This window comes from Pseudomonas sp. SGAir0191 (assembly GCF_002812565.2).
GTDB lineage: Bacteria > Pseudomonadota > Gammaproteobacteria > Pseudomonadales > Pseudomonadaceae > Aquipseudomonas > Aquipseudomonas parafulva_B.
Window position 1 is genome coordinate 4,087,086 of the sequence record NZ_CP025035.2, and the last position, 57,671, is coordinate 4,144,756.

Here is a 57,671-nt window from a genome sequence, read left to right on the forward strand (position 1 = left end):
CGGTTGGTCATTGTTCTGGCTGCTGATCTGGGACGTACTGGTCACTATTGATTTCATGCTGTTTCTCAACAGCAAGTTCACTCTGCCCCTGATACCGCTTTCGCTGATGGGTTCGGCGCTGGTCGTGCTGGTGAGCTTTCGCAACAGCAGCGCCTACAACCGCTGGTGGGAAGCACGTACTTTGTGGGGTGCCCTGGTCAACAGTTCCCGCAGCTTCGCCCGCCAGACGCTGACCCTGATCGATGACCCCGACGATGGGCTCAATCCGGTCAAGGCGACCCTGCTGCGTCGGCACATCGCCTACATCAACTGCCTGGCGGCGCACCTGAAGGGGGAGAAATGCCCGCAGGAGCTGGTGGCGTTTATCCCTGAGGCAGAATTTGAGCGGCACCACGGCTCCAACAATTTTGCCAATGACATCTTGAGTGGCTCGGCCGCGTTACTGGCCAGGGAATATCAGGAGGGCCGGCTGGACAGCATCCGCTTGGCTCGCCTTGAGTCCACGCTGGTGGACTTGTCCAATGCACAAGGGGGCATGGAGCGAATCGCCAATACGCCACTGCCCTACCCTTATGTCTATTTCCCCCGGTTGTTCATCACGCTGTTCTGCCTGATCGTACCGGTCGGCCTGGTGGAGTCGCTGGAATGGTTCACGCCCCTGGCCTCCACGGTTGTAGGCTTCATGCTGCTGGCGATCGAGCGCATCGGTACCGACTTGCAGAGCCCATTCCGCTTCAGCGAACACCAGATCCAGATGGATACCATCTGCGAGACGATCGAGCGCAACCTGGAGTCGATGCAGCGCGGGGCGCAATCGGCCGAGGCCGTGAGCGCTTGAGAACAGGCAGCGGCCGCAGGGCCGCTGGCCTGATCAGGCCCTTACGAAACGCTGGCGCAGTACATCACTGAGCGCATCGACCAGGAACACCAGCACCAGCATCCCGATGATCACCGTACTGGCCTGGGCTTCCTGAAACAGACTCAAGGTGGTGTAGAGCATCTGCCCCAAGCCTCCAGCACCCACAAAGCCCAGCACACTGGCCATGCGTATATTGTTTTCCCAACGGTACAAGCTGTAGGCCAGCAACTGCGGCCACAGGTTAGGCAAGGTGCCGTAGCAGAAGGCTGCTACCTGCCCCGCGCCTTGCAGGCGAATGGCTGCGGCAGGTTCAGGCGAGGCGTTTTCCAGCGCCTCGGCAAACAGACGCCCCAGTACGCCGGCGGTGTGCAGCGCCAACGCCAGTGTGCCAGCGTTTGGCCCAAGTCCAGCTGCCAGCACGGTCAGCGCGGCCCACACAAGCTCCGGAATGGCGCGCAGCGCATTGAGCAGCAACCGGGCCAGCCCCTGCAACGGCCAGCCAAACCGGCCCGCCGCCGGCAGCGCCAGCAACAGGCCCATGACGACAGCCAGCAACGTGCCGATACCGGACATGGCCAGGGTTTCCAATGCGCCATGCGCCACCGCACGCAGATGCTCGCTGGACAGGTCCGGGGTCAGGAACCGTCCGGCATACTCACCCATTTGGGCCAGCCCACCATTGCCGATCAATGCCCCGAAATCCAACCCCAAATAAGCGAACGAACCGACGATGGCTGCCAGCAGCGCGGCCAACAGGGCCAGGTTGATCAGCCGATTCATGCAAGCCTCCCGCGCAATAGGCGGCTGAGCCCATCGGCAAGCATCACCAAGGCCAGGAACGTCAACAACATGCTGGCTACCTCGGCGCCAGCGAACATGCGCATGGACAGGTCGATCTGCTGACCCAGCCCGCCGGCCCCCACGAACCCCATCACCACCGATGCCCGTACTGCACATTCCCACCGGTATACCGTGTAGGACACCGCTTCGCTGACGGCATTGGGCAAGATGCCGTAGAAAAAGGCGGCCAGCCGTCCACTGCCCGCCTGCAACAAAGCGTGGGCGGGCCGCTGGTCCACCGATTCGAAGATTTCCGCATACACCTTGCCCAGCATGCCGCTGTAGGTAATGGCGATTGCCAGCACCCCGGCCGTGGGCCCGAGGCCTACGGCGCGCACGAACAACAGTGCCCAGACGATCTCAGGCACGCTGCGCAGGAAGATCAGCACGCCCCGTACGGGCAGCCGCACCAGGCGCGACCAGGCACCCGGGCGCCCGCCACGTGAGGCAGCGCTCAGGGACAAGGCGCGGCTGGCCAGCAACCCTGCCGGCACGGCCAGCAGCCAGGCTAGCGCCATGCCGGCGGTGGCCACAGCCAAGGTCTGCAGGGTGGCCTCAAGCAACAGCTCGAGAAAGTCGCGCTCATGTGCAGGTGGCCAGAATGCCCCCGTGAAACTCGCCATCTGCTCGCGGTTTTCGGCCTGTAACAGCACGGCTGGGTTCAACTCGCTCAACTGGATACCCGGCCACAGGATCGCGATGGCCAGCAACCCGATCAGTATTCTTGGCGCCATTGCCGGATCACGTTGACTGGCGTTCAGCATCTGGGCAACTGCACGTGGGGGCTCGCATTAACGCCGTGCTTGGCCACCAGCTGCTCGTTGGCATACAGCGCTTGCAGCAGCTCATCGGTCACCGCCTCGGCTGGGCAATCAAACAGCACCTGCCCTTCGCGTATGCCGATCACCCGGGGAAAGTGGGCCAGAGCCAATTCGACCGCATGCAGGCTGGCTACCAGCGCCACGCCAGTGGCCTGGGCATGCCGGTTGAGCAGCGCCAGGCTGTGATCGGCCAATACCGGGTCCATCGCCGACACCGGCTCGTCGGCGAGCATGATACGAGGCTGCTGATACAGCACCCGCGCAATACCCACCCGCTGAAGCTGGCCACCGGACAGTTGACCGCACTGCACGAACAGCTTGTCTGCTAGCCCCAGTTCGGCCAAGGCTTGGCGCGCACCAGGCACATCGCAGGGATACAGCAGGTTGAGCAGGCTGCGACCAAGCCCCCACTGGCCCAGACGGCCCGCCAGCACGGCAGTGACCACCCGCTGGCGCGGCGGCAGTGGCGGCGCTTGGTGAACCAGACCTACCTGGGCCCGCAGGCGCTGCCGGGCCCCTGCCGACAACGCCCATGGCTGCTGCCCGAGCACCTCCAGACGGCCGCTGCTCGGCCTGGTCGCCGTGGCCATCAAGTGCAGCAAGCTGGACTTGCCCGCCCCCGATGGGCCGATGATGGCGACGCGCTCAGCCTGCGCAATGCGCAAGGTCACGCCCTCCAGGGCGCGCACCGCGCCATGCCGCAAGCTTGCGCCTTGCAGCGCGATGACTGCCTCAGAAGGCACGGCAGACGTCACTTGAGCAAGCCAGCCTCGCGGGCGGCTTGCTCGGTGCCCGCGTAGTTTTCCGGCTTGGTTTCGACGAAGCGGCTGGCTGCCTGCAGGTCGAGAATGGCTTTCTGTTCTGGATCGGCGGGGTCAAGGTTCAGGAAGGCCTGCTTGATCTTCTCCTTGAGGGCCGGGTCCATGTTGCCACGCACCGTCCAGTTGTAGTCGAAGTAGGTCGGGGTCGTAGCGAACACGCGCACCTTGGCGGTATCGACCTTGCCGGCGTCCACCAGTTTCTGCCAGACGCTGGCGTTGAGCACACCGGCATCGACCTTGCCAGCCTGTACCCAGGCCACGGTGGCGTCGTGGGCACCGGAATAGGCTACGCGGCTGAAGTACCCTTCAGGTTTGATGTTGTCCTGCTTGAGCATGAAATAGCGTGGCATCAAGCTACCGGACGTGGAAGAAATTGACCCGAAGGCGAAGGACTTGCCCTTGAGGTCCGCCAGGCTTTTTACCGCAGGGTTGGCAGTGATGAACTTGGAGGTGAATTGGGCGTCCTGCTCGCGCTGCACCAGCGGCGTGGCAGTCGGGTCCTTCAGGTGCACCTGCACGAACGTGAACCCGCCCAGCCACGCCAAGTCCAGCCGGTCGGAGGCCAGCGACTCGACCACGGCCGGGTAGTCAGCCACCGGCACAAACTTCACCTGCATGCCCAACTGCTTGGACAAGTATTCGCCCAAGGGTTTGAACTTGCGTTGCAGTTCGGTGGGCGCTTCGTCGGGAATGGCGCTGACACGCAGTGTCTCTGCGGCCTGGACGGCCAGGGCACAGCAGGACAGCACGAGGCTGGCGGCGAGCGCCAAGGGACGTTTGAGCATGGGTTTCTCCGGTTCAATAGCGGGGAATGGGGTGAGTTCGAGGCTGCGCGCAATAACAGGCAGTGCAGGTGGGCTGCCTTGCCGACGTGCAGTTTGCAGCTCGATGCGAGTCATTGACCCGACGATTATAAGAGCCGCAGTCCCAATGACCAGCTTTGCTACAATCGCGCGATAAATTGACCTGCCGAGGTACACATGAGCGAGCCGATTCGCCTGACCCAGTACAGCCACGGTGCCGGCTGTGGCTGCAAGATATCCCCCAAGGTGCTGGACGTCATCCTGGCCGAAAGCGGTGCCCAGGCCCTGGACCCGAAGCTCTGGGTCGGCAATGCGTCGCGCGACGATGCCGCCGTGTATGCCCTGGACGAGGAGCGCGGTGTGGTGTCGACCACCGACTTCTTCATGCCCATCGTCGATGATCCCTACGATTTCGGCCGCATCGCGGCAACCAACGCCATCAGCGATATCTACGCCATGGGCGGTGACCCCCTGATGGCCATCGCCATCCTGGGCTGGCCCGTCAACGTCCTGGCACCAGAGGTTGCCCGTGAGGTGATCCGCGGTGGCCGAGCGGTATGCGCCGAAGCCGGTATCCCGCTTGCCGGTGGTCATTCCATCGATGCACCCGAGCCGATTTTCGGCCTGGCGGTGACCGGCGTGGTCAGCAAGCGCCATCTCAAGCGCAACGACACCGCCACGGCGGGTTGCCGCCTGTATCTGACCAAGCCCCTGGGCATCGGCATCCTCACCACCGCCGAAAAGAAAGCCGTGCTGCGCGAGCAGGATCGAGGCGTGGCGCGCGACTGGATGTGTACCCTGAACACACCAGGCAGCCGCTTTGGCAAGCTCGACGGGGTCAAGGCCATGACGGACGTCACCGGGTTCGGCCTGCTCGGCCATCTGGTTGAGCTTGCAGAAGGCAGCGGCCTGACCGCACACCTGGACTACGCCAAGGTGCCCCGCCTGCCGAGTGTCGAGCACTACCTCGCCGCCGGCTGCATTCCAGGGGGGACGCTGCGCAACTTCGAGAGCTACGGGCACAAGCTAGGCGCGCTCAGTGACGATCAGAAGCACTTGCTGTGCGACCCGCAGACCAGCGGCGGGTTGCTGGTGGCCGTAACCCCGGAAGGTGAGGACGCATTTCTCGCGGCAGCCGCTGACCTGGGCTTGCAGCTGTCGCCTATCGGCTACCTGGCGGAGCGACAGCGCCACGCAGTCGAGGTCGTCTGATGCGGCCCGACTGCACTGATTTCCGCCAGTTGTTCCTTGACGATGTGCCGATGATGGACATGCGTGCGCCCGTCGAGTTTGCCAAGGGCGCCTTTCCCGGCGTGGTCAACCTGCCCCTGATGAACGATGTGGAACGGCAGAAGGTTGGCACCTGTTACAAGCAGCAGGGCCAGGCTGCCGCCATCGCCCTGGGTCATCAACTGGTGGGCGGCGCCACCAAGCAGGCTCGTCTGGAGGCGTGGGTGGCATTCACCCAGGCTCACCCGGAAGGCTATCTGTATTGCTTTCGTGGCGGCCTGCGCTCGCAGATCGTCCAAGAGTGGTTGCGCGATGAAGCCGGTATTCGCTACCCGCGTATCACCGGGGGCTACAAGGCGATGCGCAACTACCTGCTCGAGACCACGGAGCAGGCCGTAAGCGAGTGCGATTTCGTGTTGGTTGGCGGCTTGACCGGTACTGGCAAGACCGATGTGCTGCAACAGCTGGGCAACGTACTGGACCTTGAAGGCCATGCCAATCATCGCGGGTCGAGCTTTGGCAAACGCGCCACCGGGCAACCGGCTCAGATCGACTTCGAGAACCAGCTGGCCATCGATGTGCTGAAAAAGCGCGCGCAAGGCATTGGCCAGTTCGTGCTGGAGGATGAAGGCCGCATCGTTGGCAGTTGCACGGTGCCTTTGTCTTTGTATCAGGGCATGCAGCACTACCCGCTGGTGTGGCTGGAGGACAGTTTCGATGGCCGGGTCGAGCGCATCCTGCGTGACTATGTCATCGACCTCAGTGCCGAGTTCATCGCCCTGCATGGCGAGCAAGCCGGGCAGCAATTGTTCGCGCAGCGCATGTTGCAGAGCATGGCCAACATCCGCAAGCGCCTGGGCGGTGAGCGCCATCAGCGGCTCACCGCGCTGCTCGAGCAGGCCCTGGGAGAGCAATTGCGTAGTGGCTGCGTGGACCTGCACCGAGGCTGGATCGAGGGGTTGCTCAACGAGTACTACGACCCGATGTATGCCTATCAGCGTAAGGCGAAGGCCGAGCGGATCGAGTTTGTTGGGGATGCTGTGCAGGTGCGGGAGTATCTGGAGCAACGCGCGCGGCGAGGGATAGGATTGAGTCAAGCAGCCAGATTAGGTTAGCAACTCTCAGCTCTCGACCCTACTCATCTCTTGATCTTGATCTTGATCTTGATCTTGATCTTGATCTTGATCTTGATCTTGATCTTGATCTTCGCGACTTCAGGAGGCCGAACGCAGGTCTTGCGGAGGGAGGTGACAGGCATGGATGCCTGTCAAGCGCTGGGCCCCAGGATGGGGCCTGCAGCGCGGTCCTCCCGGGAGCAAGACCGGAGTGAGGGAACCCCGAAGCGCAGCGTAGGGGCCGTATGAATGGAGCGCAGCGTTTTTTGGTTACTTTTTGTCGCGTTTGACAAAAAGTGACTCGCCGTTGAACTGACCCCCAAAAGTTGGACAGTGAGCGCTATGGGGCCAGCGCGTGGGTCCGAAATTGTATCGGACTCAGGCCATTAAGTCTGAGGCTGATGCGTTTTTGGTTGTAGTAAGCGATGTAATCATCAAGTCCTGAAGCCAACTGCTCGACATTTTCAAACGACTCCAGGTAAAAATATTCGCTCTTGAGTGTGCCGAAAAAACTTTCCATTGCGGCGTTGTCTAGGCAGTTGCCCTTACGCGACATACTCTGCTCAATGTTCTTCTCGGCCAGCATATGCCGGTAAGTGGGCTGCCTGTACTGCCATCCTTGATCGGAGTGCAATATCGGTTTATCACCTGGATTCAGCCGCTCAAAGGCTTGCTCAAGCATTGCCGAGACCATCTTGAACTCCGGGCGCCGGTTAATCTGATAAGCGAGGATTTCGCCGTTATACAGGTCCATCAACGGCGAAAGAAACAGCTTCTGCCCCTTCACTTTGAACTCTGTCACGTCGGTTGCCCATTTCTGATTAGGGGCTCCTGCCTTGAATTCTCGCCTGAGCAGATCAGGCGCAACCAGTCCCTCTGAGCCTCGGTACGAGCGATATTTCTTCGCCCTGACCAGCGACTGGAGACCCATCAGCTGCATCAGTCGCTGCACCTTCTTGTGATTAATCATCCGACCGTTGTGCTTGAGGGTCTCAGTGATCCGGCGATAGCCATACCGTCCCTTATGCTCGTGATAGACGTTGTTGATACTCTCTTTCAAAGCCGCATGCTTGTCAGTCAACAACACCTTGCTTTGGTAATAAAAGGTACTACGTGCAAGCCCGGCAGCACGTAACAGCAGAGCGAGTCGATGCCCGTGCCTCAATCCCTGGACAGCCTTCGTTTTCTCGCCTGCGCAGTGCGAGGGTCCGCTTGGATCAAGGCATCGAGCTTTTTTAGATAAGCATTCTCCGCACGCAGATATTCCAGCTCTTCGAGCATTTGCTCGGGTGTCAGGTCGCTATCCGAAGCGGTAGGAGGACTTGCGCTGGTTTTTTTCGATGGCTTACGGGGCATGCTCAACTCTCGGGTATGATGCGGATGAAGTGCTTCAACTCCGCCTTGATCATACAACCTTTTCCACTGCCTGATGCTACTTGGACCACGGATATCAAACTAGATGCAGGCTTGCTGGGCAGACAATCCTTCTTGCTCAATGCACTGCAAAACCTTCAATTTGAACTGGGCATCGTAGCGGCTGTACTTGGCACTTAAACCGGCTGCGCCGTGTTTTTCATAGCCCTTTACCCACCGACGTAGCATCGATGGACTGAGGTCATGCTTTAGCGCCACTTCATGAATGCTAGGAGCAGAAAGGCACTCTTCGATGAGTGCCTGTTTGAGCGCCAGGTTGTATTTCGTCATGGAACACCCTCCGGTGAGATAGGTGTCCAACATTCGGGGGTCAGTTCACGTAATGGCGAAAAGGTGATTAAGCGTCGCCATCGCAAATAGAGTATGCTCTCTTTCAATACCCACACTCAGCAATAAAACTTCAAACTTCAAACTTCAAACTTCAAACTTCAAACTTCAAACTTCAAACTTCAAAGCGTGGGCGCATACTGCAGGTTGGTATACATTGGCGAGGGTGGCGCACAGTCACCTTTCCGCCCTTACGGCGGCTCACTTTTTGTCTTGTCAAAAAGTAAGCAAAAACCGCCTGCTCCTATCATCCGGCCCCTACGCTACGCTCCGGGGTTCCCTCGCTCCGGGCTTGCTCCCGGGAGGACCGCGCTGCAGGCCCCATCCTGGGGCCCAGCGCTTGACAGGCATCCATGCCTGTCACCTCCCTCCGCAAGCCCTGCGCTCGGCCTCCTGAAGTCGCGATCTGCGGCGCCTGAGCTACCGCGCGCTTAGAAGCAACTGCAACTGCAACTGCAATGTATAAATTCAATAGATGAGTTGACGCTTGCAAATCCTTTGAATACTACACAGTTCTATGTATGAGCGGCCTTGCGCCGCGATAGGCCGCGCAGCGGCCCCAGTCATTAGCGCACTGCCTCAACGCTTGGAGCCGCTGCACGTTTTATCCTACAGAAGACATATACCGTGGCAAGTTTAGAACTCATCACCGCTGCGGTTCCATAACCCGCTCAAGTTCCGCCGCCCTCTCTCGGGTCATGTCCATCAGGCAGGTCCCGCCCTCCAGCTGCGCCATTGTGCCGCCACTGGCCTTGCGATGAAATTGGCAGTTGCCATCCCGATAGACCAGCCACTTTCGCTGCACATCACGCAGACTTTTTTGCTGATCCGCCGACAGTTTACCCATCAGCTGCTTGTAGACGCGGTTCAGGCGTTGGTCCTGTGCCTGCGTCTCGGCCTTGAGGCATTCACCCATGGCCAGGGTACTGGAGGCACCCTCCATACAGCGGGTATAGGCTGGAGAAGGTTCGGCGGCGATCGCCAGCGGCGTGCAGCACGCCAATGCCAGCCCCGCCAGGTAGTGCTTGATCATGCAAACTCTCCTTGAGTGTCAAAGCGTTTGAGGTTGCTCCGGCGGCATTAATACCCTGCTCGGCTCGAAGCGCAACGACGGCATCTGCGTGGCGGCATACAACGTCACCGCCAATGCCGCAATCAGGGTAACGTCCGCCCAATTCCACCCAGGCATATCAGCAGCCTGGCGCGCTTTCAAACAGTACCAGCCCTGACCAAGGCAAAATACCAGCATGGCCGCCACCCACACATAGAACCCTGCCGCCAGACCTGTCAGATCGTGAAACTCATAACTTTGATTGTCCGGCAGGCGGTCGATACCCAAACTGGTTGCCGCCAGATACAGAGCACAAAGCCCTAGCAGCAGGGCCAAGCGGCGAAAGCGCCGATGCGCCAGAATGGCCAGGGCGAGCAATGGGTTGGCGAACCACTGGTTCAGGCCGAAGGGTACGCCCCAAGGCCCGTACAGCAACATCTGCAGGGCGGGCATGTGGTGGCCATCGCTCATCGAGGCGCCATCGAAGCACAAAGCGACCAAGTAAAGCAGGAGCGTGATGCTGAGATAAAAAGCGGGCAAAGGACACCTGGAAGGACGGTACAGGGGATGACCATAACCCATGTCATCCCCCGCTTCCAAACTGGGTATTCGCAATCTTTCAAGCCACCGGCGGTTCGAGCAGCAGCCCGTAGATGCCCGAGTCGGATAGCTCACCGCCTACGCACCAGCGCGCCCGCAGGGTGCCCTCCAGCACAAATCCCTGGCGCTCCAACGTTCGCGCCGAGCCTTGGTTGCGAGGGTCGATCTCGCCTTCCAGGCGGCGCATGTGCAGGGTATTGGCGATGTAGTCGATAAAGCACGTCAATGCTTCATCCATATACCCCCTTCCCTGCACGGCGCTGGCCAGGCAATAGCCGATCTCACCTCGCCGGGAGGTGTCGTCGATGTTGAACAGTTGAACCATGCCAATCAGCTCGCCGTTGTCCCGGCGATACATGCCAAGCTTGAGTTGCTCACCATTGGCATACGCCTCACGATCAGCTGCCAGTGCGCTCTGGGCTTCAGCCAGACTCTGCCAGGGCGCGTGGTGCCAGTACCGCATGACTTCCGGGTCGGCCATGATCGCCAACCACTTTGCCGCATCTGCGTGGCGCATGGGGCGCAGGTAAAGGCGCGGGCTATCGAGACACAGATCACTCGGGAAACTTCGGGGTGGGGTCACGCCGGCTCACCTGTCCATTGCTGGGTAAGATGACAGTTTAGCGTCAAGCGCGGCCTTCAGGCATTGCAAAACTCCACGGCGGTGCACAGATGACAGCCAGGACGCTCAACTGCGCGTCTCAGCCTTGTCAAAGATTGCGACTATGCCCGACTTCCATGTCATGGACTCAGGTGAAGGACGCTCATAAGCGAACGCCTACATGCCGACTTAGGCGACCTCAGCCCCATCATCGGGCCAATGGGGCTCATTGGCCCCAGGCGGAGTCAATGGCGGTAGACCGTAGGCGGCCCGGGCGGTATCACAGCGTGGGTTGTGTACGCCCCCTTCCCACGACGCCTCGAACTCCCGGCAAGTGCTGGAACGGTTGGCGTAGATGGCGCAGGCAACGCCTTGCCCCACCTCGCCCTGCAGGCTAGTGCAACGGCAGGGCTTGGCGTCGGTGCCAATCATGGCCACCCGAGACGGACTCACCTGCACCACCAGATCGTCAGGCACCACACCGCCGGAGGACTGGCATTCACCCCAGAAGAAGGACACACGGAAATACCCGCAGCAAGCGCCGCAGTCAAGGCAAGGGTTATATTCGGACATGATTGCACGGAAGGAAGGTGGTTGAGATCGGGGCTGGCCCGAGCAGCCATTCTCGGGCCAAGCGGGGGTGATTGAATAGAGGGGCAGAAAAAAATAACTGCAGGCGATTGACTGTCACCAGACACCCTCTTCCCCCTCGGGTCAAGTTAGCGCAACGCTTTATAGGTATCCCCATCGCAATGCGTCAGGCCAAGACCTGCAGCTGGGCAATAGGGATCGCCGCGGACATGGCTGAAGGTCGTTTGCCGGGTGCCCTGATGTAACAGCCTGTCGTCACGGCTACCTTCGGTCATGACGGTGTAGGACTTGCGACGCATTGCTTGGTACTGGTCTTCACAGTCCGCCATTGCCTTGTGATAGCCCATCACTTGTTCCTCACTCAAGTCCAGGCACTTGGCCAATTCGACACCCCAGCGCCTGAGGCACACTTCGGCGTAGTGCCTGACCACCAAGCCCGGCTCGACCAGCACTTGGCCGCTGCCAGCACCGTCAACCGACGCGTTCCCCACCAGCGTCGCGTGCCGACCCGGCATGGGAAACACGCCTATCCGCGTACCGGGCTGCACGCCTGGCACCACACAGGCGAACCCTTTGGAGCGTTCGTCACGGGAGTAGAACCCTACGTACTCACGCACATTGGCCGACAGCATCACGCGCTCTGGCTGCACATTGCCAATGCCTGGAACCGGGTCAATGGTAAAAATATTGACCGGGACATCGCACAGCTCAGGGTCCTTGGCCATGGCATTGGCCAGCATGTGGCAGCTGATGCCGCCGCGACTCCAGCCGACCAGGTTGACCTGTTTAGGCACAAGCGGCTTACGAAACAGATGAATGATGCGTTCCTGTAGTGCCTGCGGCGTAGGCTGGCGGTCACCGTAGTCATAGGTTCTCCAGAACCACGAAGCGGTCGAAGCCACTTCCGGCACAGGGACGCCGGCATCTTTGAGCCGCTCATATTCGGCCTCGCTGAGTTTGGTGCGCTGCCAGCGGCTTTCACCTTTGATGATCTGAAGCACATGGCTGACGTTTTCTTCCCAGCCGCGGCCAAACAACTGCCCTGTCCAGTTGTAATAACCGCCGGGATCGACGAACAGGCTGTCGTCCTGAAGATTGCCGCTGCCCGGACCGTCGACAGCGACCCAGTGGGCAAACTCGCGGCCCTGGTCATGGCTGGCCAGGGTCGAAACCAGTTCGCCATTCCAGAAATTGGTGTTGGTGTCGTCGAAGCGATGGGAACCTGTCCCACAGAAATAGGCGGTAAAAACACTCATGTCACTATCATCGTGAAAGAAATGAGTGCCGAAATTAACCAGTTAGCGGGACAGGGAACATACGGAAGTCCGCCCCGCCATTGAGCGCAGCGCTGCCGCCGGAAAAACCAGCGGCAGGCCGTCGAGGGCTACTTGCGCGCCAGCCCGTCAGCCCGAAACATCTGGCGAATCCCGCGAATGGCCTGACGGATCCGATCCTGGTTTTCGATCAGGGCGAACCGTACATGGTCATCACCGTAGTCGCCAAAGCCGATACCTGGCGACACACACACCTTGGCCTCGGCCAGGAGCTTCTTGGAAAACTCGAGCGAACCCAGGTGTGCGTACTCAGGCGGGATCTTGGCCCAGACGTACATGGACGCCTTGGGGTTTTCGACCATCCAGCCCAACTCGTGCAAGCCCTTGACCAGCAAATTGCGACGCTGACGGTACTGCTCGGCAATCTCCCGTACGCACTGCTGATCCCCTTCCAGCGCTGCGATGGCAGCCACCTGCAAAGGCGTGAATGTACCGTAATCGTGGTAACTCTTGATGCGCGCCAGGGCGTTGACCAGTTCGGGGTTACCGACCATGAAGCCGATCCGCCAGCCGGCCATGTTGTAGCTTTTAGACAAGGTGAAGAACTCCACCGCAATGTCCTTGGCGCCAGGCACCTGCATGATAGACGGCGCTTTCCAGCCGTCGTAGACGATGTCGGCATACGCCAGGTCGTGCACCACCAGCACGCCATACTGCTTGGCCAATGCCACCACGCGCTCGAAGAAGTCCAGCTCCACGCACTGGGCGGTCGGGTTGGACGGGAAGCCGAGAATCATCATCTTGGGCTTGGGGATGGACTCGCGAATGGCCCGCTCAAGCTCGTTGAAGAAGTCCACGCCCGGCACAAGCGGAACAGAACGCACCTGGGCCCCGGCGATCACAGCGCCGTAGATATGAATCGGGTAGCTGGGGTTGGGCACCAGTACCGTATCGCCTTGATCCAGGGTGGCCAGCATCAGGTGTGCCAGGCCCTCTTTCGAGCCAATGGTGACGATAGCCTCTTCTTCAGGGTCTATGTCGACCTCGTAGCGCTCCTTGTACCAGTTCGAGATGGCGCGACGCAGGCGTGGGATGCCGCGGGATGTGGAATAGCCATGGGTATCCTCGCGCTGAGCGACCTGCACCAGCTTCTCGACGATATGCGGCGGCGTGGCGCCATCGGGGTTACCCATGCTCAGGTCGATGATGTCCTCGCCACGGCGGCGGGCAGCCATCTTGAGCTCGGCAGTGATGTTGAAGACGTAGGGCGGGAGACGATCGATGCGCGCAAAGCGGCGCGGCAAACCTGGATTAGCCATGGTTTCCTCTGAAAACGTAAGCGCCCGGAACCGTCCGAGCGACGCTGACCGCATGGGGCGGCCTGATTCAGAAGATAGTGCCGATAGAGCCGACTTGTAAAGGGTAATTTACTGTTTTTTTGGATCTATTCAGGAGCATTTTTTGCCAGCTGCACACGGATAGTCCCATGCTGGTAAGCCAAAAAAGAAAGCTGTGTACCGGGCCCGTCACCTGGCTTACCAGCGACAGGCCCCGCATAGGTAAAAAAAACCCCGGCACACAGGCCGGGGTTTTCGTGAAGCAGGCGTTGGTTTCAGCGTGCGTAGGTCATCAGCACGTCAGCAGCCGTCTGGCTATCCACACCCATCATCAGGCTCAAGGCCATGACGGTAAGGATGGAAAAGCCAAACACTTTGCGTGCCCACTTGCTGTCATCTTCGGCCTTGTAGCCACCCCATGCCATGTACAGCCAGTAAAGGCCCATGGCAGCTGCCACGGCCATGTAGCCGAGGCCGGCGTAACCGCCGAGGGTGAGCATCAAGGTCGCAAGCACGAATGCCAGCACATACAGCACGATCTGTTTTTTCGCAGCCAGGATACCGCGCGCCACCGGCAATACCGGAATGTTTGCGGCACTGTAGTCCTTGAAGCGGAAGATGGCGATGGCAAAGCTGTGCGGCATCTGCCACAGGCTGAACATCACCAGCAGGGTCACAGCCGCCAGGTCGAAGCTATTGCTGACAGCGCAATAGCCAATGACAGGCGGCATGGCACCGGACAGGCTGCCGACCAAGGTGCCGTGCACCGATTTACGCTTGAGCCACAGGCTGTAGAAGCCCACATAGACCACGAAGCCGATCAGTGCGCAGTACGCGGACAAGGGGTTGGCCTGGACGTAGAGCAAGCTGAAACCCGCCACCCCAAGCAGGGTGGCATAGATCAGCGCGAGGGGCAGTGACATGCCACCCTGTACCATCACGCGGTTCTTGGTGCGCTCCATTTTCTGGTCGATGTCGCGGTCGATGCAGTTGTTGAATGCACAACCGGACGCCACCACCAGGGAAGTACCAAAAACCACTGCCAGCAGCAGGGCGAAGTCCACATGGCCCTTCGCGGCAAGGAAGAAACCGCCTGCCACGGAAAGCACGTTACCGAAAATGATCCCCGGTTTGGTGATTTGGATAAAGTGCTTAACGGACATGCAGTCTTACCTCACTTGGCCAGCATTTCGGCGTGGATGCTGAACATGATCCACAGCGACAGGCCAACCAGCAGCGCGATCACCATGACGGTGAACAGGAACGTCGATACGTTGTTGCGTTGCCCTTTCGAGCGGTCCATGTGCAAGAAGTACACCAGGTGTACCACCACCTGGATCACGGCCATGGCCACAACGACCAGAACGGTCAGGTTCTTCGGCAGGCTTGGGAACATCACCAGGCCGAACGGGATCGCGGTCAGGATGATCGACAGGACGAAACCGATCATGTACGACTTGACGCTGCCGTGGCTGCCTTCGTGATGAGTGTCGTGTGCGTTAGCCATTACAGAACCCCCAGCAGGTAGACGACGGTGAATACGCAGATCCAGACTACGTCCAGGAAGTGCCAGAACAGGCTCAGGCAGCTCATGCGGGTCTTGGCGGTCGGCGTGATGCCGTGCTTGTTGATCTGGTACATCATGATTGCCATCCAGATCAGACCAGCCGTCACGTGCAGACCGTGGGTGCCCACCAGGGCGAAGAAGCCCGACAGGAAGCCACTGCGGTTCGGGCCGAAGCCTTCGCCGATCAGGTGATGGAACTCGTAGATTTCCATCGCGATGAAGCCTGCACCGAACAGGAAGGTCACAGCCAACCAGCCCAGGACGCCTGCCTTGTTACCGGCGAACATCTTCAGCATGGCGAAGCCGAAGGTGATCGAGGACAGCAGCAGGAACAGCGTTTCAACAGCTACGAAATCGAGCTGGAAGATGTCATGACCCGACGGGCCGCCGGCAAAACTGCCGGACAGCACCGCGTAGGTGGCGAAGAGCGACGCAAACAGGATGCAGTCGGTCATCAGGTACAGCCAGAAGCCCAGTACGGTCATCTGGCCCGAGTCGTGGTGGTGATCGTCGTGCCCATGGTCGTGACCATGAGCACCGTGCATTACTTGACTGGACATTGATTACACCCGCTCAAACGATTCGACACGTGCGCCGGCAGGCAGAGCACCTGCATTGGCCAACGCTTTCATGCGCTCGCCTTCGATGCGCGCCACTTCTTCGGCCGGAACCATGTAGCCCTGGTCGTCACGCGCAGCGTGGCGAACGAAGACAGCGATGGTTGCAACCAGGCTTGCGCCGACCAGCCACCAGATGTGCCAGATGAAAGCGAAGCCGAAGATGGTCAGGAACAGACCCATGAACAAACCGGTAGAGGTATTGCTCGGCATGTGGATCGCTTCGTACTTGCCCGGCACCTTGTAGGCAACACCGGCTTCCTTGGCTTCGTGCCAGGCATCCAGGCCAACCTTCTCAGGCATGTGGGCGAAGTTGTAGAACGGAGGTGGCGAGGAAGTCGACCATTCCAGGGTACGGCCGCCCCATGGGTCGCCGGTCACGTCCAGGTTCTGGTGACGATCGCGAACCGATACGAACAGCTGGATCAGCTGGCAGGCGATACCGAACAGGATCAGCACGGCACCAACCACGGCAACGTACAGGTAGGGTTCCCACAGTGGGTTGTCCGAGTGGTTCAGACGACGGGTCATACCCATGAAGCCCAGTGCGTACAGCGGCATGAACGCCACGTAGAAGCCCGAGATCCAGAACCAGAAGGCAGCCTTGCCCCACTTCTCGTTCAGGGTGAAACCGAAGGCTTTCGGGAACCAGTAGGCGAAGCCGGCGATGTAGCCGAATACCGCACCACCGATGATCACGTTGTGGAAGTGGGCGATCACGAACAGGCTGTTGTGCAGCACGAAGTCAGCACCCGGTACAGCCAGCAGAACGCCGGTCATGCCACCGATGGAGAAGGTGATCATGAAGCCCAGGGTCCAGAGGATCGGCGCGGTGAAGCGCAGACGGCCCTGGTAGATGGTGAACAGCCAGTTGAACAGCTTCACACCCGTCGGGATGGAGATCAGCATCGTTGCCAGGCCGAAGAAGGTGTTGACGCTGGCGCCGGCACCCATGGTGAAGAAGTGGTGCAGCCAAACCGCAAAGCCCAGTACAGCGATCGCACCCGATGCGTAGATCATCGCGTGGTGGCCGAACAGGCGCTTGCCGGAGAAGGTGGAGGTGACTTCCGAGAACACGCCGAAGGCCGGCAGGATCAGGATGTAAACCTCAGGGTGACCCCACGCCCAGAACAGGTTGACGTACATCATCGGGTTCCCACCAAGCTCGTTGGTGAAGATATGGAAGTCCAGATAACGGTCAACGGTCAGCAGTGCCAGTGCAGCGGTCAGGATCGGGAACGAAGCCACGATCAGGACGTTTGCCCAGGTGCAGGTCCAGGTGAAGATAGGCATGTCCATCAGCTTCATGCCAGGTGCGCGCATCTTCATCACGGTGACGAGGAAGTTCACGCCTGTCAGTGTCGTACCCAATCCTGAGAGCTGTAGCGCCCAGATATAGTAGTCGACACCCACGCCCGGACTGTACTGAATGCCCGCGAGCGGCGGATAGGCAACCCAACCGGTCTTGGCGAATTCACCAACGCCCAGCGAGATGTTCACCAGCAGCACGCCTGCCAGCAGCAGGTAGAAGCTCAGGGAGTTCAGGAACGGGAAGGCCACGTCACGTGCACCGATCTGCAGAGGAACCGCGAGGTTCATCAGGCCGGTGAAGAATGGCATCGCCATGAAGATGATCATGATCACACCGTGGGCGGTGAAGATCTGGTCATAGTGTTCAGGCGGTAGGTAGCCCTCGGAACCACCGGTGGCAACAGCCAGCTGGGTCCGCATCATGATGGCGTCGGCAAAGCCGCGCAGCAGCATGACCATCGCGACGATGATGTACATCACCCCGATTTTCTTGTGGTCGACGGTTGTCAACCACTCGGTCCACAAGTAGGACCACTTGCGGAAGTAGGTGATTGCACCAACGACAGCGATACCACCGAGCGCGATTATGGCGAGTGTCACCATGACTATCGGCTCGTGATAGGGTATCGCCTCCAGGCTTAATTTACCGAACATCTCTTACTCCTCTGCACCGGCAGCTGGTTGCATACTCGATTCCACACCCTTGGTAGTGGCCAGGTCTTTGCTGCCAGCTTCTTCGTGGCTCGAACGACCGCGGTTCATGCCTTCGTACTTGTCGACGATCAGCTGGAACTGGTCAGGCGAGGCCTCGCTATACAGCGTGACTGGGTTGTTTTCGCTTGGTTTGGCCAAGGCTTCGTATTCGGCCTTGTCCAGCTTCTTCGGCGACTGCTTGACTTCGGCGACCCACTTCTCGAAGTCTTCCTGGGACGTGGCAGTAGCCTTGAATTTCATGCCGGTGAAGCCAGCACCGCTGTAGTTGGCGCTGATACCGTCAAACACGCCGTTTTCGTTGGCGATCAGGTGCAGCTTGGTGGTCATGCCCGCCATGGCGTAGATCTGGCCGCCCAGGCCCGGGATGAAGAACGAGTTCATCACGGCGTCGGAGGTGACGCGGAAATTGACCGGGGTATTGGCCGGGAATACGATCTTGTTGACCGTGGCGATACCTTGTTCCGGGTAGATGAACAGCCACTTCCAGTCTAGCGCGACGACGTCGATCTGCACGGGCTTCACGTCGGAATCCAGAGGACGGTACGGGTCGAGCTTGTGGGTGGACTTGTAGGTCACGTAACCCAGCACGATGATGATCAGGATCGGGATGATCCACACCGCAGCCTCGATCTTGGTCGAGTGCGACCAGTCAGGGGTGTAGGTGGCTGCCTTGTTGGAAGCGCGATACTTCCAGGCGAACACCACGGTCATGATGATGACTGGCACGACGACCAGCAGCATCAGGCCGATTGCGATCAGGATCAGGTTCTTTTGCTCAATGCCGACCTGTCCCTTCGGGTCGAGCAGGGTCCAGTTGCACCCACTGAGTAAAAGCATGCCTAAAAAGGGCAATATGCCAAACAGTCTGGGGTAACGCTTTTTACTCATCTCACGACCTCTAGATCAGCTTGCTTCAATGCAATTGGTGTTTGATAGCCAACACTTCGTCCAACCAAGTGAGGCATTGCGCGCCCGTACCCGCTCCTGCCCGGGCCCGACTGCAGGACCTTGGCTTCAAGCGAGTTAGCGGTGCTTTTGGTTTCGTAGGCAAAGGCCTGTATAGCAGACCAATTCCATTTGGTGCGGAAAACGCGGAGGGGGGTCCGCCCGGTATCGCCGTTGGGCGAAACTTGACGAAGTCAGCAAAAAGGAGCGCTGGGGCTTCCTTCAATCCTGCGACTTGCAAGCAGTGCCGAACGGAAATTGGGGGCGATTGTAGATAGGTCGCCAACCCTTGACTATGACTTATTGAGCAACAGTCCTTTACAGGTTCTGTAACAATAGCGCCAAAAAATTCAACTTCGCGACACTTTGTCGCACCCCTGGCTATAGCCCTGTAACCCGCATCCAGCAAGGGCTACAGCTTGATCTGGATCAACTTGCCAGGGGTTTTCGTACCTCGATGGAGCCCGCGAAAACCTTGTCGTATTCAGGGACTTTTGTCTAAGGACGGCGACGGTTGCGGTAGATGCCAAGTGGCACCAGCAACGCCGTCAGGACGAAGGCGATCAATGCCCATTGCGCCAGTGAAAGGCCCAGCACCGGTGGGTAAGGCGTGCTGCAGAAACCATCCACCTGAAACGCCAGCGGCCAGACCTTGGCCAAGGGCAAGTCATCGACGATGGGCTGCAGGGTATCGATGCCACAACTGACCATGGGGTTGGCGAGTATATACACATGGTTGCCGGCTGCAATGATTCCGCCAATGGCGCTGATCACCACCAGTGCCTCGAAGAAGGTCAGGCTGCGTCGCCCGGGCATGGCTGCAGCCAGGAATGCGAAGACGGCGATGAACAGGAGCGCATAGCGCTGAAGAATGCACAACGGGCATGGCGCTTCGCCCAGCACCACCTGCATGTAGAGAGCGCCACCGATCAGCGAAACGCAGATCAGGCCCAACAGTACCAGAAAGCGCCGTTCCCGATTCAGGCGCGATGTTTGATCATTCATTGCCGGTTCCTTGGATGGATAGTCGCAGCGTAGTCCGCCAGTTTGGCGCAATTCTACACAGACGCCGGTGGCCTGGGCGCCCCGCCTTTCACGGATAGATACTCCTGGCGACAATGGGGTGTGGCTCAGACCGGGCGTTGGCAGAACGGTTCAACGAGGGGGCAGCAAAAATTGAAGCTGCCGGACAGGCCGCAGTTGCCGCCTGCTTGTCGTTCAGCAGGAGTGAATGGCAGCTGGGTTAATGCAGGATTAACGCATCAGGCAAGCATCGCCCTGGCGGGTTTCGCCAACACAGCAAGGGGCTGCTATGCAGCCCCTGACGGCCGACCTTCGGCGTAGCCGTTACGCTTCTTTATATATATAGTCACTAGGCACTAAGGCCCTTACACCAACGCCGCGGCCGGCCCGAAGAACTCGTAGCGGGTCTGCCGCTCGGGTACGCCCAGGGCCAGAAGCTGACGTTTGACCGCGGCCATGAAGGGCTTCGGCCCGAGGAAGTAGACGTCCACGTCGCGTTCACGAGGGAGCCACTCGCCCAGCAGATGCTGGTCCAGCAAGCCCACGGCATTGGCGTGGGCGGCATCATCCGCTTCGGCGTAGCAGTAGAAACGCTTGAGTTGCGGGTGCTGCGCTGCCTGGGTGTCGAGCCACTCGCGAAACGCATGCACCTGCCCGTTGCGCGCGCAGTGAATGAAGTGCACCGGCCGGCCGGTCGGCAAGGCCGCCTCTAGCATGGCCAGGGTAGGCGTTATGCCCACGCCCCCGCTGATCAGCACCAACGGCTTGTCACTGGCGGCCAGTGTGAAATCACCGGCTGGTGGGAACAATTGGAGGGTGTCACCTACCATCAGGTGGTCATGCAGGTAGTTGGAGACCGTGCCACCCGATTCGCGTTTGACGCTGATCCGATATTCACCACCGTCGCACAACGCAGAAAGCGAATAGTTGCGACGATGCTCTACACCATCGATCATCAGCCTCAGGCCGATGTACTGCCCAGGTTCGGCCTTGAGCACTGGCTTGCCGTCCACTGGGGCGAAGTAGAAAGAGACGATTTCGCGGCTTTCCTCTACCCGCCGCGCCAGTCGGAACTCGCGGGTCCCTCGCCATCCGCCGTCGGCCTCTTCTTTTTGCTTGTATAGGCTTTCTTCAGCATTGATGAGAATGTCTGCCAACTGGCCATAGGCTGCGCCCCAGGCGTTGATCACCTCGGTCGTGGCAATGTCCTTGCCCAATACTTCCTCGATGGCACGCAACAAGCAGCGGCCAACGATCGGGTAATGCTCGGGCAGGATCTGCAACGCCACATGCTTGTTGATGATCTGGCCCACCAGACCGCCCAACTGTTCGAGCTGGTCGATGTGACGGGCATACATCAGCACGCCATTGGCCAAGGCACGTGGCTGGTCACCGCTGGCTTGGTGCGCCTGGTTGAACAGTGGACGTACCTCGGGGTACTCGTTGAGCATCATTTGGTAGAAATGAGTGGTCAGTGTCTCGCCGCCGGTTTCCAGCAATGGAACGGTGGCCTTGATGATCGCACGTTGTTCGGCATTGAGCATTGCAGCAACTCCTGAGCCATGGGCTTCGAATGATGCCTGGGTCATTTCACCATTCGTGCCAAGTCCAGGGCCCTGCAAATTCGGGGCCTTCAAGCCCTAGCATGTCGAAATGACACACGATGGCTTATAGTCAATTAGACACACAGGAGTCCCTATGACTACCAAGCCATTGCTTACCGCCTTGCTGCCACTGGTCAGCGACCTGTCCCGCGACCTGCCCGATCAGGAGCGCTATCGCCGTTTACTGCAAGCCATGCGCAGTCTGCTGCCCTGTGACGCTGCCGCCTTGCTCCGGCTCGATGGCCAATGGCTAGTGCCCTTGGCCGTGGACGGCCTGAGCCCAGATACCGTTGGCCGTCGCTTCAAGGTCAGTGAGCACCCACGTTTTCAGATTCTGTTGAGCAGCCCCTCCCCTACCCGCTTTGCCAGCGACTCCGAGCTGCCGGACCCCTACGATGGCCTGGTCAATACGCCGGACGTGGACCTTGAGGTTCACGACTGCATGGGTTGCCCCTTGATGGTCGATGAGCGCCCGTGGGGGCTGGTCACCCTCGATGCCCTGACGCCCGGCCAGTTTCAGAGCCTGGAGCTCGACGCCTTGCAAGCCTTTGCCAGCCTGGCCGCTGCCACCGTGACCGTGGCCGAGCGGATCGAACGCCTGGCCCTGCGCGCAGAAAACGAGCATCAGCGAGCAGAGGTGTATCGCCAGGCCAGTGGTCAGGACCGAGAGCTGATCGGCCAGAGCCCGGCCCACAAGCGCATGCTGGAGGAAATCCGATTGGTGGGCAGCAGCGACCTCACCGTGCTGATCACCGGCGAGACCGGGGTGGGCAAGGAGTTGGTAGCCCAAGCCCTGCACCAGGCGAGCAGCCGCGCCCACAAGCCGTTGATCAGCCTGAACTGCGCAGCGCTGCCCGACACGCTGGTGGAAAGCGAGCTGTTCGGCCACGTGCGCGGAGCCTTCACCGGCGCCCATGCAGAGCGCCGAGGCAAGTTCGAACTGGCCAATGGGGGCACGCTGTTTCTCGACGAGGTCGGCGAGTTGCCGCTAGCCGTACAAGCCAAGCTGCTGCGCGTGTTGCAAAGCGGGCAGTTGCAGCGGCTGGGCTCGGACCGCGAACACCACGTCGACGTGCGCCTGATCGCCGCCACCAACCGCGATTTGGCCGCCGAGGTGCGCAGCGGGCGATTGCGTGCCGATTTCTACCACCGCCTGAGCGTATATCCCCTGCATGTCCCCCCTCTGCGGGAACGAGCACGCGACGTGCTACTTCTGGCGGGCTACTTCCTCGAACAGAATCGCTCACGCCTGGGCTTGAGCAGCCTACGTCTGGACGCGGACACCCAGGCTGCACTTCTGTCCTACGACTGGCCGGGCAACGTGCGTGAACTGGAGCATCTGATCGGCCGCTCGGCGCTCAAGGCGTTGGGCCGACAAACGGTACGTCCCAGGATTTTGTCCTTGACCGCTGCCGACCTGGATCTTCAGCCACTTGCTTCGCTGCCTGCACAGCTCGCCCCCGCCCATGAAACGGCGGTGCCGGAACTGGGTGCTGGAGGCCTGCGCCAAGCGCTGGACACCTACCAACGCCAGTTGATTCAGGCCTGCCTGGATCAACATCAGGGCAACTGGGCAGCCACCGCAAGAGTGCTCGAACTCGACCGCGCGAACCTCAGCCGCTTGGCCCGGCGGCTGGGCATTCGCTAGGGATGCCTCACAAAAGGATTAACCCAGAAAGCCTCTGGTTGGTCTGAACACGGCTGCTATATCTCCTAAACGCCCACGCCTCGACTGACCGGTCGAGGCTGCCGCATCGCGTTCCAGAGGACCTGGTGCAGCAATGCCGGCCGCATTCAGGCCGGGGGGGGATCAGTCGACCAGCAGGGAGCACTTCATGGAAAACATCGTCGTCGCCGATAAGCAGTCCGCCGTCGCCACCCAGAATGCCTGGGGCAATATCACTCTCAATGGCCCAGGCGTCGTGCAGATGCCCGTCGCGCCCGACCAGGTCGCCACCGTCACGCAACGCGGGCAGGATTTGATCGTCACGCTCAAGTCCGGCGAAAAGGTCACCATCGGTAATTTCTTCGCGGTGAACCAGGCAGGCGTCGGCAGCGACATGGTGTTCGTCGGCGAAGACGGCACCCTCTGGCAAGCCGAATACGATGCTCAGGCTTTCACCGGCTTCACCTTCAACGAAGTGGCTTCTCTGGACGAACTGGTTGCAGGCATCGGTACGGCGGGCGACGCGATGCCGACGTGGGCCATCGCAGGCTTGGGATTGCTCGGCGTGGGCGGCGGCGCGGCGGCGGTGGGCGGCGGTAGTGGCGGCGGCGGCGGCGGTGGCGGTGCAGTACCTGACACCACGGCACCGGCAACCCCCATCGACCTGCTGGTCTCCCCGGATGGCCTGCGCCTGTCGGGGCGCGGTGAAGCGGGTGCGATCGTGAACATTCGCGATGCCGCTGGCAACCTGCTCGGTACCGGTACGGTCGGGGCCGATGGCAGCTTCGATATTGCGCTCAACGCCCCCCAGATCAACAACGAAAACCTGCAGGTGACCTTGACCGATGCAGCCGGCAATGTGTCTGCACCGGGCACCGTGACCGCGCCGGATGCGACCGCTCCGCTGGCGCCGACCGAACTTGCCATCGACGCTCAGGGTACAACGCTCACAGGCCGCGCCGAGCCCGGTTCCACGGTGTCGGTCAGAGGGGCTGACGGCGTGCTGCTGGGCTCGGCCACGGCTGGGGCGGACGGCTTGTTCAGCGTTACCCTGCAACCGGCACAGACGGCGGGCCAGGCGTTGCAGGTCACGGCCGAGGATGCAGCGGGCAACACGTCCGCCGCAGCTGGTATTGTGGCTCCAGTGGTCGATGGCACCGACACCACCGCTCCTGATGCGCCCGTGGCGCTCGTTGTCTCCGCTGATGGCACGCGCCTGTCGGGCCGCGGCGAACCCGGCACCACGGTCAACGTTCGCGACCCTGCCGGCAATGTGATCGGCAGCGGCGTGGTGGGGGCCAATGGAGCCTTCGAGGTGGTGCTCACACCGGCGCAGCTTGATAGCCAGAACCTGCAAGTCACCCTGACCGACGCCGCTGGCAACGTCTCTGCACCGGGTGCCGTCGTTGCGCCAGACCTCACGGCGCCGCTCGCACCGACCAACCTGGCCGTCGATGCCCAAGGGGCCACCCTGACCGGGCGGGCCGAGCCTGGGTCTACCGTTTCGGTACGCGGCCCTGGCGGTGCGTTGCTGGGCACCGCCATCGCGGGCGCCGACGGCCTGTTCAGCATCACACTGCAACCCCCGCAGACCACTGGCCAGGCCTTGGCGGTGAGCGCCACCGACGCAGCAGGCAATACGTCGCCGGCAGCCAACATCACCGCGCCCTTGGTCGATGGCGGTGACACCACACCGCCGGATGCACCTGTGGACCTGGTGGTCGGCCTGGCCGGCACACAGTTGAGCGGCCGCGGCGAAGCCGGCACCACCGTGCAAGTGCGCGACGCGGCAGGTAACCTGCTCGCCACAGGCACCGTCGGTGCCGATGGGACCTTCACCGTCAGCCTGGACCCCGCCGTCAAGGACGGCAGCAGCCTCCAAGTCACCCTGACCGACGCGGCAGGCAACACTTCGCCGGCCGCCAGCGTGGCATCGCCAGATCTCGTGGGGCCTGCGCAACCCACCGACCTGGCCCTGGCCGATGGCATCACCTTCACCGGCCGCGGTGAGCCAGGCGCTACCGTACAAGTGCGCGATGCCGCCGGCACCGTGATCGGCACAGGCACCGTGGGCGCAGACGGCGCCTTCAGCATCATCCTCTCCCCTGCCCAGGCCAACGGCCAGGCACTGGACGTACGCCTGGTCGATGGGGCAGGCAATACCTCGGCGCCCTTGCAGTTCGACGCCCCTGACATCACTCCGCCAGAAGCGGTCACCAATGTGCTGGTCGGCCCTGGCGGTACCGTCATCGGTGGCCGAGGCGAGCCAGGTGCAACGGTCGAGGTGCGCGATGCGAACGGTACCCTGCTGGGCAGCGCGGTGGTCACTGCCAACGGCACCTTCCTGGTCAACCTCGACCCCGCCGTGCAACCCGGCGAGCAACTGAGCCTGGTGCAGACAGACCCTAGCGGCAACGCCTCGCCCGCAGTCGACTACGAAGTGCCCCTGACCCCAGCCCTGGAAAGCCCAGCCAACCTGGCGGTAAACGCCGACGGCACCGTGCTCACCGGTACTGCCCCGGCAGGCTCGCGCGTCGAAGTGCGCGATGCCAGCGGTGCGTTGATCGGCAGCACCATCGCCAATGCCGACGGCAGCTTCAGCATCGACCTGAACCCGGCCCAGGCCAACGGCGAACTGCTGGATGTGGTGGCCATCGCCGACGATGTATCGTCACTGCCCGCCCAGGTCACCGCCCCCGATATTACGGCCCCCGCCGCTCCCGCAGAGCTGGCAGTGAGCGCCGATGGCACCGTGGTCACGGGTCGCGCCGAGCCGGGCAGCACCGTGCGCATTCTGGCCGCTGATGGCACTGAGTTGGGCTCGGCAGTCGTCGGCGCCACCGGCGTGTTCAGCATCACCCTGAACCCTGCCCAAGTGGATGGCGAAGTACTGCAAGCCACTGCCACCGATGCATCGGGCAACGTATCCCAAGCCAGTGCAGTCACAGCACCGGACATCGATGGCGGTGGTGACGTCACACCGCCAGACGCGCCCGTGGACCTGGTCATCGGGCTAGCAGGCAGTCAACTGACCGGCCGCGGCGAAGCCGGCACCACCGTGCAAGTGCGCGACGCGGCAGGCAACCTGCTCGCCACAGGCACCGTCGGTGCCGATGGGACCTTCACCGTCAGCCTGGACCCCGCCGTCAAGGACGGCAGCAGTTTACAAGTCACCCTGACCGACGCGGCAGGTAACACTTCGCCAGCCGCCAGCGTGGCGTCGCCAGATCTCGTGGGGCCTGCGCAACCCACCGACCTGGCCCTGGCCGATGGCGTCACCTTCACCGGCCGCGGTGAGCCAGGCGCTACCGTACAAGTGCGCGATGCCGCCGGCACCGTGATCGGCACAGGCACCGTGGGCGCAGACGGCGCCTTCAGCATCACCCTCTCCCCTGCCCAGGCCAACGGCCAGGCATTGGACGTACGCCTGGTCGATGCGGCAGGCAATGCCTCGGCGCCCTTGCAGTTCGACGCCCCTGACATCACTCCGCCAGAAGCGGTCACCAATGTACTGGTCGGCCCTGGCGGTACCGTCATCGGTGGCCGAGGCGAGCCGGGTGCGACGGTCGAGGTGCGCGATGCGAACGGGACCCTGCTGGGCAGCGCGGTGGTCACTGCCAACGGCACCTTCCTGGTCAACCTCGACCCCGCCGTGCAACCCGGCGAGCAACTGAGCCTGGTGCAGACAGACCCTAGCGGCAACGCCTCGCCCGCAGTCGACTACGAAGTGCCCCAGACCCCAGCCCTGGAAAGCCCAGCCAACCTGGCGGTAAACGCCGACGGCACTGTGCTTACCGGTACTGCCCCGGCAGGCTCGCGCGTGGAAGTGCGCGATGCCAGCGGTGCGTTGATCGGCAGCGCCATCGCCAATGCCGACGGCAGCTTCAGCATCGACCTGAACCCGGCCCAGGCCAACGGCGAACTGCTGGATGTGGTGGCCATCGCCGACGATGTATCGTCACTGCCCGCCCAGGTCACCGCCCCCGATATCACGGCCCCTGCCGCCCCTGCAGAGCTGGCGGTGAGCGCCGACGGCACCGTGGTCACGGGCCGCGCCGAGCCGGGCAGCACCGTGCGCATTCTGGCCGCTGACGGCACCGAGCTGGGCTCGGCGGTAGTCGGCGCCACCGGCGTGTTCAGCATCACCCTGAACCCTGCCCAAGTGGACGGCGAAGTGCTGCAAGCCACTGCCACCGATGCATCGGGCAACGTATCCCAAGCCAGTGCAGTCACAGCACCGGACATCGATGGCGGTGGTGACGTCACACCGCCAGACGCGCCCGTGGATCTGGTCATCGGACTAGCAGGCAGTCAACTGGCTGGCCGCGGCGAAGCCGGCACCACCGTGCAAGTGCGCGACGCCGCAGGCAACCTGCTCGCCACGGGCACCGTCGGGGCCGATGGCACCTTCACCGTCAGCCTGGACCCCGCCGTCAAGGACGGCAGCAGCCTCCAAGTCACCCTGACCGACGCGGCAGGCAACACATCGCCAGCCGCCAGCGTGGCGTCGCCAGACCTCGTGGGGCCTGCGCAACCCACCGACCTCGCCCTGGCCGATGGCGTCACCTTCACCGGCCGCGGTGAGCCGGGTGCTACCGTGCAAGTGCGCGATGCCGCCGGCACCGTGATCGGCACAGGCACCGTGGGCGCAGACGGCGCCTTCAGCATCACCCTCTCCCCTGCCCAGGCCAACGGCCAGGCACTGGACGTACGCCTGGTCGATGCGGCAGGTAACGCCTCGGCGCCCTTGCAGTTCGACGCCCCTGACATCACTCCGCCAGAAGCGGTCACCAATGTACTGGTCGGCCCTGGCGGTACCGTCATCGGTGGCCGAGGCGAGCCAGGTGCAACGGTCGAGGTGCGCGATGCGAACGGGACCCTGCTGGGCAGCGCGGTGGTCACTGCCAACGGCACCTTCCTGGTCAACCTCGACCCCGCCGTGCAACCCGGCGAGCAACTGAGCCTGGTGCAGACAGACCCTAGCGGCAACGCCTCGCCCGCAGTCGACTACGAAGTGCCCCAGACCCCAGCCCTGGAAAGCCCAGCCAACCTGGCGGTAAACGCCGACGGCACTGTGCTTACCGGTACTGCCCCGGCAGGCTCGCGCGTGGAAGTGCGCGATGCCAGCGGTGCGTTGATCGGCAGCGCCATCGCCAATGCCGACGGCAGCTTCAGCATCGACCTGAACCCGGCCCAGGCCAACGGCGAACTGCTGGATGTGGTGGCCATCGCCGACGATGTATCGTCACTGCCCGCCCAGGTCACCGCCCCGGATATCACGGCTCCCGCCGCTCCCGCAGAGCTGGCGGTGAGCGCCGACGGCAGCGTGGTCACGGGCCGCGCCGAGCCGGGCAGCACCGTGCGCATTCTGGCCGCTGACGGCACCGAGCTGGGCTCGGCGGTGGTCGGCGCCACCGGCGTGTTCAGCATCATCCTGAACCCTGCCCAAGTGGACGGCGAAGTGCTGCAAGCCACTGCCACCGATGCATCGGGCAATGCATCCCAGGCCAGTTCGGTCACCGCGCCGGACATTGACGGCGGCGGCGATACGACGCCGCCTGAAGCGGCTTCCAACCTGGTAGTGGGTGTGGCGGGTACCCAGTTGAGTGGTCGCGGTGAAGCCGGAGCCACGGTCCAAGTGCGCAATGCGGCCGGTGACCTGATTGCAACCGGTACCGTGGCCGCCGATGGCACCTTTACTGTCAACCTGGACCCCGCCGTCAAAGACGGTAGCGACCTGCAGGTCACGCTCACCGATGCCGCTGGCAACGTGTCCGAGGCCGCGACCGTTACCTCCCCTGACTTGATCGCCCCGGTACAGCCAACCGAACTGGCCTTGGCTGGCGGCGTGACCCTGACTGGCCGCGGTGAAGCAGGTGCGACCGTGCAGGTCCGTACCGCAGCCGGTACCCTGATCGGCTCGGCAATCGTTGGCGACGACGGCCTGTTCACAGTCACCCTCTCCCCTGCCCAGGCCAACGGCCAGGCATTGGACGTACGCCTGGTCGACGCAGCGGGTAACACGTCTGACCCGCTGCAGTTCAACGCCCCGGACATCACGCCACCCGAAGGCGTGACCAACCTCCTGGTCGGCCCAGGGGGTACCGCACTCAGTGGCCGTGGCGAAGCCGGTGCCACGGTTGAAGTGCGTGACATCGATGGCAACCTGCTGGGTCGCGGCGTGGTTACCGCCAACGGCACTTTCCTGGTCAATCTCGACCCTGCCGCGCAGCCCGGTGAGCAACTGAGCCTGATCCAGGTGGACCCCAGCGGCAATGCTTCGATCGCCGTGACATTCGCGGTGCCAGCGACCAATCCGCCCGCCAGCCCTGCTGAACTGGCACTGTCAGAAGACGGTACCGCCCTGACCGGTACCGCCCCGGCAGGTACTCGGGTAGAAGTGCGCGGCGCGGACGGTGCGTTGCTGGGCAGCGCAGTCGCAGGCCCTGACGGCAGCTTCTCGGTCGAATTGGCACCCGCGCAGGCCAACGGCGAACTGCTCGATGTGGTCGCGATCGACGGTGCAGGGCTTTCTTCCCTGCCCACCCAGATCATCGCCCCGGACATCACTGCGCCTGCAACGCCAAGCGAACTGGCCGTCAATGCCGACGGCACGGTGCTCAGCGGACGTGGCGAGCCAGGCAGCACTGTGCGCGTGCTGGCAGCCGATGGCACCACGGTATTGGGCAGTGCAGTGGTCGGCGCCACCGGCAGCTTCAGCATCACGCTGAACCCGCCGCAGGTCGACGGCGAGGTCTTGCAGGTCACGGCCACCGACGCGGCGGGCAACACCTCTGCTGGGGGCAATGTCACAGCGCCCGACATCGACGCCGTGGACAACACGCCGCCTGCACCTGCCACGGGCCTGGCCATCAACCTTGCCGGCGCGCAACTGAATGGGCGCGGCGAGGCTGGCGCCACCGTGCAGGTACGCGATGGTCAAGGCAACCTGTTGGCCAGCGGCACCGTCAATGCCGACGGTACCTTCCAGGTCACCCTGGACCCTGCGGTCAAGGACGGCAGCACCCTGCAAGTCGTGCTCACCGATGCCGCCGGCAACGCCTCCACCCCAGCCACCGTGGTCAGCCCCGACCTGGTGGCGCCTGCCCAACCAACCGCGCTTGCCCTTGAAGGCGGCGTCACGCTGACCGGTCGCGGCGAGCCTGGCGCAACAGTGCAGGTACGCACCGCGGATGGGGCCGTGATCGGCACCGGCCTGGTCGATGCAAACGGCAACTTCAGTATCACCCTAGCACCCGCGCAGGCCAACGGCGAAGCGCTCGATGTACGCCTGGTAGATGCCGCCGGCAACACCTCGACACCGCTGCAGTTCGAAGCGCCGGACATCACGCCGCCGGCTTCGGTAAGCAACGTGGTGGTGGGTAACGCCGGCCTGACCGTGGCCGGTCGAGGCGAAGCGGGCGCGCGCGTAGAAGTGCGCGATGCGAACGGTAGCGTAATCGGCAGCGGCATCGTGAGTGGCAACGGGACCTTCCTGCTCGAACTCAACCCACCTGCCCAGCCCGGCGCACGCCTGAACCTCGTGCAGACCGACCCAAGCGGCAATGCGTCCGAACCGCTGCTGTTCGACGTTCCTCTGGTTCCGGCCCCGGCCAGCCCGAGCGATCTGGTGGTGGCCGAGGACGGCACCAGCATCAGCGGCACGGCCCCGGCAGGCAGCCAGGTGCAGGTACGCGATGCCGATGGCAACGTAGTCGGCAGTGTGGTGGTAGGCGCCGGTGGCACATTCACCGTCGTGCTCAACCCGGCTCAGGCGAACGGCGAATTGCTCGACGTGGTGGCCATCGATGGCGCCGCAAATGCCTCCCTGCCTGTGCAGGTGACGGCGCCGGACATCACGCCACCGGCCATCCCCGGCGAGCTGCAAGTCAATGGCGACGGCAGCATCGTCACGGGGCGCGCCGAAGCTGGCAGTACCGTGCGCGTGCTGGCCGCTGATGGGGTCACTGTGCTGGGTTCGGCCGTAGTGGGTGCGACCGGTGTCTTCAGCATCACCCTGAATCCGCCACAAGTGGCCGGCGAGCAGCTGCAGGTCAATGCTACCGACGCCGCCGGCAATGCCTCATTGCCGGGCTCGGTCACTGCGCCTGTGATCGACAACGGCGGCGACACCACGCCGCCGCAACCTGCCACCGACCTGGTGATCAGCATCAATGGCGCCACCGTTTCCGGGCGCGGCGAAGCCGGCACCACTGTCCAAGTGCGCAACGACCAGGGCCAACTGCTGGCATCCGGCACAGTACAAGCCGACGGCAGCTTCGTGGTGCAGTTGCAGACGCCGGTGATCGACGGCTCGGCGCTCCAGGTCACCCTCACCGATGCAGCGGGCAACGTCTCCGTGCCAAGCTCGCTGGCCGCGCCTGACCAGGTGGCGCCGTTGCAACCGGCCAACCTGGCGCTGGAAAACGGCGTGACCTTGAGCGGTACGGCCGAGGCCGGCGCGCGCGTTGAAGTGCGCGACGCCGCCGGCACCCTGATCGGCAGCGCCATCGCCCAGCCCGGCGGCACCTTTACCCTCACACTCGACCCGCCGCAGGCCAACGGTCAGGCCCTGTCCGTGACCGTCACCGACGCCGCAGGCAACAGCTCGGTGCCGCTAGGCTATGTCGCCCCCGACATCACGCCGCCGGTACCGGTCAGCAACGTGCAGGCAGGTGCGGGAAGCCTTGCCGTTGCAGGCAGGGGCGAGCCGGGCGCCACCGTGCAGGTGCGCAATGACGAGGGCCTGGTCATCGGCACGGGCACCGTCGCGGCCAACGGCACCTTCGTCGTCAACCTCGATGCGCCGTTGGTGGCCGGCCAGGCCATCACGCTGGTGCAGACCGATGCAGCCGGCAATGCTTCCACGGCGATAGACGTCACCGTCTCGCAAGCCCCCGTACCGGCTAGCCCGACCGACATCGTGGTGGCTGGCGACGGCACCTCGGTCAGCGGCACAGCCCCTGGCAACAGTCAGGTGGAAGTGCGCGATGCTCAGGGCAATGTCATCGGCACCGTTCAGGCCAACCCTGACGGCAGCTTCACCGTGGGCCTCACACCGGCCCAGGCCAACGGCGAAACCCTGGATGTGGTCGCCATCGATGGCGACGGCAACCCCTCGCTGCCCGTGCAAATCGTTGCCCCCGACATCACGGCCCCCAATGAACCTACCGATCTGCAGTTGAGCACCAACGGTAGCGTGTTGACCGGACGTGGCGAGGCAGGGGCCACGGTGCAGGTCACCGATGCCGATGGCAACGTGCTCGGCACGGCTCAGATCGGTGCCAACGGCGTCATCAGCGTGCAACTGACGCCGCCGCAGACCGATGGTCAGACCCTGGAAGTCACCGTGCGCGATGGCGCAGGCAATACCTCGAGCGCCACCGTCACGGCGCCCGATCTGGACGGCCCGTTGCAGCCTTCCGCGTTGGCTATCGACACCGCGGGTATCCATCTGAGCGGTGTAGGTCAGGTCGGCTCGATCATCACCGTACGCGACGCAGGCGGCGCTGTGCTGGGCAGCGCAACCGTGGGCGCCGACGGACGCTTCGACGTCACCCTGTCCGCTGCCCAGCGCAACGGCGAAAACTTGAGCGTGGAAGCCACCGACAACCTGGGCAACAGCGCAGGCCCGGTACCCTTCACTGCGCCGGATACCACGCCACCCCAACTGGTCGCCGACGCCGTCATCAACGGCGCAGGCAGCGTGGTGAGTGGCACTGGCGAAGCCGGCGCCACGGTGACCGTGCGCGGCCCGAACGGCGCCGTGTTGGGCTTTGCCCAAGTGGGCGACAACGGCGCATTCTCGGTCACGCTCGACCCCGCGCAGACCAATGGCCAGGTGCTGAGCATCGAACAGCGCGATGCCGCCGGCAACCTGTCCCAGGCCGTCGACCTGACTGCACCAGACAATGAACCGCCTGCCATACCCGGCACCCTGCTGGTGTCCGCTGATGGCACCGTCGTCACGGGCACGGGCGAGCCCGGCGCACAAGTCACGGTGACCGGCGTCGCCGGCATCGTGCTGGGCACTGCCGAGGTCCAAGCCGACGGCAACTTCAGCGTTACCCTGGTACCGGCGCAACTCGGTGGCCAGGCGCTGTCGATCACCCAAACCGACCCCGCCGGCAACGCCTCCGTGCCTGGCACCTTGACGGCGCCTGACCTCGAACCGCCTGTGGCGGCTGTTGGCCTCACGCTCAATGGCGCAGGGAATGTACTGAGCGGCCAAGGTGAGGCCGGGACCACTGTCGAGGTCCGCGATGTCGCCGGCAATGTGCTGGGCAGCGTCGAAGTAGGGGTCGATGGCAACTTCGAAGTCCCTCTCACCCCCGCACAAACCAATGGTGAAGTGCTGTCGGTAATCCTCATCGACGCACAGGGCAACCTGTCACCTCCAACCACGCTCACGGCTGACGACAGCACTCCACCGTCAACCGCCACGGGTCTGGTCATCACCCCGGGCGGCACTGCCATCCAGGGCGTTGGCGAACCTGGCGCCACGGCAGAAGTACGTGCCGCTGACGGCACCGTGCTGGGCAGCGTCGTGGTGCCTGAAGGCGGCAATTTCATCGTCCCCGTGTCACCTGCGCAGCTCGATGGGCAAGTGCTGGACGTCGTGCTGATCGACGGTGCCGGCAACGTTTCGTTGCCCGGTCAGGTCACCGCGCCGGACATCACCCCACCTGCGCAACCCACTGGCGTTGTGGTCAGCGAAGACGGCACCACCATCACCGGCAACGCACCTGGCGCCCAGACCGTCACGGTACGCGACAGTGCCGGTGCTGAAGTCACTGTCCCGGTAGACGCCGACGGCGGCTTCAGCGTGACGCTGCCCACCCCGCAAAACAATGGCGAGACGGTCACCGTCGTGGTCACCGACCCGACTGGCAATGCGTCTGCGCCGATCAGCGTGACAGCACCGGACAACACCGATCCGCTGCCAGCTACCGATGTCAGCGTGAGCCCCGATGGCACCACGGTCGGCGGCACGGCCGAACCTGGCAGCACGGTGGTCATCCGCAATCCTGATGGCTCCGAGCGCGGCAGTGAAACGGCAGGCCCGGACGGCACCTTCGTGATCCCGGTCGACCCGCCCCTGAGCACGGGCGAAACGGTCGACGTGGTCGTGATCGACCCGGCCGGCAACGCGTCCACCGAAGTACAGCTGCAAGGCCCGACCGGCAACGAAGTCGCGGCCCCAAGCAACCTTGCGATCAGCGATGACGGCTTCCTGCTGACCGGCCAGGGCACCGTCGGTACCTTGATTACCGTGACATCCGCCGGTACCACGTTGGGCACGGCGACGGTTGGCACCGATGGCATCTTCCGCGTGTTCTTCCTCAATGCCCAGCTCAATGCGCAGAAATTGCAGGTCACCGCGCGAGCGACCGCAGGCGGTCAGCCCTCGGTGCCAGCCACCGTGGTCGCCGAAGACACCACGCCACCGGATGCACCGACAAACGTGGCCATCGACCGGATCGGCAGCACCTTGACCGGCCAGGGCGAAGTGGGCGCCACCGTGCGCGTCAGCGATAGCCTGGGCAACTTCCTGGGCAGCGCGACCGTGGGCAGCAATGGCCTGTTCACGATCAACTTCGTTCCGCCAGTGGCCAATGCCCAGAACCTGATCGTGACCCAGGCGGACGCGGCCGGTAACGTGTCATTGGCCGCGACCTTGCAAGCCCCCGATCTGCAGGCGCCTCTGGCTGCCGACAACCTGAGCCTGAACAACGCAGCCACGGTCGTCAGCGGCCAGGGTGAGGCCGGGGCGCTGGTGACGATTCGCGATGCCAGCGGCGCGGTACTGGCCACCGGTACCGTCAACCAGAGTGGCCAGTTCCAGATCACCCTGCCCAGCGCCCAGACAACCGGTAGCGCGCTGCAGGTCACCCTCAGCGATGCAGCTGGCAACGTGTCGGCACCGGCCAGCCTGGCCACGCCAGATCGCACACCGCCGGCAGCCGTGAGCGACGCGCAGTTGAGCAGCGATGGCCGGCAGCTGTCTGGCAGCGGTGAACCCGGCGCTACCGTGCAGGTGCGCAACGCCTCCGGCGCCGTGCTGGGAACGGCGACTGTGGGTGTGGACGGCCGCTTTACCGTGGTGTTCGATACGCCCCAGGCCAATGGCCAAGCCATCGGCGTCACCCAGGTCGATGCCGCCGGCAACACCGCGGTTGCCGTCAACCTCACCACGCCAGACCTCACACCCCCGGCCGCCCTGACCAACGTGGTGCTGAACAACAACGGCCTGACCCTGACCGGCCTGGGCGAAGCAGGCGCTACCGTCAGCGTACGCGGGGTCGACGGCACCATCCTCGGTACAGGACTGGTCGCGGCCAATGGCAGCTTCACCCTGACCCTGGACAGCGCCCAGCTCAACGCGCAGCGCCTGAGCGTCACCCAGACCGATGCGGGCAACAACACATCGGTGGCGGTTGCCGTGACTGCGCCGGACTTCACGGCCCCCGACACGCCGATCGACTTGCTGCTCGCCCCTTCAGGCCTGCAGATGACCGGCAGCGCCGAAGCAGGCAGCACGGTGACCGTGCGCGACAGCGCCGGCAACGTGCTAGGCACGGCAGTCGCCGCTGCCAACGGTACCTTCCAGGTCACCCTCAATGCCCCCCAGACCAACGGTCAGGCCTTGCAGGTGACGGCCACCGACGCTGCCGGCAACGTCTCGAGCGCTGCGCCCTATACCGCAGCGGACACCACGCCGCCAGCTGCCGTCAGTAACCTGGCCGTGTCCGCCGACGGCGCGAGCCTGGTGGGCACCGGTGAGGCCGGCGCCACCGTGCGCGTCAGTGCAGCCGATGGCAGCCTGCTGGGCACAGCCCTGGTCGCAGCCGACGGTCGTTTCAACGTCAGCCTGAGCCCTGCGGCACTGGTAGGTGAAACCCTGAGCGTGGTGCAAGCCGATGCAGCGCAGAACGTATCGCCTGCCCAGTCGATCAACGCCCCTGGGCCCTTGGCACCGGCAACCCCGGCAGACCTGGTCCTGGCAGCCGACGGGCTGTCGGTATCGGGAACGGCAGCCAGCGGCACCACCGTCAACGTGTACGGCACCAATGGGCAACTCCTGGGCAGCAGCCCAGTGGCCAATGACGGCAGCTTCACGGTCAACCTTGGCAGCGCGCAGGCCAACGGCGAAGTGCTTCTGATCGCCGCCACTGGCACCGACGGCGCGGTTTCGCTACCTGCCACGCTGCAGGCGCCGGACACCACGGCGCCGCTGCCGCTGACCGGCCTGGTGCTGTCAGGCGATGGCCTGGTCGTGACCGGCCGCGGCGAACCGGGCGCTACCGTGACCATCACCGGCGAGGGTGGTATCGAACTCGGCACTGCCGTGGTCGATGCCGCTGGCAACTTCAGCGCCACGCTGGCGACGGCACAACTGGACGGCGAGCTGCTCAATGCCAGCCAGGCCGATGTGGCCGGTAACGAATCGAACGGCGTCAGCCTTACCGCACCGGACCGCACCGCGCCAACACCTGCACAGGACCTGGCCTTCGCTGGCGGTGGCAGCCTGCTCAACGGTACAGGCGAGCCAGGCGTCACCGTGCGGGTGATCGCTGCCGACGGCAGTGTTCTGGGTACCGACACCGTGCGCGTCGATGGCACCTTCCAGGTCAACCTCACGGCGCCTCAGGCCAATGGGCAACAGGTTCAGGTGCTGCTGACCGACGCCGCCGGCAACCAATCGGGCGCCAGCGTCATCACCGCGCCCGACACCACGCCGCCAACCGCACCGGCGGAGCTGGCGGTTTCCAGCGACGGCGTCACCATTACGGGGCGCGGCGAAGCCGGCGCAGAAGTGACCGTCACCAACGCAGCGGGTGAGGACATCGGCAGCGCCATCGTCGATGCCAGCGGCAACTTCACGCTGACCCTCGACCCGCCGCTCACCAATGCCGAGGTGCTGAGCTTCACCCAGGCCGATGCGGCCGGTAATGTCTCGCCGATCGCCACCTTGCAAACGCCTGACTTCACCCCACCAGAGCCATTGACTCAGGTGGCAATCAACGCCGATGGCAGCGTGGTCACCGGCTTGGGTGAGCCGGGATCCACGGTAACCGTCAGGGATGCAGCGGGCGTGACGCTGGGCACGGGCACGGTCCTGGCAGACGGCAGCTTCCGTGTGGACCTGTCGCCGGCTCAGATCGATAACCAGGTGCTATCCGTGCTGCAGGCCGACCCACCTGGCAACGTCAGCGAGGCGGTCACGGTGCAGGCGCCCGACCTGACGCCGCCAGCAGCAGCGACCGAGTTGCGCCTCAATGCGGCAGGCGACACCCTAGGTGGCGTCGGCGAAGTGGGCGCCACCGTGCGGGTGTTCGTGGGCACGACGCAGATCGGCACGGGAGTGGTGAGCGCCGCAGGCACCTTCACCATCGCCCTGCAAACCCCGCAGCTTAATGGCGAGCGGTTGCAGGTGACCCTGACCGATGCTGCCCAGAACGTCTCGCCGGTCAGCACCCTGACTGCCCTGGACATCACGCCCCCTGAAGCGGTGGTGGCGACCATCAACAGCAGCGGCACCCAGGTGGTCGGCACAGCCGAAGTCGGGGCGCGCGTGACGGTGCTCAACAGCCAGGGCGACTTGGTCGGCCAAGTGGTCGTCGCCGCTGACGGCCGCTTCGTGGTGGCACTGACGCCGGCACAGATCAACGGTGAAGTGCTGACACTCATCGCCCAGGATGCCACCGGCAACCCATCGCCCGGCGTGGAACTGCAAGCACCTGACCTCACCCCACCAGTGCAGCCGGGTGACCTTGTGCTCAATGCCACCGGCCAGACCCTCACGGGTACGGCCGAAGCCGGCACCACCATCAGCGTGCGCGGGCCGGACGGTGTCGAGGTCGGCACCGCCCAGGTAGCGGCGGGTGGTGCCTTCACTGTCACTTTGAACCCCGCCCAGAACAACGGCCAGCTTCTGACCGTGGTCTCCATCGACGCAGCAGGCAACGCGTCGATCCCGGCCACCTTGCTGGCCCGGGATACCTCGCCGCCCGGTGCCGTTACAGACTTGGCGGTGGACAACACCTTCACCGTGATCACAGGCCGTGGCGAGCCAGGCGCAACCGTCACCATCAGCAAAAACGGGACGGTGATCGGTACCGGTGAAGTCAGCGACGCCGGGACCTTCCAGATCGTCACCAGTCCGCCTGCCGGCTCGGTGGCGTCGCTGGTGGTCTACCAGACCGATGCGGCGGCCAATACGTCTGCCAGCATCACCTTCGTCACGCCGTTGGCACCTCCTCCGGTACCCCCTACCAACGTCGTGCTGGCCAGCGATGGCCTGACCTTGTCGGGCAATGCGCCTTCGGGAACGGGCATTCGGGTATACGATGCGGCGGGCAACTTGATCGGTGACGGCGGCGCCACGTTGAATGGTACGTTCAGCCTGCAACTGACGACCGCACAGCTCAACGGGCAGCAACTGACCGTCACGGCCGTTGCCTTGGTTGGCGGCGAGTCGCAGCCAACCTTCGTGGTGGCGGCAGACATCACCCCGCCTGCAAACCCGGTCATCGTCGCGTTGTCGAGCAATGGCCTGGTACTGACCGGCACCGGCGAAGCGGGCGCGACAGTGACCGTGCGCAGCGCCGGCAATGCGGTGCTGGGCACCGGGCAGGTCAACGCCGCCGGCGAGTTCAGCATCAACCTCAACGCCCCGCAGTTGAACGGCCAGGTGCTGAACGTCAGCCAGACCGATGCGGCGGGCAACGCCTCTGGCAACACCGCCTTCACCGCGCCTGACGTCCAACCACCTGCTGCGCCGACCAACGTGGTGGTCAACGGTGCGGGCACCGTACTGACCGGCAACGGTGAAGCAGGCGCTACCGTTACCGTGCAAGGCCCAGGTGGCCAGGTCGGTACCGGTGTGGTGCAGGCCAATGGCACCTTCTCCATCGCCCTGACCTCACCGCAGAACGATGGACAACTGCTGGTAGTACGCCAGACCGATGCCGCCGGTAACCTGTCCGGCAGCGCCAGCGTGCTCGCACCCGACACCACGCCGCCTGCAGCGCCGCTTGCCACCATCAACCCCACCGGCACCGCCGTCAGCGGCTCGGGCCAGGTCGGCAGCACGGTGCAGGTGCGTAACAGCGCCGGCACCGTGCTGGGCACTGCCACGGTCGGCAGCAACGGTTTGTTCGTGGTCAGCCTGGCGGCTGCGCAGATCGACAACCAGGCGCTGTCGGTCACGCTCACGGACGCAGCTGGCAACGCTTCAACGCCTACTGCATTGACGGCGCCGGACTTCACTCCGCCAGCGGTCGCCGGCAACCTGCAGGTCAATGCCGACGGTACCAGCCTGACCGGTACTGGCGAGCCCGGCGCCACCGTCACCGTGCGCAGCGCGACCGGCACGGTGCTGCAAACCGGTACCGTGCAGCCTAACGGCAGCTTCACCGTGGCCTTGAACCCACCGCAGGACAATGGCCAGCTGCTGTCGGTGACCTTGAGCGACCCACGCGGCAACGTGTCGGGCAATGTCACCGTTACCGCGCCCGATGTGGACGCCAATGCACCGGTCATCGCCAGCGACAACCTGGCCACTGCGGTGGTCAACCTTGCGCCCGTCGTCAGCAGCCGCACCTACCAGGACTCGTTCAGCACCCTGCTGGCAGGCTTCAGCAAGACCTTTACCTGGACAGTGGGCGCAGGGACAACGGCGGACCCGACGCTGACGCTCAACACGGGCAGTGCCTTGGCCTTGCTGGACAACGCCACCTTCACCTTGCAGGTAAAAAATGCCAGTGGCGCCTGGGTGACGCTGGCCACCGGCAACAGCCAGGGCCTGCTCGACCTGGTATTGCTGCCGCTGGGCCAAGGCCTGCGCGTGGACATCGGCGAGCTGCGTGCCGGTGACTACCGGCTGACCGTGGGTAGCGGCGGCATCGGCCTGCTGACCACGGTCAACACCACGTTGCAGGTCGATACCACCAGCCTGACCCAGTTCACCGGTACAGGCGCTGCAACGTCCGGCAACGTGGTCACCGACGTGGGTATCGATGGCACTACCGATGCGCGTGGGCCGGACAGCGACGCGGTCCTGCAGGTGCTCAAAGGCGGGAGCTACGTGACCGCTGGCAGCGCCACCACGGTGCAGGGCCAGTACGGGACGCTGGTGATCAGGGGCGATGGCAGCTACACCTACACCCCCAACGGCAGCCCGAGCAGCGTCGGCAAGGTGGATGTATTCAGCTATCAACTGGTGCATCCGAACGGCAAGTCCGACACCGCCAACCTGTACGTGCGCATCGACAGCCCTCAAGCCACCGAGGTGTGGAGCAACACCAACTATGCAGCGCCAGCCACCGTGGTGGATGCGGTGAACGACGTCGACAACACCAACATCAGCCTGGTGAACCTGCAAACCAGCAGCACCACCACGTTCTCACCGCTGTCCTTGCCGGTGCTCGGTACCCGCTCGGCCACCTACACCACCACCGTGGCAGCCAACACCACTGCTGATGTACAGGTCGTGCTCAACTCCACCAACCTGCTGACCCTACTCAACGGCACCACGCTCGAACTGCTCAAGCTCAACCCGGCCACCGGGCAGTACGTGACGGTGCAGACCGTGGGTGGTGGCTCATTGGTCACCCTGCTGGGCGGCGGTGCGGGCTACACCTTCCAGAACCAGGGCGCCGGCACCTACCACGTGCGGGTCACCGCAGGCGGCATTGGGCTGCTCAGCTCGCTGACCACCACGGTCAATGCCACGGCAACTCACCTCAACGAGTTCGTGGTGGGCAGCTATACGCCGGTTACCGGCAACCTGCTGACCGACGGCGCGGGCGCCGACAGCCTGGGCTCGCCCCTGACGGTGCTGAGCGTGCTGACGGCGGCGAACACCTTCACCATTCCGGGCTACAACGGGGCCATCGTCCAGGGCAATTACGGTACCTTGGTGGTACAGGCCGACGGCAGCTACGCCTATACCCTCGACGCCGGTCTCAGTTCGTCGGTGATCGGGCAACGGGAAGTGTTCACCTACGAGCTGACCCACCCCAACGGCACCACCGACACCGCCACGCTCACCATCAACCTCGACCCGGTCACCGGCTTTGCCGCCACCGCTGCGATCATGGCGGACACCGGTGAGGAGGGCGCGGCGCTGGCCAGTGTCGCCGCAGTCGCTGCCAGCGAGGTAATCGCCGGCACCGATGGCAATGACACGCTGGTGGCCAGCACCGGTAGCGCGGTCACGCTTGAGGGGGGCGCGGGCAACGATACCCTGGTCATCAGCGACCAGGCCTTTGCCAGCATCAACGGAGCAAACGGGAGCGACACCCTGCTCTGGAATGGCGGCGATGCCAGCATCGACCTGGGCAACCTGGTCGGGCGGGTGCACGAGATCGAAACCATCGACCTCAACGACACCAGCGCAGTGACCCTGACATTGACCCTGGCCGATGTGGTGGCGGTCACCGACAGCGCCAGCGACACGCTGATCATCAAGGGGGACGAAAGTGACTCGGTTCACATGACCGACACCTGGAGCAAGGTGGGGAACCAAACTGCCGACGGTATCGACTATAACCAATACACGGCCCAGGAGGATCCGAGTCACCACTTGTGGGTGCAAAGCGGTATCCATGTGGTCTGAGGCCGCTGCAAACCCGCCGGGTACACCCCCGGCGGCAAGGACGATGACCAGCAGTAAGGATACTCTGTGAAGCCAAGCAGTACGCTGTCACCGTGGTTGCTGGGAGCCTTCGGGCTCCTGGCCTTGAATTTTCAACCGGTGGCCCAGGCCGCCGATGACATAGACCCTGCATTACGCCAGATCGGGCCGTCCCTGCTCAGGGACGCGCCTGACGCGGTACCGGCAAGGCCCGCCGTGGGCATGGCCCCGGTCGCCGGCGCGCAGCCCCTGGGGCTGTCCGAGGCCGTGTTGCAAGCCGCGCAATGGCACCCGAGCATCGCCGAGGCCATCGGCAACCTGTACAAGCAAGGCGAAGGGATCAATGTCGCCCGCGCAGGTTATTACCCGCAGATTTCCGGCGGCCTGCGTACCGGGTATGACACCGGCTACGGCGGTGACCGCAGCAGCCAGGCCATCAACCTGTCGCTCAAGCAGATGCTGTACGACTTCGGCAAGGTCGATCATGCGGTCAGCGCTGCCCAGGCCGCAGCCGCCCGGGCCCAGGCCAATATCCTGCTGGTGGTCGATGACCTGGCCCGCGACACGGCCTACGCCTGGATTGAAACGCGCCGCTATGAGCAGCTGATCGGCATTGCCCGTGACCAGATCCGCGGGGTAGGCGACATTGCCAGCATGGCCCGCCAGCGCAGTGACATGGGCGCCAGCACCCGCTCCGACGTGGTCCAGGCCGAGTCGCGGGTACAAAGCGCCCGCGCCGTGCTGGAAGAATACAGTGCCCAATACGAGCGCTGGCGCTCGACCCTGGCGGCCTTGCTCGGACGCGCCACGCCGGTCTCCCTGGACGAACGAACGCCTCGGGAACTGGCCCAGGCCTGCAAGCGGCCGAGCCAGGGCGACGAGCGCCTGCCAGCGGTACTGATGGCGCTTGCCCAACGTGCCCAGGGCCAGGCCGAACTGGCCCAGGCCAAGGCCGAGGCCTACCCTACCGTGTCGTTGCAGCCCCAGGTCAACCACTACCTGGACAATGACTACAACCGTGACAACTCACGCCTGGACCGTACCCAGGCCGGTATCTACCTCAACGTGGAGGTGCCGATCTACCAGGGCGGCTCCATCAGTGCCCGCAGTCGCGCGGCGGGCTATGCCCTGACGGCCGCCGATTCGGCCGAGGATGCCGCGCGCTTGCAGGCCCGCCGCGGCCTGGCCGAGGCCACCGCGCAAACAGCGGGGCTGGGCCGCCGCCTGAACTCGCTCGAGGCCCGCCAGGACAGCATTCAGGAAGCGCGGATGCTTTACGGCCGCCAGTACCTGGACCTGGGCACGCGCCCCCTGCTCGACTTGCTCAATGCCGAGCAGGAAATCTACCAGTCGCGCTTCGAACTGGCCGGCACCCGTTCCGACCTGCTGCGCCTGGACGTGGACTGCCTCTACAACACGGGCGCCCTGCGGGCGGCCTTCGGCCTCGAGGGGCGTAACCTGCAAGGTGTGGAGATTCAGCCATGAGCGATCCGGTCAATGTGACACTGCCCGAACAGGCCCACACCCCGGCACCTGCCACCAGCGCGCGGGCTGACCTCGGCCCTTGGCTGGAGGTGATGCTGCAGGTCGCGCACCATTATCGTCTGGACGTGTCCCCCCAGCGCATCCGCCTGGCCGCCGATGAGGATGCCCGGCCCCTGGACGAAATCCTGCGCCACATGGCACGCCAAGCCGGCCTGGCCTTGCGCTTTGTGCGTTTCGACGCAAAAGGCTTGCGGCAATGGCGCACGCCGCTGGTGCTGGAGCTTGATGACGGCCAATTGGCCGTGGTCGAGTCGGTGACCCAGGAGGATGACCTGGCGGTGGTCTTCGCAGGCGATCAAGGGCTGACCTCGCGCCTGCCCCGCGATGCGCTGCAAGGCAGGATCACCCGCGTTGCACTGCTGCGCCCTGCACGGCCACTGCGCGATGTGCGCACCGATGACTACACCGCCCCGTACGACCGTCACTGGTTCGCCCGCATCGTGCTGCGCGACCTGCGCCCGTACGGGCAAGTGATGATCGCCTCGCTGGTCGCCAACGTACTGGCGCTGGCTGGGGTGTTGTTTTCAATGCAGGTCTACGACCGCGTGATTCCGGCCGAATCATTGCCGACCTTGTATGTGCTGTTTGGCGGCGTGGTGCTGGCGCTGCTGTTCGACTTCAGCATGCGCCTGCTGCGGCTCAAGGTCACCGACCTGTTGGGCAAGCGAGCCGACCTGCGCGTCAGCGACCTGGTCTACGGCCACGCCCTGCGCCTGCGCAACTCGGTGCGGCCCAAGTCCACCGGCTCGTTCATTTCGCAGTTGCGCGAGCTGGAGTCCATCCGCGACCTGATCACCTCCAGCACCGCGACGGCACTGGCCGACCTGCCCTTCTTCCTGCTGTTCCTGTTCGTGTTCTGGCTGATCGGCGGCGTGCTGGTGTTCGTGCCGATCGTAGCCCTGGTGGCGATGGTGGTGCCGGGCTTGCTCGCGCAGCGGCGCCTGGCACGGTTAGCCAATGCCTCGATGCGCGAGTCCTCGTTGCGCAACGCCATGCTGGTCGAGAGCATCCAAGGCCTGGACGAGATCAAGGCCCTGCAAGCCGAGGCGCGTTTCGAGCGGCAATGGAACCAGTACAACGCCGCCTGCGCCCACACCAACCTGCGCCTGCGCACCCTCACCAACGGGCTGGTGGCCTGGACGCAGAATGTGCAAGGGGCCGTGTTCGCCGTGGTCATCGTGATCGGTGCGCCCATGGTGATCGCCGGTGACCTGACCACCGGCAGCCTGGTGGCCGCCTCCATGCTGGCCTCGCGCATGATGGCGCCGCTGGCCCAACTGACCCATGTCTTGACCCGATGGCAGCAGGCCAAGGTGGCCCTGCAAGGGCTGGACAAGCTGATGCAATCGCCAGTGGACCATCCTGAAGGCGAAGCACGGGTGCACATGCCTGCCCTGCGCGGTGAATACCGCTTGCGCCAGGCCACCTTCCGCTACAGCGAAGAAGCGCCGCCTGTGCTCAACATCGCGCAGCTGGACATTCGTCCGGGTGAGCGCATTGCCGTGCTTGGCCGCAACGGCGCTGGCAAGTCGACGTTGCTGCAGGCGCTGGCCGGCAGCATGGACCTGATGCAGGGCGAGGTGAGCCTGGACGGTATCGCCATGGCGCACCTGGACCCGGCCGACCTGCGCCGTGACGTAGGCTTGCTGGCCCAGTACGCCAGGCTGTTCCACGGCACCTTGCGCGAGAACCTGACCCTGGGCGCCGGCCAGGCCAGCGATCAGGAGCTGGTGGCGGCGCTGTCGGCCACCGGTGCACTGGATTTCGTGCGTCGCCTCCCCAAAGGCATGGATCACCTGATCCTCGAAGGCGGCCTGGGCCTGTCCGGTGGGCAGCGCCAGGCCCTGGTGCTGTCGCGTTTGCTGGTGCGCCAGCCGCAGGTGCTGCTGCTGGACGAACCTACTGCTTCGCTCGATGACATTACCGAGCGCCGGTTGCTGGATAACCTGGACCGCTTCTGCCAGGGCCGCACCCTGGTGATCGCCACCCACCGGTTGAGCGTGCTGCAGCGGGTGGATCGCATCCTGGTGCTCGACGGCGGCCGTATCGTGATCGACGACGCGCGCGACGCCGCGTTGGCCAAACTGCAAGGAGCGCAGGCATGAGCAACCATGAACTTCCCGCCTCTTATCTCGATGGTCAGGATGACCAGGCGGTGTTTCGGGCCGGGCGCCTGATCACCCTGTGCGCGGTGATGCTGGCGGCATTCCTGGCTTGGGCTGCCTGGTTCGAGGTGACCGAGGTGTCCACCGGCACGGGCAAGGTCATCCCCAGCTCCCGCGAGCAGGTCATCCAGTCGTTCGAAGGAGGCATCGTCGCGCAGATGAGCGTGGCCGAAGGTGACCTTGTCGAGCGCGGCCAGGTCCTGGCCCAGCTTGACCCGACCAAGACATCATCGAGCGTGGGCGAAAGCGAAGCCAAGTACCGCGCGGCCAAGGCCAGCCAGGCGCGGCTGCAGGCAGAGGTCACGGGCAAGCCGCTGAAATTCCCGGCCAGCCTGCGCGAGTCGCCCGAGCTGATCGAGGCGGAGACGGCGCTGTACACCACCCGCCGCCGTGGTCTTGAGCAGACATTGGCCGGTATCGAGGACTCGCTGCGGCTGGTGCGCAGCGAACTCAAGATCACCGAAAACCTGGCGAAGATGGGCGCCTCCAGCCGCGTCGAGGTCATCCGCCTGAACCGTCAACGCTCGGAACTGGAGCTCAAGGCCACCGAGGCGCGCTCGGAGTACCTGGTGCGAGCCAGGGAAGAGCTGGCCAAGGCCAGTGCCGAGGCCGACAGCCTGTCGGAGGTGATTCGTGGCCGCAGCGACTCATTGACGCGCCTGACCCTGCGCTCGCCTGTGCGGGGCATCGTCAAGGATATCGAAGTCAACACCCTGGGCGGTGTGGTGCAGCCCGGCGGCCAGGTGATGAAGATCGTGCCGATGGATGAGCGCCTGCTGATCGAGACCCGCATCGCGCCACGGGACATTGCCTTCATTCACCCCGACCAGGCCGCGAAAGTGAAGATCAGCGCCTACGACTACTCGGTGTACGGCGGCCTGGACGGCAAGGTGGTGGGGATTTCGCCGGATACCCTGCAGGACGAGGTCAAACCTGAAATCTATTATTACCGGGTGTTCATTCGTACCGAACAGGACAGCCTGCAGAACAAGGCCGGCAAGCAGTTTGCGATCGTACCGGGGATGATCGCCACGGTGGATATTCGCACCGGGGAGAAGACCATACTCGACTACCTCATCAAACCCCTGAACCGGGCCAAGGAAGCTTTGCGCGAACGTTAGCGCAGGCGCCCCTAAAGCCTTGACGGAACAGGCCGATAACCTGTTATCCCCTGTTCCCCACCGAAGGTCACCATGGCCAAGCAAAATGCCCGCGCGGACGCGTTGTCCCTGCTGTTGTTCACTCTGCGCAGCGGCAAGCTGATGGCAATCAACCTGCTCAAGGTCAGCGAAATCATTCCGTGCCCGGCGCTGACCAAGCTTCCCGAGTCCCACCCCCATGTCAAAGGCGTAGCGACCCTGCGCGGGCACCCGCTGTCGGTCATCGACCTGTCCCGCGCCATTGGCGAGCGACCGCTGGCCGACCCCAACGCAGGGTGCTTGATCGTCACCGAGATCAGCCGCTCGCGCCAGGGCCTGCACGTGCAGGCGGTCAGCCGCATCGTGCACTGCCTGAGCACCGACATCAAACCGCCCCCCTTTGCTTCGGGCACCCGCTCGTTCATCACCGGCGTAACCCGGGTCGACAACGCCCTCGTTCAGGTGCTGGACATCGAAAAAGTCATCCACTCCATCGCCCCACCGGTGGCCGATGCGCCCCACGGCACCTTGAACGAGGAGGACGCCAGCCTGCTGGCCGCCGCCAATATCCTGGTGGTGGATGACAGCCAGGTGGCCCTGCAGCAGTCGGTGCACACACTGCGCAACCTGGGCATCGAATGCCACACCGCGCGCAGCGCCAAAGACGCTATCAATGTGTTGCTGGAACTGCAAGGCACCGCGCAGGAAATCAACATCATCGTCTCCGACATCGAAATGAGCGAAATGGATGGCTACGCATTCACCCGCACCCTGCGCGAAACACCTGACTTCCAGCACTTGTACGTGCTGCTGCACACCTCGCTGGACAGCGCCATGAGCAGTGAGAAGGCAACCCAGGCCGGGGCCAATGCCATCCTCACCAAGTTCTCCTCTCCAGAGCTGACCGATTGTCTGGTGGTGGCCGCCCGTGCCGTGCGCTCAGACTGTAGAGTGCACAAATAGTCAACTACTAATTTTACCAATTTTACCGGTATGGTTTCCGGTACAGAATCGGGCATCCATCTTAGTAGCAAGCGAGACGTGCTCATGCTCCGACACCTTCGTTTTTACGCGAACGACCAACTTGTCACAGAGATTGATTCGTTCAGTCAACGTGTGTACTTTCGGTGCAATAGCTTACCCATCGCAACTGTTACCGCGACATCTTCAGGCAAAACCCTAGCCCTCCTTGGCACGGACAGACAGCATACGGTACTTATTGAAAAAACCCTTCAAGGCAGGCTTTTCAAAACGTATACCCCTTATGGTTTATGCGCATCAACCGAACAAAACCTGCTGGCATTCAACGGCGAACGCCAAGAGCACACTGGGCATTATATTCTTGGCAACGGCTATCGCAGTTTCAACACAACCCTTATGCGATTTGAAAAACCGGATAGCTACAGCCCCATGGGCATGGGCGGCATCAATGCTTTCACTTATGGACTGGGAGACCCCGTAGGCCACCATGACCCAAGCGGTCACTTTAGTGCAGCGGTAATGAAAAGCCTCAAGGAATGGTCCGCACGCGCAAAATTACGTACGATGTTCGCCAAAGCACCTGAAGCAAACATCTATCTCGACGACGCCGCGCAGCAACTTGGCAAAATCTACGGCGCCAGTTGGGTTCCAGCGCCACAAAAAACCTGGGCCCGCGCCTGGGAAAAAACTCAGCAAAAGTATGCTGGCGACCCTACTCTCCTTAAAGACATTGTCAGAAACGCGCTAGTCGCGAAAAAAAGAACTGCCCCTCAGATCGTCAAGGCCATTGAAGCCTTGGGTGGAAAATACAAATACATTGACGCTTCAACAGACCCCCTTGGCTACAGCGGAATCAATGCGATCATTCCGACACCCAATGGCCTTTGGGGGGAAATTCAAGTAATCCCGAAACGGATGTCGTATGCTCGATTTTCACCTGAACTCTCCCCAACTTCCATGAGCAAGCGGTCCTTTGACAGAATTAATAACCATGCCGAAAGCTTGGGGCTGAGTGCTGGCGTGGGACACAAATACTACAGAATATTCAGAGAGGCTAACGCTAGCATCAGAGACAAGGCGGAGGCAGCAAAGCTGAGCAAAGCATACTACGGAGCACTCGTGAAACCTACCCCGGTATAAATTCAAACCACTCGGCACCAAAAAATATTAACCCTGAGACATAAGCCAATAGCCACCCGCTCAATGACCAGGCGAATAGAAACAAAGCACATCTGGAAAACTTCAAAAATAAGCGATTCCATTTATAAATCTTTGGAAATCTTCCTATCATTTTCTACGACAGAATATTCTGGCAAAATTCACTCACCCAAACGCTTTCTGGAAATCTGTATGAAGCCTTTCTGCTCTCTCATGGTCGCCTACGCCCTCTTCAGCGGTGTCGCCCAAGCCTCCAGCAGCCAGGCCTGGAACGAGCACCGTCAGCAGATGCTCAAGGCCTGCCTGGCTGCCAGCCAGTTCAAGAACGCCCATGCTCGCGGCAAGCCCGCCGAATTCGACGATCAGTCCGGCATGAGCGCACTGCTGATCGAAGGCGTGTACCCGCAAAAGCACATGAAGCAGCGTACCGGTACCGAGTTGTGTCTGTATGACCGCAAGCAGCAGCGGGCGTATGTAAGTGAATGGAGCCCGCAAACCAAGTGAGCGATAGCCTGCGTTTCGCCTGCACCGGCTGCGGCAAGTGCTGCAGCGGCCACCATGTGCCCCTGACCCTGGTCGAGTCGCAGCGCTGGGCCCGCGACGGTGGGCAGGTGATCGTGCTGATAGAGGCATTCGTCGTCGACGGCCCTGGCATGCCTCCTGAGCAACGCGAACATGTGCTGTTGCGCTCTCACGCCGTGCCCAGTGCCGACGGCCAGATCCGGGTGTCGGTAACCTTCGCGGCCTTCAACCCTGGCCGCTGCCGCTATCTGGACGACAACGACCTGTGCGCCATTTACGACCAGCGCCCACTGGTGTGCAGGATCTATCCGGTTGAAATCAACCCGCACATCCCCTTGCGGCCCGAGAGCAAGGATTGCCCGCCTGAGGCCTGGCAACAGGGGCCTGAGCTGATCCACGGCACGCAGTTGGTCGATGCCCAGTTGCAGGCGTTGGTGCAGGCCTCTCGGCAGGCAGACAGGGAGGACATCGCAGCCAAGGTAGCGGTCTGCCATGCACTGGGCATGACGACTAGCGCGCTCAAAGGCAACGGCTTTACTGCCTACTTGCCTGACATGCAGGCGTTTGCCACAGCGCTTGCAGATCAGCCTCAGGACACTTGGTGTTCTTGGGCTCTGCATGTCGAGGATGCGGCATTGCAGGCTCAGTTACAGGCGCTTGGGGTGCAGGTGACTGTCCAGCCACCGGTTTATTATGCGTTTATCGGGTTCTAGGGGCGGGGCCGTTTTGCGGCCCCGGCAATGTGAGCTGCGAAGCTGAGCACCTGCAGCTGCCACCTTCGTGGCCGTTCTGGCCGAGGCAAGCGTGCGCTCCGACCACGTCCGGTAACCGCCTGAATGTGAGCCCCCTAACGCCCACTCTGAACTTCGTCTCTCACAATTTCCCTACAAGGCTCTAAACCGGGCATTTCAAAGAAAATCCCCGCCATTCCAGCCCCGATACTTACCTTTTACGCAACAGTGCTTATCCAACTTCGCTCTGTTTAAACTGCCTCCACACGACTAACTTTACCCCTGTCCTCATTAGCACTTGCACCGCAAGAAGGTAGTTAGAAATGTCCAACAGTATGGGTATTGCCAGCGTGTTCGTCCTGTCGTCCCTGTTGTTGTCCCCTCTGGCCATGGCCGAAGAATCGCCTGCATTCGTGGCCCGCAACGCCGAGTTCGCCGCGGCCCATCAGGACGCCCGTGAAACAGTGGCCACACAGCTTGCCGACACTGTCAAAGGCTCGCCACAGACAGCGTCCAAAGCGGTTGTCGATACCGACGCCGACAGCTGAGCCTACGCCCCGGCGCGTTCAACAAGCGCCATGGGATTCATCTGTTTCAATATGTTAGCCTCTAAAAGCCGCTGCCCGATCAGCGGCTTTTTTTCGTATGCGCTGTGTTTTTTCCTGGCAGTTTTGTCATGCGCCAAGCATGGCCATCCCTTATAACAAGCACTGCCCCGCCTACCGATCAAGGAGTCTATACCGGTGTCTTTCGCGTTTCGCTTCACCCCGCTTTTCATTGCGCTCAGTGCAAGTATTCCCGTCACGGCTCAGGCCACCGATGACAACGCCGAGGGTTTCGTCGAGGGATCGTCGTTGAACCTGCACCTGCGCAATGCTTATTTCAACCGCGATACCCACAATCACGGTGCACGCGATACGCGGGAATGGGGTCAAGGGGCAGTGGCGCGCTTCGAATCCGGTTATACACCAGGCACTGTCGGTTTTGGTCTGGACGCGCACGCCATGCTGGGGGTGAAGCTCGACGGTGGTGGTGGTCATGCAGGCACCAGCATCCTGCCGACCCATGTGAAAAGCGACGGTGAACTGGGGGCAGCCCCGCATTCGTTTTCCACCGCAGGCGCGGCACTCAAGCTCAAGGCGCTGGACACCGAGTTCAAGGCCGGTGATCTGTTTCTGACCAACCCCGTGATCGCCGGTGGCGAAACCCGGATGCTGCCGCAGACGTTCCGGGGTATCAGCCTGACCAACACCAGCGTCGAAGGGCTGCTGCTTGAGGGTGGCAAGGTCAGTTTCACCAAGCCCTACAACCAAAGCGGCCATCGCCGTATTGACACCTACTACGGCTCACTGGATGAGCGCGGCAAAAGCAAGCACCTGAGCTGGGCGGGCGCAGCCTGGAGCGGTACACCCAACATCACGACCAGCGTGTATGCGGCTGAACTCAAGGACATCTGGAACCAGTACTACGCCGACTTCGACTACACCTATGTGGTCAACGAGCAGGTCAGCCTCAACCCTGGCGCTCACTTCTACCATACGCAAGACACAGGCCGGGCCTTGCTGGGCAGCATCGACAACAACACCTACAGCCTGCACCTGACCCTCAATGCAGGCGCTCATACCGTGACCGCCGCCTATCAGCGGGTTAACGGCGATACGCCGTTCGACTACATCAACCTCGGAGACAGCGTCTACCTGGACAACTCGCGCATGTATTCGGATTTCAACGCGCCGAACGAGCGGTCCTGGAAACTTCAGTACGGGTATGACTTCGCCGGTCTCGACCTGCCTGGCCTGAGCGCATCGCTGTCGTACTCGCGGGGCAAGGCCGACCTGACCAAGGCCGCCCAGGACAACAGCCACTACGACTACTACCGGGCCGATGGCAAGCAGGCCCAGCACTGGGAACGTGACCTGGACATCAAGTACGTGTTCCAGGAAGGCGACCTCAAAGACCTCTCGGTGCTGGTCCGTTACGCCACGCACCGCGGCGGCCAAGGCTACGCCTCGATCGACGGCAACAGCAACAACGACGAAGTGCGCGTCATCGTCGACTACCCCCTGAACGTGTTCTGACAGCCTGGTGCAGCCACTGGCTAATCCGTGCGGCAGGGCGATCTCTGCCGCGCTGTGATTCCGTCGGGCGAACTTGTCCGACAATCACCACTTGCCTAGAATGTCGCCGCCGCAAATGGCCCCCAGCAGTCGCGACCATGCCTACCTCACCGTTACGCCTCGCCCCTTCCCGGTCGCACCCTGAACTGGCTCTTGTGCTGGGCAGTTGCCTGGCCGTGCTCGCCATCGTGGCCATCGTCAGCTACTTGCTGATGCGCGAGCGTGAGAGCGTGGAGCAGTCGGCCGTACGCTCGGCCAACAACATCGTGCAATTGATCGAAAGTGACATTCTGCGCAATGTCGAGCTTTATGATCAGGCCCTTCAGGGGTTGATCTGGGCGGTAGGCCGCAAGGAGCTGCTCTCGGTACCCGCCCCCCTGCGCCAACGGCTGCTGTTCGATGACACCTTCGCCGACCGCAAGCGCGGGGACGTACTATGGCTGAACAGCAATGGTGACGTGGTGGGTGATTCGACCAGCAGCGTACCGCGCAAGGCCAACTTCCGGGACACGGGCGTATTCCAGACCCACTTGCACAACCCAAACACTGCCCTGCTGGTGGGGCCGCCGTTCAAGGCCCGGTTGGGCGACCTGGACTGGTGCATCAGCTTCAGCAGGCGCATTACCGACCCGAACGGCAATTTCGCCGGGATTGCAGCCGGCGCACTGCGCCTTGGCTATGTCACCGATCTGTTCAAACGCCTGGATATCGGCGCCAACAGCAGCGTGAACCTGTTCAACGTCGAAGGCCAGCTGCTGGCCCGCCAACCCATGGGCCCGTCCGACCCATCTGTGGGCAGCCAGTACGCGGGCAAGCCTAATTTCCAGCGGATACTCGGGCAACAGAGTGGCAGCTTCGTCGCGGCCTCAGCCGGGGATAACAGCGAGCACATGTATACCTTTGCCCGGGTGGGCGACCTGCCGCTGATCGTGCTGGTGGTGCATGCCACCGACGAGGTGTTCGCGTCCTGGCGCCGCACGGCGCTGCTGGTCAGCGTCGCCACCGGGCTGCTGTGTGCAGGGATCATCTGGTTGACCTGGCTGCTCGGCCGGGAGCTGCGTCGGCGCTACCAGGCTGAACAGCGCCTGGCGACCTTGGCCGCGACCGACAGCCTGACCGGCCTGGCCAATCGCCGGCACCTGGACCAGGTGCTGCGCCATGAATGGGCACGTGCCCAGCGTACCCGCCAGCCACTGACGGTGCTGATGGTGGATGTGGATCATTTCAAGGCGTTCAATCAGCGCCACGGCCATGCGGGCGGTGATCACGCACTGCGCGAGGTGGCAAAGGCCATTGAGGCCTGCATCCATCGGCCGGCCGATCTGGCCGCTCGGTATGGCGGGGAGGAATTTCAGGTGGTGCTGCCAGAAACCGATGTGGAAGGAGCACGGATGCTGGCAGAACGAATATGCCGCAGCGTCGAGCGACTCGCTCCTTTCGGCGACGATACCCAGCCGGTCACGGTGAGCATCGGCATTGGCAGCCTCAACGCAAACACCCAGCAGGGCCTTGCAGCCCTGCTGGGTGGTGCGGATGAAGCGCTCTACCGGGCCAAGGCCAAGGGCCGCAACCGGGTAGAAGGCCCGGTCATTTAGGACTGGGCGCGGACCTTGTCACGCAGTGCTTTTACTTCATCGTGGTTTTTCTGCACGCCTTGCAACTGACGATCAACCAGCACCAGGCTGTTGGCAGCAGCAGGAACGTTGAGTTTGGTGAGCTTTTCACGCGCTTCACGGTATGCCTTGAGGGCATAATCCTGGCCACGCTCGGTCTCATTCATCACCGCTTCGTCATCGTGACTGGTGAAGGCTGTCTTGATTTCGATCCAGGCACGGTGCAGGTCACCGGTGAAGCTGGTGGACGTCTCCGGGTCACCGCCCAAGTGACGGACCTCGGCTTGAAGCTCCGAAACAGCTTGGCCACAACCAGCGGCGCGCTCAGTCAGGAAGGCTTTGAGGCTTGGATTCTTAACGTCTTCTGCCGATTTCAGAAAGCCTTTCTGGCCGTCTTTGCTGTATTCGATCAGGTCGTTGAGAATATCGATCACGTCTTTGTTGGTATCGCTCATGACTCAAACTCCTTGAGGGTTGATGAGTAGACAGGAGCAGCCTTCGTGCCAGCTTTTGAAAAAAAATAAGTCCTTATAAATCAATAGATTAAAAGATAACGGCAAATTGACATACGTCGCGTTATGCATGATCCGCTTCGGTTGGTCGTGCAGTTTGCAGTATGGTGAGCCTCTTTCAGACGAGCACAAAAATGTTCAACCCGGAACGTCTCGAACTGTTGGTGACCCGCAGCATGCCGTTTGGCAAATACCAAGGCCGGATCATTGCCGACCTCCCAGGCGATTACCTGGCGTGGTTTGCGCGCAAGGGCTTTCCTACAGGGGAGCTGGGGGAGTTGCTGGCCTTGATGCATGAGGTCGACCATAACGGCCTGGGTGACCTGTTGGTGCCATTGCGGCGTAAGCATGGGTGTTGAGCGGGTTCGCCGACCGTGCCCTCGTTGAACGGCACTGTATGGGGCTGAAATATTGGACTGCTTCGCAACCCATCGCGGCACAAGGCCCCTCCCACAAAGTTGTGTGAGCCAGGCACTCAGGCGTCACGCGGTCAGTGTGGGAAGCGGCCTTGTGCCGCGATGGGCCGCGTAGCGGCCCCCAGATTTCAGCTTCGCAGCTCATATTGCCTGGGCCGCTACGCGGCCCATCGCAGCGCAAGGCCGCTTGTATGGTTAGACTTGAAGGGGTGGTGGGACGCGAAAGCCGATTCTGACTGTCAGCAGCAGTACAGACTGTGGGAGACATCGCCCCACCCCTTCCACCAAAGCGCCGATAAAGAATGCATCGTTTTTGAACGACGATAGAAGCAAGCCAGCGCCTCTTGGTGAAACCCCCTTCAAGCCCTAGAACCATAACGTGAGGAGCCACCCATGGCAATGCAGGTAGATCGGTTAATCGTGGGTGTAGATGTCGCAAAAGCGGAGCTGGTTATTCATCACGACGACCGCGATGAAATTATCAAGATTAAAAACGCTAAGCCAGAAATCAAGAAGTGGCTCAAACAGCAAGCGGCCCACACGGCGATCGCCGTTGAGGCTACCAATGTCTACCACTTGGACTTGGTTGAACTAGCCCACGGGATGGGTTTTCAGGTTTATGTCGTCGACGGATTCCAGTTAAACAACTACAGAAAAGGTGTCGGGGGACGTGTAAAGACTGATCCATCTGATGCTCGACTACTATCCCGTTTCCTTAGGAACGAAGGTAACGAACTCCGGCCCTGGAGCCCTCCGCCAGCCGTCTACGGCAAGCTCCAGAGCCTGCTGCGGCGCCGGGCGGCTTTGGTGACTGCGCGCACTGCGATGACCCAAAGTTGGGCCAACGAAAATCTGCTTAGAGCCGCCTTCGAGACCTTTGTGAAATCGATTGATCGGCTGGACCAGTTGATCCAAAAGAAACTGAAAGAAGTGCTGCGCGAGGCTGGATTGCAGGAGCAAGTTGCACGTTGCCAGGCAGTGGAAGGAATCGGTTTTCTCACCGCCACCGCATTGGTAATGGCATTTGTGAGAGGTGAATTTAAGAGCAGCGACTCATACATCGCCTTTTTGGGGATGGACTTGAGAGTGAGCGATTCTGGGCAGAAGAATGGACGTCGCCGTCTTACCAAGCGCGGCTGCTCGGAGATCCGTCGTCTACTTCATAACGCTGCGATGGCAGCCAGCCGATCGGCGGCATGGAAAGAGCTTTATGAGAAACAGCGCACGGCAGGAAAAGCGACGACCCAAGCACTGGTGATTTTGGCTAGGAAACTTGCGCGGGTGGCGTTCGCCCTGATGAGAAATCAGGACGAATATGTCACCAGAAAGGGGAAACTGGCTTGCTGAAAACCATAGAATCTCCCACAGTGATCGCGTAATGTCGGAGCGAACGTATTCATCGGCCCATCCTGGACTTCATGTGAAAGCCAGCACGCCCGATGAGCGACATCCGTGGCCATGAAAGTGTTGCCGTTGAGCAACCTTACCCCTTGACCGGCGCCACCATCAGCTCGACGTTTTCGTTCTTCTTGATCAGCGCATACACCACCGCCGTCAGCAAGCTACCTGCGACAATCGCCAACAGGTACAACGCGGCATGGTTGATGGCGTTCGGGATCAACAGGACGAACAGTCCACCATGGGGCGCCATGAGTTTGCAACCAAAGTACATGGACAAGGCCCCAGTCAGCGCGCCCCCTGCCAGGCTCGCCGGAATCACTCGCAGCGGATCCTTGGCGGCGAATGGGATGGCCCCTTCGGAAATGAAGCACAGCCCCAGTGCCAGGGCCGCCTTGCCCGCCTCCCGCTCGCTCTGGGCAAACTTGCGCCTGGCCAGGAACGTGGCCAAGCCCAGGCCAATCGGCGGCACCATGCCGGCGGCCATGGTGGCGGCCATCGGGGCATAGCTCGAAGACGCCAGCAACCCTACCGAGAACGCATAGGCGGCCTTGTTGATCGGTCCGCCGAGGTCGACGCACATCATGCCACCAAGCAGCAGCCCCAGCAGGATTGCGTTGGTGGTGCCCATGCTGTCGAGAAACCGCGTAAGGCCTTCGAGCATGGCCGCCACCGGCTGCCCCACCACATAGATCATCACCAGACCGGTGAACAGGCTGGCCAGCAAGGGAATGATCAGGATCGGCTTGAGCGCCTCCAGACTGGTGGGCAGCTTCGCCCAGCGGGCAATGGCTTTGGCGCTGTAGCCGGCCAGAAAGCCCGCCACGATGCCGCCGATGAAGCCGGCGCCCAGGGTGCTGGCCAGCAGGCCGCCGATCATGCCTGGGGCCAACCCTGGCCGATCGGCGATGGACCAGGCGATATAGCCGGCCAGCAGTGGCACCATCAGCTTGAAGGCCGCTTCACCGCCGATCTGCATCAGCGCAGCCGGTAGCGTCCCCGCTTGCTTGTAGGCTTCGATACCGAACACGAACGACAAGGCGATCAGCAGGCCCCCGGCCACGACCATGGGCAGCATGAACGAGACACCGGTCAGCAGGTGCTTGTAGACGCCGGTTTTTTCGCCCTTGCTGGCGGCGGCATTGGCAGAAGCAGTCCCACCCTCCTCCACTTTGGCTTCGGCCAATGCCTTGTCCAGGGTGGCGCGGGCCTGCTTGAGCGCAATGCCAGTGCCGCAGCGGTAGATGCGCTTGCCCGCAAAGCGCGCTGCGGGCACCTCGATGTCAGCGGCCAGCAGCACCACGTCGGCAGCTGCGATGGCTTGGGCCGAAAGCGGGTTGCGTGCCCCGACCGAGCCCTGGGTTTCAACGGTGAGCTGGTAACCCATCTGTTGCGCGGCCTGTTGCAGGGCTTCGGCCGCCATGAAGGTATGGGCGACGCCCGTCGGGCACGCAGTGACTGCAACGATGCGCACTTCCTCGCGGGTGTCGACATCGGGGGCTACGGCCGTCAGCGGCTGCGCATTGGCAGCTGCTTCGTCGAGAAAACCTTCGCGGTCAGCCAAAGCCTGGGACGGCGTGCTC

Annotated in this window: 36 protein-coding genes and 1 pseudogene (2 of these 37 cut by a window edge); 17 read left to right on the top strand and 20 right to left on the bottom strand. The window is 62.7% G+C overall.

All coding sequences use genetic code 11. The features are described from left to right. Positions 1–838, top strand: the 3' portion of a protein-coding gene (locus tag CWR53_RS18355) for a bestrophin family protein (protein WP_058604352.1). 56 nt of this gene lie to the left of the window's left edge; 838 of the gene's 894 nt are visible here — the last part of the coding sequence; its start codon lies beyond the left edge, outside the window; the stop codon is at positions 836–838. A gap of 33 nt (positions 839–871) precedes the next feature. On the opposite strand, the gene phnE is transcribed toward CWR53_RS18355, so the two are convergent. From phnE to CWR53_RS18375, 4 genes are read right to left on the bottom strand one after another with little or no spacing between them, the layout of a single operon-like run. Continuing rightward, positions 872–1,639, bottom strand: coding sequence for a phosphonate ABC transporter, permease protein PhnE (phnE, locus tag CWR53_RS18360; protein WP_058604351.1), 768 nt, complete (start codon positions 1,637–1,639; stop codon positions 872–874). Then, on the bottom strand, positions 1,636–2,463 hold the full coding sequence (locus CWR53_RS18365; protein WP_100852195.1) for an ABC transporter permease: 828 nt from the start codon (positions 2,461–2,463) through the stop codon (positions 1,636–1,638). Before CWR53_RS18365 ends, phnE begins: the two co-directional genes overlap by 4 nt. After that, positions 2,457–3,263 carry a phosphonate ABC transporter ATP-binding protein gene (locus CWR53_RS18370; protein WP_058604496.1) on the bottom strand — a complete coding sequence of 269 codons (807 nt, stop codon included), beginning with the start codon at positions 3,261–3,263 and terminating at the stop codon, positions 2,457–2,459. Before CWR53_RS18370 ends, CWR53_RS18365 begins: the two co-directional genes overlap by 7 nt. Positions 3,264–3,271: 8 nt before the next feature. Continuing rightward, positions 3,272–4,126, bottom strand: a complete 855-nt coding sequence (locus CWR53_RS18375) for a putative selenate ABC transporter substrate-binding protein (RefSeq protein WP_100852196.1) — start codon at positions 4,124–4,126, stop codon at positions 3,272–3,274. Positions 4,127–4,321: 195 nt separating this feature from the next. Here CWR53_RS18375 and selD point away from each other — a divergent pair, with 195 nt between their 5' ends. Further along, positions 4,322–5,356 carry a selenide, water dikinase SelD gene (selD, locus tag CWR53_RS18380; RefSeq protein WP_058604348.1) on the top strand — a complete coding sequence of 345 codons (1,035 nt, stop codon included), beginning with the start codon at positions 4,322–4,324 and terminating at the stop codon, positions 5,354–5,356. Beyond that, positions 5,356–6,489, top strand: a complete 1,134-nt coding sequence (mnmH, locus tag CWR53_RS18385) for a tRNA 2-selenouridine(34) synthase MnmH (RefSeq protein WP_100852197.1) — start codon at positions 5,356–5,358, stop codon at positions 6,487–6,489. The genes selD and mnmH overlap by 1 nt, the downstream gene beginning before the upstream one ends. A gap of 340 nt (positions 6,490–6,829) precedes the next feature. On the opposite strand, the pseudogene CWR53_RS18390 reads toward mnmH, so the two are convergent. The 14 genes and pseudogenes from CWR53_RS18390 to hmpA form a co-directional block, all read right to left on the bottom strand. After that, positions 6,830–8,193, bottom strand: a pseudogene (locus CWR53_RS18390) (IS3 family transposase). 703 nt (positions 8,194–8,896) lie between these two features. Next, a complete protein-coding gene (locus CWR53_RS18395) occupies positions 8,897–9,283 on the bottom strand; it encodes a lysozyme inhibitor LprI family protein (protein ID WP_100852198.1) in 387 nt (128 codons plus the stop codon). Positions 9,284–9,301: 18 nt separating this feature from the next. Next, entirely contained in the window at positions 9,302–9,841 is a 540-nt protein-coding gene (locus CWR53_RS18400; RefSeq protein WP_058639710.1) for a hypothetical protein, read from the bottom strand. Between the two features lie 79 nt (positions 9,842–9,920). Then, positions 9,921–10,484, bottom strand: coding sequence for a GNAT family N-acetyltransferase (locus CWR53_RS18405; protein WP_058606020.1), 564 nt, complete (start codon positions 10,482–10,484; stop codon positions 9,921–9,923). Positions 10,485–10,691: 207 nt separating this feature from the next. Then, positions 10,692–11,075: a YkgJ family cysteine cluster protein gene (locus CWR53_RS18410; protein WP_058606019.1), complete on the bottom strand. Its 384-nt coding sequence runs from the start codon at positions 11,073–11,075 to the stop codon at positions 10,692–10,694. Between the two features lie 146 nt (positions 11,076–11,221). Further along, positions 11,222–12,349 carry a hypothetical protein gene (locus CWR53_RS18415; protein ID WP_100852199.1) on the bottom strand — a complete coding sequence of 376 codons (1,128 nt, stop codon included), beginning with the start codon at positions 12,347–12,349 and terminating at the stop codon, positions 11,222–11,224. A 128-nt stretch (positions 12,350–12,477) separates the two neighbouring features. Further along, the gene (gene alaC / locus CWR53_RS18420; RefSeq protein ID WP_058606017.1) at positions 12,478–13,686 is read right to left on the bottom strand and encodes an alanine transaminase; all 1,209 of its coding nucleotides are present in this window, start codon (positions 13,684–13,686) and stop codon (positions 12,478–12,480) included. A 293-nt stretch (positions 13,687–13,979) separates the two neighbouring features. Next, on the bottom strand, positions 13,980–14,867 hold the full coding sequence (gene cyoE / locus CWR53_RS18425) for a heme o synthase (RefSeq protein ID WP_100852200.1): 888 nt from the start codon (positions 14,865–14,867) through the stop codon (positions 13,980–13,982). Between the two features lie 11 nt (positions 14,868–14,878). Beyond that, positions 14,879–15,211, bottom strand: a complete 333-nt coding sequence (cyoD, locus tag CWR53_RS18430) for a cytochrome o ubiquinol oxidase subunit IV (RefSeq protein WP_058606015.1) — start codon at positions 15,209–15,211, stop codon at positions 14,879–14,881. After that, positions 15,211–15,831, bottom strand: a complete 621-nt coding sequence (gene cyoC, locus CWR53_RS18435) for a cytochrome o ubiquinol oxidase subunit III (protein WP_058606014.1) — start codon at positions 15,829–15,831, stop codon at positions 15,211–15,213. The genes cyoD and cyoC overlap by 1 nt, the downstream gene beginning before the upstream one ends. Positions 15,832–15,834: 3 nt before the next feature. After that, positions 15,835–17,853: a cytochrome o ubiquinol oxidase subunit I gene (gene cyoB, locus CWR53_RS18440; RefSeq protein WP_058606013.1), complete on the bottom strand. Its 2,019-nt coding sequence runs from the start codon at positions 17,851–17,853 to the stop codon at positions 15,835–15,837. Between the two features lie 3 nt (positions 17,854–17,856). Continuing rightward, on the bottom strand, positions 17,857–18,801 hold the full coding sequence (cyoA, locus tag CWR53_RS18445; protein WP_058606012.1) for a ubiquinol oxidase subunit II: 945 nt from the start codon (positions 18,799–18,801) through the stop codon (positions 17,857–17,859). Between the two features lie 555 nt (positions 18,802–19,356). Further along, a complete protein-coding gene (locus CWR53_RS18455) occupies positions 19,357–19,863 on the bottom strand; it encodes a disulfide bond formation protein B (RefSeq protein ID WP_100852201.1) in 507 nt (168 codons plus the stop codon). A 383-nt stretch (positions 19,864–20,246) separates the two neighbouring features. After that, complete coding sequence (gene hmpA / locus CWR53_RS18460) at positions 20,247–21,425, bottom strand: NO-inducible flavohemoprotein (RefSeq protein WP_100852202.1); 1,179 nt, start codon at positions 21,423–21,425, stop codon at positions 20,247–20,249. Positions 21,426–21,579: 154 nt separating this feature from the next. On the opposite strand from hmpA, the gene norR reads away from it, so the two are divergent. The 12 genes from norR (at position 21,580) to CWR53_RS18520 (ending at position 53,744) form a co-directional block, all read left to right on the top strand. Further along, positions 21,580–23,133: a nitric oxide reductase transcriptional regulator NorR gene (gene norR / locus CWR53_RS18465; protein WP_058606010.1), complete on the top strand. Its 1,554-nt coding sequence runs from the start codon at positions 21,580–21,582 to the stop codon at positions 23,131–23,133. A gap of 187 nt (positions 23,134–23,320) precedes the next feature. Next, a complete protein-coding gene (locus CWR53_RS18470; protein ID WP_100852203.1) occupies positions 23,321–41,773 on the top strand; it encodes a BapA/Bap/LapF family large adhesin in 18,453 nt (6,150 codons plus the stop codon). Positions 41,774–41,839: 66 nt separating this feature from the next. Further along, positions 41,840–43,276: a TolC family outer membrane protein gene (locus CWR53_RS18475; RefSeq protein ID WP_078479086.1), complete on the top strand. Its 1,437-nt coding sequence runs from the start codon at positions 41,840–41,842 to the stop codon at positions 43,274–43,276. Next, positions 43,273–45,441, top strand: coding sequence for a type I secretion system permease/ATPase (locus CWR53_RS18480; RefSeq protein ID WP_100852204.1), 2,169 nt, complete (start codon positions 43,273–43,275; stop codon positions 45,439–45,441). Before CWR53_RS18475 ends, CWR53_RS18480 begins: the two co-directional genes overlap by 4 nt. After that, positions 45,438–46,622: an HlyD family type I secretion periplasmic adaptor subunit gene (locus CWR53_RS18485; protein WP_023534727.1), complete on the top strand. Its 1,185-nt coding sequence runs from the start codon at positions 45,438–45,440 to the stop codon at positions 46,620–46,622. The genes CWR53_RS18480 and CWR53_RS18485 overlap by 4 nt, the downstream gene beginning before the upstream one ends. Before the next feature lie 72 nt (positions 46,623–46,694). After that, positions 46,695–47,603, top strand: coding sequence for a chemotaxis protein (locus CWR53_RS18490; protein ID WP_058605838.1), 909 nt, complete (start codon positions 46,695–46,697; stop codon positions 47,601–47,603). Positions 47,604–47,687: 84 nt separating this feature from the next. Then, positions 47,688–48,761, top strand: coding sequence for an RHS repeat-associated core domain-containing protein (locus CWR53_RS18495; protein WP_100852205.1), 1,074 nt, complete (start codon positions 47,688–47,690; stop codon positions 48,759–48,761). 210 nt (positions 48,762–48,971) lie between these two features. Continuing rightward, a complete protein-coding gene (locus CWR53_RS18500) occupies positions 48,972–49,283 on the top strand; it encodes a hypothetical protein (protein ID WP_100852206.1) in 312 nt (103 codons plus the stop codon). Further along, the gene (locus CWR53_RS18505) at positions 49,280–50,014 is read left to right on the top strand and encodes a YkgJ family cysteine cluster protein (RefSeq protein ID WP_100852207.1); all 735 of its coding nucleotides are present in this window, start codon (positions 49,280–49,282) and stop codon (positions 50,012–50,014) included. Before CWR53_RS18500 ends, CWR53_RS18505 begins: the two co-directional genes overlap by 4 nt. Before the next feature lie 341 nt (positions 50,015–50,355). Beyond that, positions 50,356–50,580: a hypothetical protein gene (locus CWR53_RS18510; RefSeq protein ID WP_100852208.1), complete on the top strand. Its 225-nt coding sequence runs from the start codon at positions 50,356–50,358 to the stop codon at positions 50,578–50,580. 195 nt (positions 50,581–50,775) lie between these two features. Further along, positions 50,776–52,110 carry an OprD family porin gene (locus tag CWR53_RS18515; protein WP_058605844.1) on the top strand — a complete coding sequence of 445 codons (1,335 nt, stop codon included), beginning with the start codon at positions 50,776–50,778 and terminating at the stop codon, positions 52,108–52,110. Between the two features lie 137 nt (positions 52,111–52,247). Then, entirely contained in the window at positions 52,248–53,744 is a 1,497-nt protein-coding gene (locus CWR53_RS18520; RefSeq protein WP_100852209.1) for a diguanylate cyclase domain-containing protein, read from the top strand. On the opposite strand, the gene CWR53_RS18525 is transcribed toward CWR53_RS18520, so the two are convergent. Then, on the bottom strand, positions 53,741–54,217 hold the full coding sequence (locus tag CWR53_RS18525; protein WP_023534674.1) for a PA2169 family four-helix-bundle protein: 477 nt from the start codon (positions 54,215–54,217) through the stop codon (positions 53,741–53,743). The genes CWR53_RS18520 and CWR53_RS18525 overlap by 4 nt on opposite strands. A gap of 191 nt (positions 54,218–54,408) precedes the next feature. On the opposite strand from CWR53_RS18525, the gene CWR53_RS18530 reads away from it, so the two are divergent. Both CWR53_RS18530 and CWR53_RS18535 read left to right on the top strand, forming a co-directional pair. Next, complete coding sequence (locus CWR53_RS18530) at positions 54,409–54,633, top strand: DUF3820 family protein (RefSeq protein WP_100852210.1); 225 nt, start codon at positions 54,409–54,411, stop codon at positions 54,631–54,633. Between the two features lie 450 nt (positions 54,634–55,083). Beyond that, complete coding sequence (locus tag CWR53_RS18535) at positions 55,084–56,037, top strand: transposase (RefSeq protein ID WP_100850623.1); 954 nt, start codon at positions 55,084–55,086, stop codon at positions 56,035–56,037. A 136-nt stretch (positions 56,038–56,173) separates the two neighbouring features. Here the strand turns inward: CWR53_RS18535 and CWR53_RS18540 are convergent, their stop codons facing one another. Next, positions 56,174–57,671: the 3' portion of a PTS fructose-like transporter subunit IIB gene (locus CWR53_RS18540; RefSeq protein ID WP_100852211.1), read on the bottom strand. 236 nt of this gene lie beyond the right edge of the window; only the last 1,498 of its 1,734 coding nucleotides appear in the window; its start codon lies beyond the right edge, outside the window; its stop codon occupies positions 56,174–56,176.

Excerpts from the sequence above, each read along its gene's own strand:
- phnE (WP_058604351.1), bottom strand. The coding sequence starts at position 1,639 with ATGAATCGGCTGATCAACCTGGCCCTGTTGGCCGCGCTGCTGGCAGCC.
- CWR53_RS18365 (WP_100852195.1), bottom strand. The coding sequence starts at position 2,463 with ATGCTGAACGCCAGTCAACGTGATCCGGCAATGGCGCCAAGAATACTG.
- CWR53_RS18375 (WP_100852196.1), bottom strand. The coding sequence starts at position 4,126 with ATGCTCAAACGTCCCTTGGCGCTCGCCGCCAGCCTCGTGCTGTCCTGC.
- selD (WP_058604348.1), top strand. The coding sequence starts at position 4,322 with ATGAGCGAGCCGATTCGCCTGACCCAGTACAGCCACGGTGCCGGCTGT.
- mnmH (WP_100852197.1), top strand. The coding sequence starts at position 5,356 with ATGCGGCCCGACTGCACTGATTTCCGCCAGTTGTTCCTTGACGATGTG.
- CWR53_RS18395 (WP_100852198.1), bottom strand. The coding sequence starts at position 9,283 with ATGATCAAGCACTACCTGGCGGGGCTGGCATTGGCGTGCTGCACGCCG.
- CWR53_RS18410 (WP_058606019.1), bottom strand. The coding sequence starts at position 11,075 with ATGTCCGAATATAACCCTTGCCTTGACTGCGGCGCTTGCTGCGGGTAT.
- CWR53_RS18415 (WP_100852199.1), bottom strand. The coding sequence starts at position 12,349 with ATGAGTGTTTTTACCGCCTATTTCTGTGGGACAGGTTCCCATCGCTTC.
- alaC (WP_058606017.1), bottom strand. The coding sequence starts at position 13,686 with ATGGCTAATCCAGGTTTGCCGCGCCGCTTTGCGCGCATCGATCGTCTC.
- cyoE (WP_100852200.1), bottom strand. The coding sequence starts at position 14,867 with ATGTCCGTTAAGCACTTTATCCAAATCACCAAACCGGGGATCATTTTC.
- cyoD (WP_058606015.1), bottom strand. The coding sequence starts at position 15,211 with ATGGCTAACGCACACGACACTCATCACGAAGGCAGCCACGGCAGCGTC.
- cyoC (WP_058606014.1), bottom strand. The coding sequence starts at position 15,831 with ATGTCCAGTCAAGTAATGCACGGTGCTCATGGTCACGACCATGGGCAC.
- cyoB (WP_058606013.1), bottom strand. The coding sequence starts at position 17,853 with ATGTTCGGTAAATTAAGCCTGGAGGCGATACCCTATCACGAGCCGATA.
- cyoA (WP_058606012.1), bottom strand. The coding sequence starts at position 18,801 with ATGAGTAAAAAGCGTTACCCCAGACTGTTTGGCATATTGCCCTTTTTA.
- CWR53_RS18455 (WP_100852201.1), bottom strand. The coding sequence starts at position 19,863 with ATGAATGATCAAACATCGCGCCTGAATCGGGAACGGCGCTTTCTGGTA.
- hmpA (WP_100852202.1), bottom strand. The coding sequence starts at position 21,425 with ATGCTCAATGCCGAACAACGTGCGATCATCAAGGCCACCGTTCCATTG.
- norR (WP_058606010.1), top strand. The coding sequence starts at position 21,580 with ATGACTACCAAGCCATTGCTTACCGCCTTGCTGCCACTGGTCAGCGAC.
- CWR53_RS18470 (WP_100852203.1), top strand. The coding sequence starts at position 23,321 with ATGGAAAACATCGTCGTCGCCGATAAGCAGTCCGCCGTCGCCACCCAG.
- CWR53_RS18480 (WP_100852204.1), top strand. The coding sequence starts at position 43,273 with ATGAGCGATCCGGTCAATGTGACACTGCCCGAACAGGCCCACACCCCG.
- CWR53_RS18485 (WP_023534727.1), top strand. The coding sequence starts at position 45,438 with ATGAGCAACCATGAACTTCCCGCCTCTTATCTCGATGGTCAGGATGAC.
- CWR53_RS18490 (WP_058605838.1), top strand. The coding sequence starts at position 46,695 with ATGGCCAAGCAAAATGCCCGCGCGGACGCGTTGTCCCTGCTGTTGTTC.
- CWR53_RS18495 (WP_100852205.1), top strand. The coding sequence starts at position 47,688 with ATGCTCCGACACCTTCGTTTTTACGCGAACGACCAACTTGTCACAGAG.
- CWR53_RS18500 (WP_100852206.1), top strand. The coding sequence starts at position 48,972 with ATGAAGCCTTTCTGCTCTCTCATGGTCGCCTACGCCCTCTTCAGCGGT.
- CWR53_RS18510 (WP_100852208.1), top strand. The coding sequence starts at position 50,356 with ATGTCCAACAGTATGGGTATTGCCAGCGTGTTCGTCCTGTCGTCCCTG.
- CWR53_RS18520 (WP_100852209.1), top strand. The coding sequence starts at position 52,248 with ATGCCTACCTCACCGTTACGCCTCGCCCCTTCCCGGTCGCACCCTGAA.
- CWR53_RS18525 (WP_023534674.1), bottom strand. The coding sequence starts at position 54,217 with ATGAGCGATACCAACAAAGACGTGATCGATATTCTCAACGACCTGATC.
- CWR53_RS18530 (WP_100852210.1), top strand. The coding sequence starts at position 54,409 with ATGTTCAACCCGGAACGTCTCGAACTGTTGGTGACCCGCAGCATGCCG.
- CWR53_RS18535 (WP_100850623.1), top strand. The coding sequence starts at position 55,084 with ATGGCAATGCAGGTAGATCGGTTAATCGTGGGTGTAGATGTCGCAAAA.